Origin of the sequence: uncultured Aquimarina sp., from assembly GCF_947496855.1 — a bacterium.
Taxonomy (GTDB): Bacteria; Bacteroidota; Bacteroidia; order Flavobacteriales; family Flavobacteriaceae; genus Aquimarina.
Genome location: NZ_CANMED010000003.1, coordinates 57,672 through 115,342, shown reverse-complemented (window position 1 = coordinate 115,342; position 57,671 = coordinate 57,672). Strand labels below are relative to the sequence as shown.

The 57,671-nt window shown below is 32.1% G+C and carries 47 protein-coding genes (2 of these 47 cut by a window edge); 30 read left to right on the top strand and 17 right to left on the bottom strand.

Going from position 1 to position 57,671, the window contains the following annotated elements:
• The 6 genes from Q0921_RS09980 to Q0921_RS09955 form a co-directional block, all read left to right on the top strand.
• Window positions 1–631, top strand: the 3' portion of a protein-coding gene (locus Q0921_RS09980; protein WP_299256332.1) for an alpha/beta hydrolase. 299 nt of this gene lie to the left of the window's left edge; only the last 631 of its 930 coding nucleotides appear in the window; its start codon lies beyond the left edge, outside the window; the stop codon is at window positions 629–631.
• Complete coding sequence (locus tag Q0921_RS09975) at window positions 631–1,113, top strand: sigma-70 family RNA polymerase sigma factor (protein WP_299257227.1); 483 nt, start codon at window positions 631–633, stop codon at window positions 1,111–1,113. Before Q0921_RS09980 ends, Q0921_RS09975 begins: the two co-directional genes overlap by 1 nt.
• Window positions 1,091–1,681: a hypothetical protein gene (locus tag Q0921_RS09970; protein ID WP_299256331.1), complete on the top strand. Its 591-nt coding sequence runs from the start codon at window positions 1,091–1,093 to the stop codon at window positions 1,679–1,681. Before Q0921_RS09975 ends, Q0921_RS09970 begins: the two co-directional genes overlap by 23 nt.
• 12 nt (window positions 1,682–1,693) lie before the next feature.
• On the top strand, window positions 1,694–2,086 hold the full coding sequence (locus tag Q0921_RS09965; protein WP_299256330.1) for a hypothetical protein: 393 nt from the start codon (window positions 1,694–1,696) through the stop codon (window positions 2,084–2,086).
• Between the two features lie 242 nt (window positions 2,087–2,328).
• Window positions 2,329–3,174, top strand: coding sequence for an AraC family transcriptional regulator (locus tag Q0921_RS09960; RefSeq protein WP_299256329.1), 846 nt, complete (start codon window positions 2,329–2,331; stop codon window positions 3,172–3,174).
• A 62-nt stretch (window positions 3,175–3,236) separates the two neighbouring features.
• Entirely contained in the window at window positions 3,237–4,241 is a 1,005-nt protein-coding gene (locus Q0921_RS09955) for an NAD(P)-dependent alcohol dehydrogenase (protein ID WP_299256328.1), read from the top strand.
• Between the two features lie 311 nt (window positions 4,242–4,552).
• Here the strand turns inward: Q0921_RS09955 and Q0921_RS09950 are convergent, their stop codons facing one another.
• Window positions 4,553–5,152, bottom strand: a complete 600-nt coding sequence (locus Q0921_RS09950) for a Crp/Fnr family transcriptional regulator (protein ID WP_299256327.1) — start codon at window positions 5,150–5,152, stop codon at window positions 4,553–4,555.
• A 298-nt stretch (window positions 5,153–5,450) separates the two neighbouring features.
• Here Q0921_RS09950 and Q0921_RS09945 point away from each other — a divergent pair, with 298 nt between their 5' ends.
• From Q0921_RS09945 to Q0921_RS09865, 17 genes are all read left to right on the top strand, one after another.
• Entirely contained in the window at window positions 5,451–6,137 is a 687-nt protein-coding gene (locus tag Q0921_RS09945; RefSeq protein ID WP_299256326.1) for a hypothetical protein, read from the top strand.
• Entirely contained in the window at window positions 6,134–6,556 is a 423-nt protein-coding gene (locus tag Q0921_RS09940; protein WP_299256325.1) for a DUF6326 family protein, read from the top strand. Before Q0921_RS09945 ends, Q0921_RS09940 begins: the two co-directional genes overlap by 4 nt.
• Window positions 6,557–6,566: 10 nt before the next feature.
• Window positions 6,567–7,553: an NAD(P)-dependent alcohol dehydrogenase gene (locus Q0921_RS09935; RefSeq protein WP_299256324.1), complete on the top strand. Its 987-nt coding sequence runs from the start codon at window positions 6,567–6,569 to the stop codon at window positions 7,551–7,553.
• Between the two features lie 249 nt (window positions 7,554–7,802).
• The gene (locus tag Q0921_RS09930) at window positions 7,803–8,117 is read left to right on the top strand and encodes a hypothetical protein (RefSeq protein ID WP_299256323.1); all 315 of its coding nucleotides are present in this window, start codon (window positions 7,803–7,805) and stop codon (window positions 8,115–8,117) included.
• A gap of 152 nt (window positions 8,118–8,269) precedes the next feature.
• On the top strand, window positions 8,270–9,484 hold the full coding sequence (locus Q0921_RS09925; protein WP_299256322.1) for a serine hydrolase: 1,215 nt from the start codon (window positions 8,270–8,272) through the stop codon (window positions 9,482–9,484).
• 260 nt (window positions 9,485–9,744) lie between these two features.
• On the top strand, window positions 9,745–10,158 hold the full coding sequence (locus Q0921_RS09920; protein WP_299256320.1) for an ester cyclase: 414 nt from the start codon (window positions 9,745–9,747) through the stop codon (window positions 10,156–10,158).
• Window position 10,159: 1 nt separating this feature from the next.
• Window positions 10,160–10,495, top strand: coding sequence for a GIY-YIG nuclease family protein (locus Q0921_RS09915; protein WP_299256319.1), 336 nt, complete (start codon window positions 10,160–10,162; stop codon window positions 10,493–10,495).
• Window positions 10,496–10,663: 168 nt separating this feature from the next.
• Window positions 10,664–11,119 carry a GNAT family N-acetyltransferase gene (locus Q0921_RS09910; protein WP_299256318.1) on the top strand — a complete coding sequence of 152 codons (456 nt, stop codon included), beginning with the start codon at window positions 10,664–10,666 and terminating at the stop codon, window positions 11,117–11,119.
• 44 nt (window positions 11,120–11,163) lie between these two features.
• Window positions 11,164–11,577: an ester cyclase gene (locus Q0921_RS09905; RefSeq protein WP_299256317.1), complete on the top strand. Its 414-nt coding sequence runs from the start codon at window positions 11,164–11,166 to the stop codon at window positions 11,575–11,577.
• A 1-nt stretch (window position 11,578) separates the two neighbouring features.
• The gene (locus tag Q0921_RS09900; protein ID WP_299256315.1) at window positions 11,579–11,917 is read left to right on the top strand and encodes a GIY-YIG nuclease family protein; all 339 of its coding nucleotides are present in this window, start codon (window positions 11,579–11,581) and stop codon (window positions 11,915–11,917) included.
• Between the two features lie 166 nt (window positions 11,918–12,083).
• The gene (locus Q0921_RS09895; protein WP_299256313.1) at window positions 12,084–12,989 is read left to right on the top strand and encodes a hypothetical protein; all 906 of its coding nucleotides are present in this window, start codon (window positions 12,084–12,086) and stop codon (window positions 12,987–12,989) included.
• Window positions 12,990–13,628: 639 nt separating this feature from the next.
• On the top strand, window positions 13,629–14,378 hold the full coding sequence (locus tag Q0921_RS09890) for a DUF6597 domain-containing transcriptional factor (RefSeq protein ID WP_299256311.1): 750 nt from the start codon (window positions 13,629–13,631) through the stop codon (window positions 14,376–14,378).
• Window positions 14,379–14,411: 33 nt separating this feature from the next.
• Window positions 14,412–15,320 (top strand): alpha/beta hydrolase, encoded by a 909-nt coding sequence (locus tag Q0921_RS09885; protein ID WP_299256309.1) that lies wholly within the window; start codon window positions 14,412–14,414, stop codon window positions 15,318–15,320.
• 81 nt (window positions 15,321–15,401) lie between these two features.
• Window positions 15,402–15,803, top strand: a complete 402-nt coding sequence (locus Q0921_RS09880) for a hypothetical protein (RefSeq protein ID WP_299256307.1) — start codon at window positions 15,402–15,404, stop codon at window positions 15,801–15,803.
• A gap of 248 nt (window positions 15,804–16,051) precedes the next feature.
• The gene (locus Q0921_RS09875) at window positions 16,052–16,612 is read left to right on the top strand and encodes a hypothetical protein (RefSeq protein WP_299256305.1); all 561 of its coding nucleotides are present in this window, start codon (window positions 16,052–16,054) and stop codon (window positions 16,610–16,612) included.
• Between the two features lie 243 nt (window positions 16,613–16,855).
• On the top strand, window positions 16,856–17,629 hold the full coding sequence (locus Q0921_RS09870; RefSeq protein WP_299256303.1) for a YHYH protein: 774 nt from the start codon (window positions 16,856–16,858) through the stop codon (window positions 17,627–17,629).
• 104 nt (window positions 17,630–17,733) lie between these two features.
• The gene (locus Q0921_RS09865; protein ID WP_299256301.1) at window positions 17,734–18,354 is read left to right on the top strand and encodes a hypothetical protein; all 621 of its coding nucleotides are present in this window, start codon (window positions 17,734–17,736) and stop codon (window positions 18,352–18,354) included.
• Window positions 18,355–19,262: 908 nt separating this feature from the next.
• Here the strand turns inward: Q0921_RS09865 and Q0921_RS09860 are convergent.
• A complete protein-coding gene (locus Q0921_RS09860; RefSeq protein WP_299256299.1) occupies window positions 19,263–20,123 on the bottom strand; it encodes a universal stress protein in 861 nt (286 codons plus the stop codon).
• A gap of 298 nt (window positions 20,124–20,421) precedes the next feature.
• Window positions 20,422–20,748, bottom strand: coding sequence for a hypothetical protein (locus Q0921_RS09855; RefSeq protein ID WP_299256297.1), 327 nt, complete (start codon window positions 20,746–20,748; stop codon window positions 20,422–20,424).
• Window positions 20,749–21,045: 297 nt separating this feature from the next.
• Between Q0921_RS09855 and Q0921_RS09850 the strand changes: the two genes are divergently transcribed.
• Window positions 21,046–21,540: a GTP-binding protein gene (locus Q0921_RS09850; RefSeq protein WP_299256295.1), complete on the top strand. Its 495-nt coding sequence runs from the start codon at window positions 21,046–21,048 to the stop codon at window positions 21,538–21,540.
• A 729-nt stretch (window positions 21,541–22,269) separates the two neighbouring features.
• Window positions 22,270–23,487, top strand: a complete 1,218-nt coding sequence (locus tag Q0921_RS09845; RefSeq protein ID WP_299256293.1) for a S8 family serine peptidase — start codon at window positions 22,270–22,272, stop codon at window positions 23,485–23,487.
• Window positions 23,488–23,732: 245 nt separating this feature from the next.
• Here Q0921_RS09845 and Q0921_RS09840 read toward each other — a convergent pair whose 3' ends face one another.
• The 13 genes from Q0921_RS09840 to Q0921_RS09780 form a co-directional block, all read right to left on the bottom strand.
• Complete coding sequence (locus Q0921_RS09840; RefSeq protein WP_299256291.1) at window positions 23,733–25,154, bottom strand: TolC family protein; 1,422 nt, start codon at window positions 25,152–25,154, stop codon at window positions 23,733–23,735.
• Window positions 25,155–25,165: 11 nt separating this feature from the next.
• Complete coding sequence (locus tag Q0921_RS09835; RefSeq protein WP_299256289.1) at window positions 25,166–25,834, bottom strand: ABC transporter ATP-binding protein; 669 nt, start codon at window positions 25,832–25,834, stop codon at window positions 25,166–25,168.
• Window positions 25,835–25,870: 36 nt separating this feature from the next.
• Window positions 25,871–26,614: a DUF2807 domain-containing protein gene (locus Q0921_RS09830; protein ID WP_299256287.1), complete on the bottom strand. Its 744-nt coding sequence runs from the start codon at window positions 26,612–26,614 to the stop codon at window positions 25,871–25,873.
• 46 nt (window positions 26,615–26,660) lie between these two features.
• A complete protein-coding gene (locus Q0921_RS09825) occupies window positions 26,661–29,015 on the bottom strand; it encodes an ABC transporter permease (protein ID WP_299256285.1) in 2,355 nt (784 codons plus the stop codon).
• 580 nt (window positions 29,016–29,595) lie between these two features.
• Window positions 29,596–29,763 (bottom strand): hypothetical protein, encoded by a 168-nt coding sequence (locus tag Q0921_RS09820; protein WP_299256283.1) that lies wholly within the window; start codon window positions 29,761–29,763, stop codon window positions 29,596–29,598.
• A gap of 98 nt (window positions 29,764–29,861) precedes the next feature.
• Window positions 29,862–32,282, bottom strand: a complete 2,421-nt coding sequence (locus Q0921_RS09815; RefSeq protein ID WP_299256281.1) for an ABC transporter permease — start codon at window positions 32,280–32,282, stop codon at window positions 29,862–29,864.
• Between the two features lie 44 nt (window positions 32,283–32,326).
• On the bottom strand, window positions 32,327–34,756 hold the full coding sequence (locus Q0921_RS09810; protein WP_299256279.1) for an ABC transporter permease: 2,430 nt from the start codon (window positions 34,754–34,756) through the stop codon (window positions 32,327–32,329).
• A 40-nt stretch (window positions 34,757–34,796) separates the two neighbouring features.
• Window positions 34,797–37,223, bottom strand: coding sequence for an ABC transporter permease (locus Q0921_RS09805; protein WP_299256277.1), 2,427 nt, complete (start codon window positions 37,221–37,223; stop codon window positions 34,797–34,799).
• Window positions 37,224–37,264: 41 nt separating this feature from the next.
• Window positions 37,265–39,646, bottom strand: coding sequence for an ABC transporter permease (locus Q0921_RS09800; RefSeq protein ID WP_299256275.1), 2,382 nt, complete (start codon window positions 39,644–39,646; stop codon window positions 37,265–37,267).
• A gap of 46 nt (window positions 39,647–39,692) precedes the next feature.
• A complete protein-coding gene (locus Q0921_RS09795; RefSeq protein WP_299256273.1) occupies window positions 39,693–42,092 on the bottom strand; it encodes an ABC transporter permease in 2,400 nt (799 codons plus the stop codon).
• Window positions 42,093–42,143: 51 nt separating this feature from the next.
• Entirely contained in the window at window positions 42,144–42,821 is a 678-nt protein-coding gene (locus Q0921_RS09790; RefSeq protein ID WP_299256271.1) for an ABC transporter ATP-binding protein, read from the bottom strand.
• Between the two features lie 26 nt (window positions 42,822–42,847).
• A complete protein-coding gene (locus tag Q0921_RS09785) occupies window positions 42,848–44,098 on the bottom strand; it encodes an efflux RND transporter periplasmic adaptor subunit (protein WP_299256269.1) in 1,251 nt (416 codons plus the stop codon).
• 41 nt (window positions 44,099–44,139) lie between these two features.
• Complete coding sequence (locus Q0921_RS09780) at window positions 44,140–44,364, bottom strand: hypothetical protein (protein ID WP_299256267.1); 225 nt, start codon at window positions 44,362–44,364, stop codon at window positions 44,140–44,142.
• 232 nt (window positions 44,365–44,596) lie between these two features.
• Here Q0921_RS09780 and Q0921_RS09775 point away from each other — a divergent pair, with 232 nt between their 5' ends.
• Together Q0921_RS09775 and Q0921_RS09770 are read left to right on the top strand one after the other, a co-directional pair.
• Entirely contained in the window at window positions 44,597–45,943 is a 1,347-nt protein-coding gene (locus Q0921_RS09775) for a sigma-54 dependent transcriptional regulator (protein ID WP_299256265.1), read from the top strand.
• 76 nt (window positions 45,944–46,019) lie between these two features.
• Entirely contained in the window at window positions 46,020–47,276 is a 1,257-nt protein-coding gene (locus Q0921_RS09770; RefSeq protein WP_299256263.1) for a HAMP domain-containing sensor histidine kinase, read from the top strand.
• Between the two features lie 272 nt (window positions 47,277–47,548).
• Here Q0921_RS09770 and Q0921_RS09765 read toward each other — a convergent pair whose 3' ends face one another.
• On the bottom strand, window positions 47,549–49,813 hold the full coding sequence (locus Q0921_RS09765) for an acyl-CoA dehydrogenase (RefSeq protein WP_299256261.1): 2,265 nt from the start codon (window positions 49,811–49,813) through the stop codon (window positions 47,549–47,551).
• A gap of 420 nt (window positions 49,814–50,233) precedes the next feature.
• Between Q0921_RS09765 and Q0921_RS09760 the strand changes: the two genes are divergently transcribed.
• The 3 genes in view from Q0921_RS09760 to Q0921_RS09750 are tightly spaced (at most 13 nt apart) and all read left to right on the top strand, a layout consistent with a single transcriptional unit that may run on beyond the window.
• Entirely contained in the window at window positions 50,234–55,327 is a 5,094-nt protein-coding gene (locus tag Q0921_RS09760) for a hypothetical protein (protein ID WP_299256259.1), read from the top strand.
• A gap of 12 nt (window positions 55,328–55,339) precedes the next feature.
• Window positions 55,340–57,412 carry a hypothetical protein gene (locus Q0921_RS09755; RefSeq protein ID WP_299256257.1) on the top strand — a complete coding sequence of 691 codons (2,073 nt, stop codon included), beginning with the start codon at window positions 55,340–55,342 and terminating at the stop codon, window positions 57,410–57,412.
• A gap of 13 nt (window positions 57,413–57,425) precedes the next feature.
• Window positions 57,426–57,671 carry the 5' end (the start) of a T9SS type A sorting domain-containing protein gene (locus Q0921_RS09750; protein WP_299256255.1) on the top strand. The gene runs 3,246 nt beyond the window's last position, so 246 of the gene's 3,492 nt are visible here — the first part of the coding sequence; its start codon is at window positions 57,426–57,428; the stop codon falls past the right edge of the window.

The following is a 57,671-nucleotide window of genomic DNA, read 5'->3' as shown; positions in this document are numbered from 1 at the left end:
AAAAGTTGCTACCCTTATAGGACATAGCTTTGGAGGAGTGGTTGGAACTCTTTACGCAGAGAAATATCCAAATAAAACAAAATCTTTAGTACTGGTAGCTGCGCCATTATCTATACAAGAGACATTAAGCACCATTATAAAAACTTCTAAAAGCATCTACGAAAGCAATAATGACAACACCAACCTAAGGTACATTGGAATGTTAGAGATCATGGATAAAAACTCATTGGGATATAGTTCGTACAGTTTTGGACATGCCATGCAAAATGGTTTTTATATGCCCAAGGCACCATCTGAAGAAGCCACAGCCATTTACACAAAATTGAAATCAGATACTTTAGTTAAAAGAAAGGATGCAAAAATGACAATGGAAGCACCAAAAGGGTTTTGGGAAAATGAAAAGTATACTTCAATAGATCTAACACAAAACTTAAAAAATGTATTAAAACATAAAATTGAAGTTTTTGGACTCTACGGTACCGAAGATGGTTTATATTCAAAAGAACATGTTAAGGAAATCAAAGGAATAATACCAAAAAATAATTTAAAATACATGGAGAACTGCTCTCATAATGTCTTTATTGATCAACAAAGTCAGTTTGTAGCCTCTCTAAAAACTTGGATTCACTAATGACTTTTGAAGAAATTCATAAAGTGTATTGGCCAAAAGTATATCGGCAATGTATGGGGTATATGAACGACCATGATGCAGCTAAAGATATTACGCAAGAAACCTTTATAAAGGTTTGGCAACATCTACCAAAATTCAGGAATGAGTCTTCCATCGGTACTTGGGTGTTTAGAATTGCGGTAAACTCTTGCTTAAGACAAATTAGTAAAGATAAAAATATGCCAAAATCTGAATTTCCAAATGAAATAGTTGAAGAAATTCTAGTGAATAATGAACCTCAAGTAGAGTTTTTGTACAAATGCATTTCAGAACTTCCTGAAGTTGAACGTATCATCATATCATTGGAATTGGAGGAATTGAAACAGAAAGAGATAGCAAAAATTGTTGGACTTACAGAAGGTAATGTCAGAGTGAAAATTCACCGAATTAAAGAAAAGTTAACCAAAAAATTCCAGAAACATGACAGACAACATAGACTTTAAACGATACTGGAATAAGCAGAAAATTGAAACTCAAACACCAGAGGAACTAATAAAAAAAGCCAATGAGTTTAAAAGAAAAACGCGCTTCAAACTTATTGCAGGCAACATTGTTTTACTAATATCTTGTATAGGCATTAGTTTTATTTGGTTCTATTATCAACCTGAGTTTTTGACAACAAAAATCGGAATTATCATAATTATGATAGCAATTCTAATATACGTAGCATTTCAAAGTACATTAATGCCGCTTCTATTAAAAAGGAATCTTGAGGCAAGCGCTAAAGAACAGTTGCTGCAGCTATTACAACTAAAAGAAAAGCAACGTTTTCAGCAGACAACTTTATTAAATGGTTACTTCTTTTTACTTTCTTTAGGTCTTGGCTTTTATATGTATGAGTATGCAGTTAGAATGACGTTTATTTGGGCTGTATTAACTTACGGGATTGTACTTTTTACAATAGCTCTAAATACCTTCTATTTTAGACCAAAAACCATAAGGAAGCAACAAGTTCGATTAAATAAATTGATAGCTCAATTAAAAAATTTAAAAGAACAATTAACAGATTAAAAAATAAAGATCATGATCACAAAAATAGTAATGACCTCAAGCGCCATATTCTTAGCAATTATAGGAATCCTTTTTTCTTTTTTACCGAATGAAGTAATTGAATATCTAAATGTAGAATCAAGTACCATTACAATACTCTTTTTGAATATATTGAGTGCACTATATCTGGGGTTTGGAATTTTAAATTGGATGGCAAAAGGAACGTTAATTGGAGGGATTTATAATAAGCCAATTGCCATTGGAAACTTAATGCATTTTGCAGTTGGGGCAATTGCATTAGTTAAAGTTATTTCTAATATCCAAAATAATCTGGAAATTGTTATTTTTCTAACAGTAGTGTATGTAGTTTTTGCAATACTTTTTGCCTATGTATTTAAAACTAATCCGACTAAAATAGAAAAGTAAAAAACTATTGTCAAGATTGTATAAAAATAATGCTAAATTAGATGATTAATCAAAAGCTAGTGCTCTTTTATTACTTCTGAATTTTCTTCGGAAATTACTCGCTGACGAAACGCACTATGCTTGTACGGAATGTTACCACACATTAAAACGATGAATCCAAGACTTTACTGAAATAGGTTAACCTATATCATTATAATACAGAAAGAAAATAAAAAAATCACAGAGAACACGACGTAAACTTTATGACTCAAAAACTTAATCAAATCGCGTTGTATGAAAAACCACTATTCTCTTGGTATGAATTATCTACACCCATTGAAAAAGAATTAAGTTTACCTTCTGAATCTTGTTTTGCCTATATTTTAGAAGGTGATAATCAGGATGTAACAAAATCAGGATTTTCAGCTACTAAAGGAACAATTATTCTTTCGTTATGTGGTAAAACAGTTGGACGTAGTTTCTCCACAATTGAAACTGGATACATAAGTACTATTGTTGTTCATTTTAATCAAGACGTACTGCAAAAAGTTTTTGATGGCGAAAAGCCAAAATTTTGGAAGGAATTGGATTGCCCTTTAAAAAAAGACAGCTTTCAAGAAGACGCTTCGGCCTTAGTAAAAGCCTATTTTTTGAGTGTTGCCAAATTTTTTGAACACAAAACTGCACTAAGCGAGGAAATTTTGGCGGTCAAGTTAAAAGAAATTATTCTGCTCCTCCTGCAAACTGAAGAGTCTTCGCACTTCAATTTAATTATAAGACGTTTATTTTCTAATAAAACTTTTTCATTTAGGAAAGTCATTGATGCTAATTTGTATGAACCATTGAACCTTCAACGTTTGGCAGCTATGACAAACAATAGTATGACTTCTTTTAAAAGAAAATTCAACAAAATGTACGACAGCACACCAGCTAAATATATCACTCAAAAAAAGTTGGAAAAGGCACGTAGTAATTTAGCTTTTTCTCAGAACTCCATACAAGAGATATGCTATGATTGTGGATTCATTAATCCATCCAGTTTTTCTCGAATGTTCAAAAATGAATATGGCTGTTCTCCTACTGAGTTCAGAAAGAACCTCAATGAATGATAATTGAACCCACTGGCAAAGACCGAATCATTATTTGCTAATATGTTTGCATCAAAAAGAATATGAAACATTCAAAATTGATGCGTGCTATCATTTTTCGAGACTATGGCAACCCTCAAGAAGTAGTGAAACTTGTAAAAGATTGTAAAATCCCTATACCCAATAAGAATGAAGTTTTAGTGAAAGTTGAATGTGCCTCAGTTAATGCGGCTGATAGATATATTGTGCGAGCTAATTACTTTATTATTCGGTTGGTTTTTGGATTGTTCAGACCTTCCAAGAACAAGAGAATCTTAGGAATGGATATAGCAGGAACTATTCAAAGCATTGGGCAAAATGTTAAGGGTTTTCAAGTAGGTGATGCAGTGGTAGCCGATATTCGAAAATCCTTTGGAGGAGGCTATGCAGAATATACCACTGTAAATACAAAATACTTAGTAAAAAAACCTGAGGAAATTTCTTTTGAACAAGCCTGTACAGTGCCTATATCTGGCCAAGCTGCAATGATGGGAGTGATTCTTTGTTCAATCAATCCAGGTGATAAAGTTCTGGTCAACGGTGCTTCAGGTGGTGTGGGATCTTTTGGCATTCAGATAGCAAAAGCTCAGGGTGCATATGTAGCAGCTATCTGTTCTACCAAAAAAATTAAGGCCGTAAAAGGTTGGGGAGCAGATGAGATTATTGACTATCAAAAAAAGGATTCAATCAAAGCCTTAATTGGAAAAGAGTTTGATGCGGTATTTGATACTGCATCTTTTGAATGTCCAGGTCGATACAAACAGGTTTTAAAGAAAGATGGTAAATATGTATTAGTCGGCGGTGATTTTTACAATATGCTTAAAGTAAAATTTCTTGGCCGATTTGGTCGTGGTAGTCAGAAATTTATGGCTTTAACTCAAAAGGTTGAGGTTACAGCAAATATAAAAACAGTACTAGAAATGATTGCCGATAAAAAGATAAAGCCCTCTATACAAAAAGTTATTTCACTAAAAGACGTACCAGAAGCTCTTCATAGTCTCGAGCAGCGTACCGTAGTTGGTAAAATAGTAGTTGATTTAAATAAGTAAGTCTTTGCCCATTTTTGAATCAAAATTAAATTAATCAATAAATTATGAGAAAAACTATTTTACTATTTACATGTCTCATTTGTACGCTTTCTTTACAAGCACAAACAGATACTGAACAATTAAAAGATAAAAAAGTGACATTAGGTTTACGTACTGGTTATGAATTTCAAGCTAACAATAGTAGTTTAAATTACAAACTTAATTTACCTTATATAGGTATTTGATCTGATTTTAAGTTTAGTGACAATTCATGAATACTGTTAGTTTGTTTGTAAATACTTTAATCAGAACATTAATGAAATGAAAATAGTTTAGTTATGTGAATTTGAGTAATTATCAAAAATTCTTTTACGAATTCTGCTTAGTGATTGTGGCTCCATACCAAGATAGCTTGCAACTTGGTGATGTGGAACTCTATTAAAAAGAGTTGGTCTGGTTTCTAGTAAATTCAGGTATCTTTCTTCTGGTGAGGATGATATGAAAATACTCCATTCTTCTTTCGCTTTATTCAATTTTTCTACTGCTATTTGTTGAAAAACAGCATCCAGTCTGGGAAGTGCTGCTCTTAATTCTTTTTCAAAAGCTTGATTACTTACAGTTAAAACACAATCTTCACTACAGGTCCAGAAATGTTTAGATGGTGAGCCCTTTCCGTCATGAGCGAATGGTGCAAAAGTATCTCCTTCCGTAAAGAAAGCTGTTGATTTTTCTACTCCGTCCTTAATCAAATACTCTCTTACACATCCTTCCACGACCATATAACACTTGCTTGGAATTTGACCCTCTCTTAATAAAATTTCATCTTTTTTGAATTGTTTAACAATCGTTTTTTCGACGATAAGATCAATTTCCTTTTCGTTCAGTATGTTTGCACAGCTTACTATCGCTCTAACTTTTTCCTTTAATTCCATAGTGTACTTTTTTAACTATCCACACAGAAGTATGTTTTAAGAATGATTCTGATTTAGCTTAATTTACAAATAAGATTCTATAGTTGCAAAGATAGATTTTTCAAATTGATGTATTATTTATTAACTAAACGATTCTATAAGACAAATGTTACTACCAGCGATTTATTTTCCATGCTCTAAAATGATATTAGAATCAAGACAAAGAGAAACTTTCCATCCTCCAAGACGATTGTAACTTAAGTTAATGATAAAGCTCTTGTTGTAGTTTAATTTTGCCCCAATTAAAGCATCATTTACAATGAATAAACAAGCTACAATTCTTACTAGACAAATTTTCTTATTTGGATTTGTGATTCTTGTTCTACAAAGCTGTGTATCAGTAAGGGATAGAAGTATTAAAGAATGGGAAAAGTATGAATGGCAAATAGTTAAAGTAGATAAATCTCAAAACCCTACTTGGAAAATCTATAAACGAAAACTAAAAGGAACAAATTTCTTAGAGTATAAAATTGAAGGAGATGTAAAATCATCTTCAGAAGCTTGTCTTAAGGCCTTTAAAAAAAATATTGATAAGCTAGCTAACGATGCTGAAAATAAAAAGTATCCGACCTATGAAATTTCAGAGGAATCTGAAAATAGTATTCTAACTTATGTAATTCACAATGAACCGTTCTTTTTTAAAAACACAGAAATGAGTGTCAGGTATCTGTTTTTCAGCGATGAAGATGGCGGTTTTGGGGCAAGATGGAATGAAGCATGGGAAGAATCTCAGATACAGCCTTCGAAAAAACTAAAACGTGTTGATACTTTTAGGGGTTCTTGCAGTTTTTCACAAATTACGAATAACTCAAGTAAAGCAATCAATAGTGTACAATTTGACCCAAAAGGAATGCCACTTTGGTTGATTAACCCTATGGTGTATAAGTTTTTAAAAGATGGATTGGAAGGTATTAGAACAACTTCAAAACAAATATTAATTAGATGATAAATAATAAAATTGAACCTCAAACGCTACTGTCAACTTTATGGATTTTTGTATTGCTCAATATAATTTTTAGAGACCTACATCAATTCGTCAAATCAGGATTTATCGAAGAGATAATGACTGGAACTGTCAACGGTATCGAAATAACAGACGAATTAATGTTATTGGGTGGGTTTTTAGCAGAAATACCCATTTTGATGATACTTCTTTCCAGAATATTAAGTGAAAATGTAAATAAATGGGCTAACATAATCGCCGGTATAATCACATTAGCAGTATTTGCGACAGGTATACCTTCTTTAGATATTGATGATGCGTTTCATATGGCTATTGAGACTGCTGCCATTTTATGGATATTCCGAATTGCTTGGAAATTGCCAACTCATAATAATATTAATATTACTGAATCTCATGCCTAATTTAATAAAGATGAAAGCTGTAGTATGCACTAAATACGGGCCACCAGAAGTTCTACAAATTCAAGACGTAGAAAAACCTGTTCCAAAGGATAATGAAATACTTGTGAAAGTTCATGCAACTTCGGTAAGTGCTGCTGATTATAGAGTACGGAGTTTTGATATTCCAGTCTCTTTCTGGCTTCCTGCTCGATTAATGGTGGGGCTTAGAAAGCCTAGAAAGTCTATTTTAGGAATGGAACTTTCTGGTAAAATTGAATCTATCGGTAAAGATGTTAAGTTGTTTAAAGAAGGAGATCAAGTATTCGCGGCTAGCCTGCAAACATTTGGAGCTTACGCAGAATACATATGTTTACCTGAAGATGGACCGATTGCCTTAAAACCAAATAATGCTACTTATGAAGAAGCTGCGGCCATACCTATCGGTGCTCGGACGGCATTTCATTATCTCAAAACAATAGGAAATATAAAACCAGAGCAAAAAGTGTTGATATATGGAGCTTCTGGAAGTGTAGGAACCTATGCCGTACAAATTGCCAAATATTTTGGAGCAGAGGTAACAGGAGTATGTAGCCAAGCTAATTTAGATTTGGTGAAATCCTTAGGAGCTGATAAAGTTATTGATTACGAAAAAACCGGTTTCACGAAAAGTTTCGAAAATTATGATATTATATTTATAACTATAGATAAATGCCCCTTTAAAGTTTGTATAAAGGCACTTAATAAAAATGGATACTACTTAAACATTGGTAGACCTATGAAAAGTTTGTCAATGATATGGACTTCAATAAATGCTAGTAGAAAAGTGGTTGTAGGAAAAAATTCACCAGAAACAGCTGAAGCATTAATAATCTTGAAAAGACTTGTTGAAGCAGGTCTACTTCGAGTAGTTATTGATAGAAAGTTCTCAATTAATCATATTGTCGAAGCGCATAGATATGTTGATAAAGGACATAAAAAAGGAAATGTTGTAATCACAGTAAATGAAAAAGTTTGTTAATTCATCTGTAACAAAGAAAGGAAGTGAATAAATTAATAACACAATTTATGATACGCTTAATAAAGTATATATCGTTTCAAGCTGTCTACAATTTTTTGATGATTTCATTGAAAATGGAATATTTCAAGTTGAAACTACAAAAAATATGTTTAATTAAAATGAATTCTATTTGAACGATGATTAGTCAAACAGATAAAATTAAATGTAATTAAAATGAAATAAAATAGTATAAGTTGGTTAATTCCCCCAATGACATTTTTACTCTGTGTTGACATGGTTTTAGCACAGGGTAATATGTCTAAAATTGACGCGAGCTCAATTAAAACGACGATTGATAATTCAATTTTCGAGACTCAGATCATACCAGTATGGAATAATTCATCCAAAAACGATGAATACAGAAAAAATGAAGGGACAGGGTTCTCATATGAATATAATCTACCTGATGCATGGAGAATTTCTTATGCATTATATAGAACTTATAAAGGAAGTTTAAACAATGGATATATTTTACTTGATATGAGTGAACTGTCCAGTACAACTAAAAATATACGCGGTAGGTAAAAATTTTCAGGATCAGATATTGATCAAACGAAATACACTCTTATCATTGCCGTCTCCAAGTATAAAAAACAAAGCAGTGCAGAAATAGAGAAATTTGATAATGGCCAATTAGTAATCCGAAACACTTTACAAATAGTCAAAAACATTAAAAAATGATAAAAAAACTAAAAATTACAATTCTTACAATAATTTCATTTGTTCTATTCCTCTTGGTACTTCTTTCTATTCAATATACACCTACCTATGTTTATCGACTTATAACAATGAATATAGCCGATGTTTATGATTATAAGAACTTTGGAAATCACGAGATTCAGGGAGCAAAAAGCACCAATACATTTATTTCTCAGCCTAAAGAGAAATATGTTGAGTCACTATTTGACGAACTAGTAACAAAAACTGGATTTAATAGTTTTGAAGAATGGGCTATTGAGTCTCAAACTACGGCACTAATTGTTATACAAAAAGATACAATCATTTATGAGAAATATTTTAATGGTTTTAGTAGAGATTCCTATTTCCATTCTCAATCTATGTCAAAGTCGTTTATATCATTTTTAATCGGAGCTGCCATTGATGATGGCATAATCAAAAGTGTAGATGACCCAATAACAAATTATATCCCTGAGTTATTAGAGCGAGATTCAAGTTTCAAAAAAATAACTATCAAACATTTACTAGAAATGCGTTCTGGGCTCAAATACAATACCAGTCATATACCCTTCACTAATATTCATTCTCCTTGGCATGATGAAGCAGTTGGCTATTATCACCCTAATGTTCGAAAGTTGCTACTTGAAAATGTAGAAATTTCATCTGAACCAGGAAAAGATTTTCAATATTCTAATTACAATACAAGTTATTTGGGTTTGATTCTTGAAAGAGCTACTAACGTAACTGTATCCAATTATTTGGAGCAGAAATTGTGGTCAAGAATAATGGAATATGATGCGCTTTTTTCCATAGATAGCAAAGAATCAAATTTTGAATATATGCCAAGTCGATTGATTGCCCGGGCGATTGATTATGCACGTTTTGGTCAGCTTATGCTTAATGAAGGAAATTGGTTTGGTAATCAGATTATATCAAAAAATTGGGTTCAGGAGTCTACTTTAGAAAACAAATCAATTCCTCGAGATATTTACCCAAAATGGTTTGGAAGAAGCAACAAAAGAATTTATTATAATTATCAATGGTGGGGTCATGCAAATAAAGACGGTACTTTCCATTTTTATGCAAACGGAAATCTTGGACAGAATATTTATATTATTCCTCATAAAGAAACTGTAATTGTTCACTGTGGTAATTCACTTCAATATTATAGTAGTGATTTTGATTTATGGAATGTTGCTCTACTCTTGAATTAGAAATTAAACTATAACAATGAATTAAAATAAATACTGGCTGCAACAAGGTGTATAAAACATAGCTAGTAATTGATTAATCGAAAGGTTCGTGCTTATTTACAAAGACCGCCAAATTTTTGAATTTGGCTTTTAAAATAGAAAAAGTAAAACAAAATATAAAAATTCAGCTCTGTGTTAATCCGAAAAGTTGGCATCTTTTTACACGCTACGTTTTATACACAAACCGTTAGTACCAACTTAAAAAAAAAATACGAAACACAATGAATAAAGAATCATTCCTTCGGGAATTTATGGACAAAATTTGGAATAAACAGGGTTTTGAAAAAGTTGAACAATATGTTCATCCAGAATATACAATTCATCTTGACACTTCTGACCCTTGGGAAGGAAAAACCTTAACTCATTCCGAATTTAAAGAGCGATTGAAGTTTTCATTCAATTCATTTCCTGATATGAATTTTAAAATTACATCTGCAATTCAAGAAGAAAATCACGTTGCAATAACTTGGATTCTAACAGGAATAAATCTTGGAATGATTGGAGAATATTCGCCAACTAAAAAAGCTATTAAAACTAAAGGAATGACTATTTATCATTTCAAAGACAATTTGATTAATGGACACACTCAAGTTTTTGACAGATTAACTGTTATGAAACAATTAGGATTTATGTAAAATGAAAACAAAAAAAGAACTTAAGGAAGATTATAAACAAATGAAAATTCCAATGGGAGTTTTTCAAATAAAAAATAAAGTTAGCAATAAAGTTCTAATTGACAATAGCATTGATATGGAGTCAAAATGGAATAGACATAAAATGGAACTTAAATTCGGGAATCATAGAAATAGAACCTTTCAAAAAGATTGGAACGAATATGGAGAAAATAATTTTGATTTTGAAGTTTTGTCCGAACTAAAGAATAATGAGGAGGAAAATGTTAATTATAATAAAGAATTAAAAACTCTTGAAAATATGATGATTGAGGAACTCAATATTGAAAGTACATACTGAGAAAAGCAGGTGCTAACACTTAAAAGTTTACTAATTCTAAATCGACTACCTGTTAAACACTAGTATCAATTATGAAAAAATTTAATATTTTTATTTATGTTATTTTATTAACATCTTGTCATACTGCTTCATACATGTTGTACTTAATTAAACAAACCATTGCATAAGATGATTGAAAAGCTCCAGAATAATGAAATTGAGGTCTCTAAAAAAATACGTTCAGTTTTTCAATTAGCATATAAGATAGAAGCCGAATTATTAAATGCTACTGATTTTCCTCCTTTGAAAAGACCTCTTGAAAAATACATTAATAGTAACACAGAGTTTTTTGGATACTTGAAAGATAGAGAACTTGCTGGAGTAATTGAGGTCGAGCACAACAGTAAATTTACAGACATTCATAGTTTAGTTGTTAATCCATCCTTTTTTAGAAAAGGAATTGCGAGAAAATTGATGGAATTTGTTTTTGATACATTTGATTCAAATCTTTTTGTTGTCGAGACTGGACTGGAAAATAGGCCTGCAACTGAATTGTATAAAAAATTTGATTTCAAAGAAGTTAAACAATGGAATACTGACCACGGAATTAGAAAAATAAAATTTGAGCGTATAATAAATAGCTAAGCGCAACAACACCTAAACGTTAGCACCAACTTAAAAAAAAGAAGATGAACAAAGAATCTTTCCTTCGGGAATTTATGACTGAAATTTGGAATAAAAAGAATTTTGATAAAGTTGAACAATATGTTCATCCAGAATATACAATCCATCTTGATACAACTGACCCTTGGGAAGGAAAAACTTTATCTCATTCTGAATTCGAAGAACGATTGAATTTTTCATTCAATTCATTTCCTGATATGAATTTTGAAATAACATCTGCAATTCCAGAAGAAAATCACGTTGCTATAACTTGGATATTAACTGGTACAAACCTTGGTATGATTGGCGGATATCCACCAACTAGAAAAACCATAAATACAAAAGGGTTAACAATTTATCATTTCAAGGACAATTTAATTAATGGACATACTCAAGTTTTTGACAGAATAACTGTTATGAAACAATTAGGATTTATGTAATATGAAAACAAAAAAAGAACTTAAAGAAGAGTACAAACAAATGAAAATTCCAATGGGAGTTTTTCAAATAAAAAACATTAAGAATAATAAAATTCTGATTGACCATAGTATTGATATGGAATCAAAATGGAACAGACATAAAATGGAACTCAAATTCGGTAACCATAGGAGTAGGAGTTTCCAAAAAGATTGGAATGAGTATGGAGAGGAAAATTTTGCGTTTGACGTTTTATCAGAATTAAAAAAGAAAGAAAAAGAAAATATTAACTACAATAAGGAATTGAAAACTCTGCAGAAAATGATAACCGAAGAGTTGAATATTGAAAGTATCTATAAATAAAAAGCAGGTGTTAACAATGAGTATAAGTAATAGCGGTTTAAGAGACAAAATAAAAGTAAAAACATAAAAACAAAGGTCAGTGCAGAACAGAAAGGCCTGTAAGTAGAAATCCGCTACTACTCAAACACTAGACCATTAGCAAACATATAAACAACAAAGAAATAGCATGAAATTTATTAAATTATTAATACTTGTATTTGCATTGTTTGTAAATGCTTGTAAAAATAAAAAACAGCACTCAATAGTTAGTGATTCATCAACTACAGAAAACCTCTATTTTGGACAAAAACCACCAGGTTTAATTCCAGAAGTTTTTGCTCCTGGAATTGTTTCAATCAACGGAAGGAACGCATCAACTATTTCGTTTTCTCCTGATTTAGATGAAATATATTTTTCAGCTCATGAAAAAGATGAAGAAACATCATCTATCTATTTCTCAAAACTTAAAGGTAATAAATGGACTCCCGTTAAAAGAGCAAATTTTACCGATGGGAAAAAAAATGAGGAATTATATCCATCCGTTAGTCTTAATGACAAAAGGATTTACTTCACAGCTTTTGATTCTATTTTTTCGGATGAGAAAATTTGGTACGTAAACCGTTTAGAGGACTCTTGGAGTGATGCAATAAAACTTGATTCACCTATTAATGATGACCTAGTTTTTTATATTAATCAAGCTAAAAATGGAGATCTTTTTTATACAAGTATTTCAAAAGCGAAAATGTATTATGCGCCCAACAAAAACGGTGAATTTCCTGAAGTACAAGAAATAGAACTTGAATTTGGTCATCACGGGTTTATTTCTCCATCTCAAGAGTATTTATTGGTATATAATCGAAAGAAAGAAAATGAAGATCACGATATTTATGTCTGCTTTAAGGAAAAAGACGGTACATGGACAAAACCAATTCCTCTTGGAAATGAAGTAAATTCTAATTTTAGTGAATCGTGCCCGAGTATCACGCCAGATGGCAAATATTTGTTTTTTAATAGATCCGACGAAGATGAGTCATCAAATGTGTATTGGGTAAGCACAGAAATTATTGATAAGTTAAGATCAGTTAATTTTTAAGAAGTAACAATAAATTTAGTACATATAATTTTGAAAGTAATCGTAGAAACGTTTGGTAGCAATGTATATGAAAAATAGCTCAAATCTCTGTTAATACTATGGTTTGTGCTTCTAAGCAAAGATCGTCGAATATTTTGGTTTAGTTTTACAAAGAAAACTCAATAAAATATAAAAACACAGTTTTGTTTTAATCGGAAAGGTTAGCTTTTTTTACACGTTACGTTTCATACACAAACAGTTGAAGTACATTGCCTAAATGAAACAGATGAGAACATTTTTTATATTAATAATCTTCAGCATGTTTTTAGGGTGTAAACAACCCCAAAAAGAAAGGATTCAAAATCAAGAAAAGAAAGAACGATGGTTTTTTTTGGTCAGTTGATTGGCATCCAACTAAGAGCCAATTTGAATAAAGAAGATGTTAAACTTAGACACGTGGAAATAGTTAAGGGTATTGGTAGAAAAATAAAAGAACACTGTGCATAATACCTTATAATATTAATAACTTAGTAATGAGTTTTTTACAGAAAATCTCGCAAATTACTTATTCGATTTGTATATAATTAGTTACTTAACCACATAACTAATTATATACAAAACTGATAAAATATAAACTAACCCAAACTTGAAGTATAGGATATGACTTACTACCAACAAGCATCTAATGAGGTTTTGAAACAGTATGTCAGGTGTTTTTGGTGGTTAGACAACGATTCATCAAAAAAACTTGATTATACGATTTTACCTGACGGTTTTTTTGATGTTATCGTTTACTTTGATAATTATAAATACCAAAGTACTGTGTTAACAGGACTATACACAAAAGAGGTAGAGGTGGTGATTCCTCCAAATCATCAACTTTTCGGAATACAATTCAAATTACCAGCTGCGGAATATATATTCTGCGAAAGTATTGCTCCGTTGTTAAATTCGGAAAAAAAGTTACCCGATGCTTTTTGGAATCTAAATTCATTTGACTTTTCCGAAAACCTAGATACGATTGATAGGTTAAGTTCAATAATAAGTGAAGAAATTAATAAAGAAAGAAACGTAGATAATCGAAAACTTAATCTATTCAGGTTGTTGAGTGAAACTAAAGGCAATGAAAGTGTAAGCTATTTTACGGATAAAGTATTTTGGTCTAGTAGGCAAATTAACAGATATTTTAATAAAACGTTCGGGCTTTCACTAAAAAGTTATTGTAATATAATAAGATGTTCGGCATCATTCAAAGACATCAAAAAAGGAGAATTATTCTCTAACCAAAACTATTACGACAGATCTCATTTTAATAAAGAAATAAAAAAGTATACCAACCACACTCCAAAAAGCCTGTCAAATAACGAAAACGACCGATTTTTACAAATTTCTATCATACCTAATAAGTAGCTTTGTGATATTATTAATCATACTAAGCTTGGAATGGACAAAGAAGTGATTGCTTGGAAGAATAGGGGTAGGACAACAGTTATAAACGGTCATCAAATATTTTATATAAAGGAAGGTAATGGTCCTAACCTTTTAATACTTCACGGGTATCCATTCAATACCTTCGAGTGGAAATCTGTTTGGGGAAATTTGGTAAAAAATTATACCGTTTTTACATTTGATTATTTAGGTATGGGTTTTTCTGATAAACCCAAAAATCATGACTATAACTTTCAGGAACATAGCGAAATGGTCAACTTTTTAATTGAGTTTTGGGGTATCAAACAAACCCATATCCTGTCACACGATCTAGGAGTTAGTATTGTACAAGAATTATTAGCTAGGGACTTAGCTTCACAAAACAGCTTTACCATGCAATCCGTTGTGTTTATGAACGGTGGTTTGTTTATGGATAGCTACAAACCTAGAATGATACAGCGACTGCTTTCTCAATCTCCCAAACCTATTGGGAAATTGTTGAGCCAGCTTCTCACTAAAAAGAAATTAGAAAAATCAGTAAAATCAGTTTTTGGTCCCAACACCCAACCTACTGACCAACTCATACATCAATTCTGGAATATTTTAAATTATAAGGACGGTAAGTCAATCGCATATTTGATAGGGAGGCTGGTTTTTGACAAATTAAACCATCAAGAAAGATGGATCAGTGCTATGCAAAACACAAAGATTCCAATGTGCTTTATAAATGGGCCATTCGATCCCAATTCTGGTATTCATATGGCTAATCGATATAAAGAACTGATTCCTAATCCTAAAGTAAAGCTATTGGGGGAAGCTATTGGACATTGGCCGCAAATTGAAGATCCAAGCGGTGTTTTGTCATATTATCAGGAATTTAGAAACGAAATCCATGAAACAACTAATAGCAATTCTCTTGATTAAAAAGGTTTACTCAAGGATTGAGAACCATTGAAGTGAAATACCCTATATAGTATTAGATGTGTAATCTAAAAACAAATAGTCATGATAAAAAAAATAGCAATAACATTTAGTATAATTCTATATGCGTTTGTCGTCCCTTTTTTGGATATCAATGAAACGCATGTTTGGAACCCAGATTGGACTCCTCATGCCAGAATTCATGAAGTTTGGCAATTGATAACTAACTCAAGTATCGGAGTATTATGCTTGTGGTTAGTCTGGTATAAAAAAGAAGTCCAATTAAGCACTTTATTAAGTCTTATGGTTACAGGAGGATTTTTATTAGCATTCTTCTTAAAAGATGGATATGGTGGTTCTATGAAATATTTAGATGGAAGTGAAAAGACTATAGCAGGAATTAATATAGGAGTTTTAGGCTTTGGAATAGCGTTCTTGTTTTTAATATTATCACACATTTTGACTAAAATAAAAAAGAAACAGTAACCGTCGTATAAGGCTCTAGAAAGGATTTTTTTGTTAAAATTCAGTGGTTTAAGCCTCAAGAGTACTGGTCTGTGACTAGTAGAAACTATGAGTAAGAATATATATTTAACAACCATATTGCTTTTGTGTATTATGGTTGTTTTTTTATTTTATCTAACATAGGTTTGTAATGTATACTAGTTGTACGTTGGTGATGGTTTAGAAAATACGTTACTTTTCTACTGAAACAGAAAAATAGAAAACAGATTATGAAATTCTTAAAATTATCTTTTATTACATTAATTATAAGTTTCTTTATTGCTTGTGACCTTACCTTAAACCCTAATGGATCGCCTGCTAACAATCCCTATTTCATAACCACAGAGCCTATAACAATTAAAGAAATAGCGATACCAGAAGGGACTAAGTTAAACTTCGAAAAACACTTCCTAAAAAAAGGAGAGCAAGGTTCGATAATGAATGAAAAATACCTCACTGGTTTTGAATTATCAGGAGGTAGAACGATTAATTGGGGTGGTGTGCCCATTACTACTATTTACAAGTTTTTTAATAAAGATATGAGCGGATATAGTGTGTATGCAGATTTTGAAGTAGCACCCAACAATGAAACAGCATTTTACAAAAAATGGAAAGAAGAAGGTTGTAGTCTAGATATTACAGTAAAGAACCGAGACAACTGGTCTTTTGATACATCTAACATCTTAGATGTAGAAGGCTGTAGTGTGTTATATCAACGCTATTTTAAGGACGATAAAAAACAGCAAGACTTTCTAGATGCAATGTATGTTGCATTAATGAATGTAAAATAATGTTTTAAAACTTGTTATGAGATTTGCTCTAGGAGATACCTATCCTATTAACACCAATCTGTGACTTTAAGAAGTTCAATATATTTCATACTTAAGATTAAAGTAATTCATATTGCTACTTAAGAAAATAAACGAGTTATAAAAGAGACGTTTAGGCTAACAGTTATTAAATCTTCACCACAATTAAACCTTTTTTAAATAGTAAAGTCTAACTATAACACACTTACATTTAAATTTAAAAATATGAAAAACTCAAAATTCACATCTTTGTTCCTTTTGGGAGCTATTATTTTAATTTCATCTTGTAAGGATGATTCGAACAATACAGGGGATCCATCAACCGAAGGTAGCACACCATTATCTGCATTTGATGAATTTAATCCTGATGCTGTTACTATTTCTTTTGATAGTGACGAAATTACTATTGAATCAAATGGTTTACCTAATCACACGTCTCCTTACTGGGCAGAAACCGAACCTTTATATATTGATCCGGTAGTGGCTACTCGTTTAACTCCTGGAGGTATTGGAAGTCGTAGCATTACTGTTACTGTTCCTTCTGCGCCAGAAATAGCCGCTTCGACTACGGCTACAGGGCTAGGTGCAATTGGTATTTCTGTAACGGGAGTCCCTATTTTTAATGATCAAGAAGGGGACAATAGGCCAATAGAAGAAATGATTGTAGAAACATTTGATTATGCAGGAGCTCACAATGGGCCTTCAGGGTATCACTACCATGTTGAATCTTCGGATGTTCCGGAAAATACCGTGCTTTCTCATGACGATGAAAAATTGGTAGGAATCTTATCAGATGGATTTTTAATTTATGGTAGAAAATGTAACTCGACCGGTGATAATCCAATAGATTTGGATGTTTCTGGAGGACATAACACTTCGACACAGCACAGTGAGGGTGACGATTTTTATCATTATCACATCATCAATGAATATTATTTAGGGTCTATAATAGCCCTTTTTGCTGTTGATTTGCAAGGCACTCCTAATAATATTATGTAGGTAATATCAAAGATGATTCATTGGAAAAGAAATCACTTTTGGCATTTTCTTGTTTTTTTGGGTGATTTCTTTTTAGATTAATTACTTAAATTAAAATTACTATAATGAAAATAATTTTTTGGAGTTTTTTGTTTGTATGCATTCTATCAATTGGCTGTTCCGAACAAAAAGAGAAATCATCAATAAACCGTAATACAAATCTCCTCTTAAAGGCACCAGAAACAATATTGTTAAAATCAGCCCTGCACTATGATCGTAAAATATCCATATGGATGTTTAACAATCAGCCATATTCTGGATTTGCAGTAAGCTATTATCCAGATAGTAGATTGAAGGAAAAGTTTGGAGTCTTACTTGGGAAAAAGCAAAACAAATATATTCAATGGTATCCTGATGGACATTTAAAAAATGTTACAGATTATCATAATGGAAAACTACATGGAGAAAAAAAAATATGGTCTCCAGATTCGTTACATATCCTTATTGCTCAACTCAATTATCATAAAGGTAAACCCCATGGAGAGCAAAAGAAATGGTATCCAACTGGGGAGCTTTTTAAAAAGTTAAACATGAACAAAGGAAAAGAAGAAGGAATACAGCAAGCATTTAGAAAAAATGGTGCTTTATATGCAAATTACGAAGCAAAGAATGGTAGAATTTTTGGCTTAAAAAAAGCAGCTCTTTGTTATGGGTTAGAAGAAGAAAATGTTAGATATAAAAAGTAATATGATTCTTTTTAAAAATGACTAATCTTTAATGTTTTTTACTTGGTTTACTATTGAAATCATAAGGTTTAACCAAAAGAATATTATCTATTTGTAAAATCGCCAATTTTTTTGATTTACCACTTCTTTTGTATTTTGATAGGCGTAATCTTTTGGTAGGTATTGAAAGAGAAAAATTAAAATATAATCTTCCAGTTAAGGAAGACTTTATTATCAGAGATTAATATAAGTAAGTTGTAGCTCTATTATACTTAAAATACTATTTAATCATCGCAGTTTGCCATACAAGCGTTATAATTGTCACCATCTGATGGATCACCTTCACACAACAAAAATCTTCGCAAGATTGTTGAATTGCTAGAACTTTACCCCGTTGATTGATTGTTGTTGGACTTTGTTTAATTAGGTTCCTAAATTCACAATACTCTTTAACATAATATATTGATTAAAAGTTAATACTACCTCCGTGTTCCTATAAGTACGAATCTGTTACCCAGCAAATGAATATTTTTATAAAAAGAATTGAATGAGAAATAATTTACCAATTATGGAAGACTTTTTGAGTGGATGGATTCGTAAATTTCGATGTTTTCAAAACCCTATTGGGCACAACAACTACTCGAATGCCTAGGTTTTATAAAAAAGAGAGAATAGTTCGCTTGGAAATTAGGCCCACTTTTGTCAAAGAAAATGAGGTTGATAAAATAAGATCATTTATACTGCATCTTAACACTCATGTCTTATCCATATAATCTGAGTCACTATCATATAAATAATGATATCCATTATATATTATGCCCTGTACAATCAAGTTCTGTTGATTATGATATAAATATTGGCTTTATATTTTTAGTTCATATGTAGAGAAGAATCTATTAATGATTTATATGAATAGCGCATGTATTGTACTATTTACCTCCAGTAACAAGTAAAGAAATATTAAGTTTTTCGATCACATTGCCCATTGAAGACTTTCTATTAATGAGTCTGTTTAACCATCCTTTAGTATCACTAAAACGACCCATACACAATAGTTCAACATTATTTTTAGAAACATAGGTTGTAAGACCATTAATGGAATAAGGGCTTTCTTCAAATTCATACTCTACTGCATTCATAAGATTACAAGCGGTTTTTATACGAGAGATTGTTAATTTTGCTTTCTCTGCAGCAGATCTTTTACGAATACTAAAGAATTTTATAGGTTTTCTAGGCTGCTCATGTAGATCTTTAACAAATTGTATGGTGTTTTTGTCGATAACATTATTGTTATTATTATAAAAGCCTAAAGAAATATTACTATTTGATTGTATAGTTCTTTCGTTACCAGCAATCATAATAATCCCAGAATGTTTTTTTAGTAAAAATTTAGTTACGCCATCTTCTAAAAAATTAATTATCTTTTTCTCTCTCTTACCAATAACAACAATGTCGGGATTGGTTTTCTGAATATAATTATGGATTTCGTTTTTTACATTACCAAAAGTGAATTTATACGTGATAGCAACATTTTCTTCTTCTGAAATTTCCAGTATTAAATCCTGTAGTTTTTTTTCTGTTGTAGTATGTATTTCACTTATGGCACGCATTGCAGAAAGTTGATTTTCGTATTTTACAACGTCCGCAGGTGGACTCACATGAAATACCTCAATAGTTCCACGCATTACTTTTGCTAAGTTGATTGCATTTTTTAATGCGGTATATGATTTTTTGGTTAAATCTATAAGGACTAATAACTGATATTTATTCTTATGATCTTGATTTTTCATGGTTTTAGGTTTTTAAACTTATATTTGAAATAGTTATAGGTTTCAGTGTTTATTGCATCTTGTAGAGAAAAGGAAATCTAATTAATCCCTCTTTAATATTTAGAAAAGCCTAAACTTATACTATTTAATAATAGTATTGATACGGTAAATATCCTATCATCTATACTTGGTTTCTACAAGTTTTTAGTTATTGATAATTTATAGGATTGTTCGTAAAATGATCATTCTGAAAAAGAATATATAGCTTCTTTATAAATATACTTTTGATATACTCTTACACCAATAGTAATTGTAAAAATTATACGAGTTCTGGAGGAGGTATCGGGATTTCTTGGTATACATCACATAAATAAGTCTGTAACCACGGACACTGGGATTTTTTATTCTGTGTAAATTGGTAAGAATAATCACTGGTAATTAGTATTTCTATTTTTTCGTCTTTACCGTCTTTCTCTTGTTCTTCTTTCTCGGTGTTTTTGTCCCAATCATAGTTTGCTAATTCATAATTGTCCTGAAATAAGAAATCAAAGGTTTGTATAACGGGCTGAATGATCATAGTACACACCACAAAAATGAAGACAAATTGCCTAAAAAAATGGATGCTATTTTGTTGTTTATCATTCATCCTATAGTAGTTCTGAGAATCTAGTTTGTCATAAAACAACTCACTTTATTATTTATTTAAACATTTGCTAAAATTTCTTAACAGTATAAATATAAGGTAATTAGCTCTTATTTATAGTGTGTGTGTTCTATATTAACCAGATTTTAACAGGCGTAAAGATTTATAATTTTATTAAAAAAGTTATGGTTTATGAATTTAAATCAATAGCAATGCATTTGGGCTAGATATTCCTGAAAACTGATAAAAATCAGTAAAATAGATTTAGAAAAATAGTAACATTGACCTTAATCTTTATCTATGGAGATAAAAAAGGACATTGTATTACGGCCACGGTTTTTTCAGGACTTGGATATGCCATCAGAAAAGGTCTTAGAAGCTTTTAAACAGAAAGGAAAAGGCTGTAAGAATTTTAAGATAAGCCGTGTAGATCATCACGTTTTTATAAAAATTCCTAAAAAAGATCAACATTTTTGGTCTCCGCAATTGCATTTAGAAATTTATGATGTTAACGATCAACCAAAACTGAAAGGACTTTTTGGCCCCAGTCCAACGGTTTGGACATTTTTTATGTTTGCACATTTTATTGTGTTCACTGCATTTTTAGGAGCATGTATCTGGATATATGTCAATATGAGTTTAGGAGATGATTGCTTATATGGAATCATTACAATGTTTTTTCTTTTTATTAACTGGTTTGTCCTCTATTTTGCCGGTCGCTTGGGCAAAGAAGCCAGTAAAAAAGAAATGCATGAATTATACAGATTCATGGAAAGAACTATAAATTCTATTTAAATTTTATATCAATTTTTTATAAACTCTTAAGGTTTTAAAGAATTCCCTCAATAAAACTCTAAAATCTTTGCTCTTAAAAAATACTCATATTTGGTATTCGTATGATTAGTTGCTGCATTGTCTAAGTAGATCATACTATTTATACAAGCTATAAAATTCGATATACCCTTATTAAATTTGATTTCATTTACATGATTTGATTCTCCGAAAATTATTGCTTGGTTCAGTAAATTTTGAAAACGATCATATGTAATTCTAATATCAAAATGAACCTGACCTATTGCATTTTTAACTTTTAAATACTGTCGTAATTCCAGTTTTTTTTTGATAAATGATAGAAATTAAATGATTTATTAAGACTAAATCTAAAAGATTTAGTCTTAATAAATTTTATTTTTTTGCTAAATCACCGTTAATTAAGTGTTAAATGCAACTAAAATTAGTTTTATTGATATGAGTTAATTTCCCTATTATTTTTTATTGAATCTAAATCTTTTTTTTTCTGTTTAACCTTTTGATTTTCAATAATGCAACTGTATTGCATTATTGAAAATCAAGATATGCTTTGTATTATCAGAGACAGGCGATTTTAGTGTAGCCGTTTGATTGTTATGTTTTTGCCGTATTTTTTTATTCTTATTAATCTCTACTTTTGGATAATGAAATTTATTAAAACTCAACATTTTAATTTAAAACTAAAATTAAACGTTAACACAAAATTAAAAAATCATGAAAACTAGATTAAGAATTTTAAGTACAATTACAGTCTTTTCTTTTCTCTTTTATAGTTGCGAAAAGGATGGAGAAGCAATTACAGATTTAGAATCAGAAATAGAGACTATAGAAAATATAGGAGCTGATCAAGCTATACCTGGAGAGTATATTGTAATTTATAGAGCAGATGAATCTATTTCCGGTAAAAGTGCCGAAATGAAAGCTAAATCTCAGTATACATTATCTAAATATGCAATAGCAGAAGATAATATAAAACAAACTTACAGTAATGCTATTCAGGGTTTTGCTGTTAAAAACTTATCCGAAAAGCAAGCAGAGATGCTTAAAAATGATCCTGAAGTAGCTTATATAGAACCAAATTATATTCAAAAGCTGGATATTGATATGGGTAAACCTGTAAGTACGCTTCCTGCAACAGTACAAGGAAAAGATGCTACAAAGGATTCTCAACTTTCTAATGGAGAGTTTTTACCTTGGGGTATAGAAAGAGTAGGAAGAGCTAACGGTAGTGGTAGAACTTGTTGGATTATCGATAGTGGTATTGCACCACATAGTGATTTAAACATCGATACTGGTCGAAGCGTAAGTTTCGTTGGTGGATCATGGCAAGATCAAAATGGGCATGGAACTCATGTAGCTGGAACTGTTGCTGCAAAAAATAATGGTTCTGGAGTTATTGGTGTAGCATATGGTGCAACTGTAGTTTCCGTGAGAGTTTTAAATGCTGCGGGGAGTGGTGCTACTGCTGGTATTCTTTCAGGAATTGATTACGTAGCTAGTAATGCAAGTAATGGAGATACTTGGAACTATAGTGTAGGATTTCGTAATCGATTTACTTCTCAGGCAATAGATGATACGTTTAGAAATTTAGAAAGAACGACTTATGGAGCTATGGCGGCAGGTAATAGTAATGATGATACCCAATTTTATTCACCACAAAGGTTAGAAACAAGTAGTTCTTGGTGTGTTGGTAACATGACTCGTTCAAGTGCTGCTGCAGGTTCTTCAAACTTTGGTGACAGTGTAGATCGTTGGGCTCCAGGTACAGCAGTATGGTCTACTTGGCTAAATGGTCAGTTTAACAATATTTCAGGTACTTCTATGGCATCACCGCACGTAGCAGGAATATTGTTATTAAGAGGTAATAGTACAGGAACAAATGGATCTGTAAGTAAAGGAGGATATACAGCTCCTATAGCTACATTGAATTAAATAAATAATTTTGAATTTGTTAGAGGCTGTATAACTACAGCCTCTTTTTTATTTTTCAGGAGAAATTATAGCAAACACACGGATGTTTTTTACTTTAATTTCTTACACTCACTCTTTACAGAGAAAACAAACGATTTTTTAAGTGTATAATAAATAGAAATGTATACTGTTTATGAGGATGGTTTTTTAATGTAAAGTAAAACCAGAGAGAAAACTTCATTGTTAAAAGAAATCTATGGATAAAATCACAAAGAATTCCCTCGATAAAACTCTAATATTTTAACACGCAATATATATTCGTATTTGGCATTCGTAAGATTAGTTTCTGCATTGTCTAAATTGTTCTTGCTGGTTATATATGCTATAAAGTTGGATACACCGTTATTAAAACGAATTTCATTCACACGATATGATTCCTCGAATGCAGTTACTTGATTTTGTAGGCTTTCATAACGTTGATAGGCTGCTTGCATATCAAAATGAACCTGCGCAATAGCATTTTTTATTTCTAGTGCAGTTCGTTCCAGTTCAATAAGAGATTCTTCGGCTTTTATTTTTTCTAGGGCTACATTGTTTTTCGCTTGAAAACCATTGAATAAAGGAATGTCTACAGCAATTCCTACAACAGTATTTAAATTATTATCAAACTGATCCAAATACTCAATTTTTTCTCCATTAAACTGTGATTGATTTGTAAAAACAGAAATTTGATCATTATTTACAGTTACAAAATCTCCTGTTTCTACAATATTAGAACCTATTTCTGTAAATGTTTCAGCGACACTAGAATAATTGGTGTTTACTTGTCCAAAAAACGAAATTTCAGGAATATACTGGGCTTTAGCAACTTTAATTCCTTTTTCAGCAGCTTTTGATCTTAATTCTTTAGCTTTAAAAGTTGCTAAGTTTTGCATTGCTTCATTAAAAATATCGTCTGATGAAAGTGTGTATTTTTCGAAATCCAGTAAAATTGAAGCTTTATCTACCAAAATATCTCCCGGTAAGTTCATTAATCTAGCAAGGCTTAGTTTCGCATTATTTAAATCGCTTTCAGCAGTTAAGATATTCGTTTCATCAATGGTTTTTTGACCTTTTATATCTGCATAATCAGCTGGATTTCCAACCTCTTCATTGTACAAATCTCCCTGTTGTTTTAATTGTTTATTAGTCGCTATTAATCTTGTTTCGGCTAAAGCTAATACATCTTTTCTGTTTAAAACTTGAAGATATGCTAAGGTTACATTTAGTATTAATGATTGTTTAGCCTCTTCTATTTCCATTTCAGAAGCTTGTTTGTTAAGTCGTTGTTGACGCACTGTGTTTAATAGTCGGAACCCGTTAAATATAGTAGCATCCAGATTCAATCTTGCATTAGAAAACGTTAGTTCTTGATTTATGAAATCATTGGTAAATGGATCAATACTACGTCCATTATTAACACCAATATTATAGTTTCCATTTAGTGTTGGTAGGATGTTGGCTTTGGATTGATTATAGTTTACTCTGGCTGTAGTAGCATTCAAAATAGTGGATTTTAAATCCAGATTATTTTCTAAAGCGATATCGATACACTGGTCTAGGGAGTACCTTTTTGTGTCTTTTCTTTGTGTAAATCCAACGAATTGTAAAAGAAAAGCACTGATATAAATAATTGATTTCAGTGACATGTTATTTTTGATTATTCAGAGACGATATTTCCGTCTAAAAGATTAATAATTCTCGAACCATAAGAAGCGTTATTTTCAGAGTGTGTTGCTTGTATTATCGTTACACCTTCTTTGTTTAGTTCTGAAAACAATTCCATAATCTCGATACTCTGTTTAGAATTTAGGTTTCCTGTAGGTTCATCTGCCAAAATTAATTTTGGTTTGGTAATTAGTGCTCTGGCAATTCCGACCAATTGCTGTTGTCCGCCACTTAACTGAGACGGGAATAAATCTTTTTTACCGACAATATTAAAACGATCTAACATATCAGCTACTAATGCTTTTCTTTCTGAGGACTTTACATTTTTGTAGAGTAGAGGAGTTTCAATGTTTTCATAAACAGTTAGTTCATCAATAAGATGATATGCCTGAAAAACAAAACCTATATACTCTTTGTAAAGTTTAGATCGTTGCTTCTCTTTCATAGTATGAACAGCTTCATCTAAAAAGGTATAGCTACCGTCGGTAAAATTATCTAACATACCGATGCAATTCAATAATGTAGATTTACCTGATCCCGATGGACCCATTAATGAAATGAATTCACCTTCATTAACATTTAGGTTGATACTATCGAGTAATGCTATTTTTTTTCCTCCAGAACTGATTACTCTAGAGGTATTGTTAAGTTGTAAGATCATATTTTTTGTGATGAATTATTATAGTGTTAAATAATATTATTGAATTTCTGATATTTCTACTTCTCCTATGTTTAAACCTTTACTAATACTTGCATCACCTTTGTAATATAGTCTTGCTTCGCCAAAAGACGTAAGTTTGATACGATTAGATGCTTGAATTTTGAATTCGGCTTCTCCAAAAGCTTTTAATTTTGTGTTTTTATTATCTATTGCCAGTAAATCAGTAACACTTTCTCCATAGGCCGTAATTTTTTGATTTTCGATAGTTCCTTTTTCTATTTTCAAAGTGCTCTCACCATAGATATCTACGTCCATATTTTCGAAATTCACTTCATTAAAAACTACTTGTGATTCCCCGTAAATATTTAAATCAAAACTTTCAGTAGTGATTTTACTTTTACATAAAGTCGCTTGTTCTCCTCTTATCGAAAGTTCTTTAAGCTGTTTATAACCAATGGTAACTGTTAGTACTTTTCCTTTATAAATAGGAACTTTTCTTTTTGTTCCATTTATAATTACGGTTTTGTTTTTGGTAGTTTCCTTAGCATTATCTAAATACACACGAAGTACGTTTCCTTTTACCTCAATATTGATTTTGTCTTCTGGCTCTGTACTTTCTTCTATGGTTACAGATTCGTCATTACTTTCTACAAAAGTTACCTGTATGTGTGGACTTATAATTACTTTTTCAAAAGCACTAACGCTCTTCTTTGTTTGTGCTATTACTAGTTGAGTACTTGTTAATACGATTAATGCTAGAAAATATTTGAGATGTTTCATGATGAATTTGTTTTTTGCCCGCCTTAGACGAACAGGTTTATAAATTTTATTCTGTTTTTAAACTATTTATGGGATTAGTAATCGCAGCTTTAATAGCCTGGAAACTGACAGTAGCTAGTGCAATGATGATGGCTACAAATCCAGCGATTACAAAAACGAGCCAGTTTATTTCGATTCTGTAGGCATAATCTTTTAACCAGTTATTCATTACTAACCAAGCTAATGGAATTGCTAACAAAATTGCAATGCATACTAATTTCAGAAAATCTTTTGATAGTAGTTTTACAATCCCCGTTACACTAGCTCCTAGTACTTTTCTTACTCCAATTTCTTTACTACGCTGCTCTGCTGTGTAAGCGGCTAATCCAAAAAGCCCCAAGCAAGAAATTAAGATAGCTAGTAATGCAAATATTTGTGATAGTTTACCAACCAGCTGCTCACTTTTAAATACAGCATTAAATGCTTCATCTACAAACGTATATTCGAAAGGAAAAGCGGGATTGTTTTTTTTCATTACTTTTTCAATAGAAGCAAGCATGTCATTTAGAGCTACACCAGATTTGGTTTTTATATAGAAATATCGAGCGTAGTTATGGTTGTTAAAAAACATAACAGGATCACTAGCACCGTACATATCACCATACTGGTAATCTTTTGTAATACCTATAATATTATAAACATCATCACCTCCGGTTATTGTTTTTCCGATAGGAGAACCATCACCCATAAGTTTAGCTAGAGATTGTGTTATTATTACATTCGTGCTGTCCAGATTTTGATTTTTCTTAAAACCTCGTCCTTCTATAAGTTCTATTCCCGTAGTCTTAAAAAAATCTGAATTTACATGTCTATATGAAATCAAAACATCTTCAGTATCTGTTCCTCCTTCCCATTGCAAGCCTGATCCATTATTTCCAGCAGATAACATTTGAGAGTTGCTTAATGCCACACCGTCTACTATTCCAGTATTTTTTAGATCTTGTTCAAAAACATTAAATTTTTCAATGATGTTACCATTAGCATGCATCCTTATCAAATGGTCTTTATTATACCCCAAATCTCTATTTTTCACGTGTTGAATTTGTTGATATACGAGTATGGTGCAAATAATGAACACAATGGATATTGTGAATTGACCTACTACCAATCCTTTTCTTATAAAAGACGCAGAACCACCAGTTACTTTTATACCTTTTAGAACCTCTACAGGTTTAAAAGAAGATAAATAGAATGCAGGATATAATCCGGCAAATACTCCACAAATAATTGTTATGAATAATAAGATTCCGATATGAGTGGGATTAGATAGGCCTAGTATTAACTCTTTTTCGATGAGTAAGTTGAATTGCGGTAATATTAAAAATAATAATAAAATACTTACCATAGATGCAAAAAACGCCATCATAAGTGACTCAATAATAAACTGTAACATTAACCTTGGACGACTAGACCCAATTGCTTTTCTGACTCCAACTTCATTTGCTCTTTTTTCACTTCTGGCAGTAGATAAATTCATAAAGTTGATACAGGCGATAAGTAATATTATGAGCGCAATTATAGAAAAGAGACGAACAAAGATGATTTTTCCTCCAACTTTTTTTCCTCCTTCGAATTTTGATCTTAAATGCCAATCTTTTATGGAATGTAAAAAAGCATAGGTATCGCTATTTGGGCTTTTTATGGGTAGTATTTCTCGAACTTTTTTATCAACTGCTTCAAAATTGGCTTCTGTTGATAGTTCAACAAAAGTGTCTGAAAAATTACTTCCATAGGTTGTCATCCATTCTGCACCATCTCGATATCTTTCGAAAGGAGCAACCCAATCAAAAGGAAATGATACGCTTTTTGGAAGATTTTCGATAACTCCTGTTATAAGATAAATATCTTGGTTATTTATTTTGATTGTTTTTCCATAGACTTTAGTCTTTTCTCCAAAAAGTTGTTCTGCAGTTTCTTTGGTGATAACGATTGCTTCTGGATTACTAAATGCATTATCTCTATCTCCTTCTATAAATTTAAGATCAAAAATTTCTAAAAAATCAGCATCTGCATATCGACCTCTTATACTAATAGCATTATCACCAACAGTAAAGAGACGTTCTTCTGAGCTGGAACGAGTAGCTTTTATAATTCCTGGAATCTCGTCTTTCATTGCCTGTGCCAGAGGACCTGGTGTGGAATAAAATGTACGCCATTCACCTTCGTAATTCTGATTGGTTGGAATGTAATAGATTTGATCTTGTTTCGCAAAAGAGTCATTAAAACTCAATTCATCTTCTACCCATAGAAAAATTAGACTGGCGCAGGTGATGCCCATAGCTAAGCCAAAAATATTTAGAAAGCTATATCCCTTATTTTTAAGTAAACTACGAAAAGCAATTTTTATATAATTAAAGATCATACTGTTAGTTTTTGATTGAAATAATGACTTGTGTAAATTATATAGAGAAGATGATGCCGGATATTTAAAATACTGATAATCAGTAATTTATTTTTTATTTCAAAAATGAAAGTGTTCGATTTTGATACACTTCTTGTTCATAATCGAACACTTTAAAATTAGGACTCTTCCTTCTGAAAACAATGTATTTAGCTGTGTGGAATCTTCGATTTTCAATATCCTTTAATAGATACTGTAATAAATTCAGTAAACGTAGGAAATTCCTTCGTTTTTAATTTATCTTCTTGGTTATTTTCAAATAATAATGAATCATAACCCGTTGTGCATTTAGAAAAAAAATAGGTGTTATAGAAAATTATCAATTCGGATGATTTTTCAGAATGACTTCTCAACAAAGCCTTTTTTGAGTTTACCAAAAGAGACTCTAGATGACAGGACAAAAACCAGCCTGATCACCTTTGGAAATATTTAGAAAAGTTTTTTATTTAAAATCCTATGTAGCCCTAAGTTTATTAAAGTATACTTTTTTCTTTTGATAGAGTATTCGGATTGAAAGAATTAAAATCGAATTTAAATACTTCTACAAACCAGTAGGGACATTTGGTTCATACTCTATCTGGCCCTGATGCTCTTCTGTTACTACTCTATGAATACTATCTTCATTATGATGAAAATTATCAAATTGGAGATGATCATTTGCGTACAGAAATATTAAAATAGGATATCCAACCCCCAAGGTTAATCCCAAAATATTTAAAAAGGAAAATACTTTTCGTTTTTGTAAATTTTTCTACACGATTTTTTATAATTCCTGATTATAATTGTTCGTTATTAAATGATTAATTTTTATTCCGTTTTAAGGCTTTTTACTGGATTTTGTATAGCGGCTTTGATTGTTTTGATACTTATGGTAGCCAAGGCAATTAATACGGTAATACTCCCAGCGGTTAGAAAAACCCAAAAAGTAAGATTAATATGATAGGTATAATTCTGAAGCCATTGAGAAGAGAAATACCAAGCAATAGGAGTGGCTATCACAAAGGCAATGAGTACAAGTTTTAAAAAGTCAATGGATAGCATCATTGTTATTTTTGAAACACTTGCACCTACAACTTTTCGGATTCCTATTTCCTTTCTGCGTTGCGCAACAACCAGAAGAGAGATGGCAAATAGACCAATACAGCTCAGAATTATAGCAAGTAAAGAACCGCTTCCAATCATCGTGACCATCGTGCGCTCGTTGTGTAACGTACGTTCTATGTTTTCGTCTAAAAAAGATCCTAGAAACTCTGCATTGGGTTCTATTGATGCCCATGCAGCTTTGACATTAGTGTAAGATTGCTCTAAATTTTGAGGTGCAACTTTCACATATACGTGTCTTAAATTCCAATTAGGTAACGCAAAAAGCGTCATCGGTGCAATATTTCGATCAAGTTCCTGAAAATTAAAGTCTTTTATAACTCCCACTACAGAAAAGGCTACAGAATCTTCTAAGAAAATTTTGGTATTCAAAATTTCCTTTTCATTTAATTTTTTAGCCATCGATTCATTAATGATAATCGATAGACTATCGCTAGCTAAGTTTTTTCGAAAAGAACGACCTTCAATAAGATGTAAATCTAAGGTTTCAACATAATCTGCATCTACAACTAACATATGGGTATCCACACCACGACCTTTGTAGTCAAAACCCATAACACTTGTAGAACGATTTCCATCCTTGCCAAAGCCCAAAATATTATTGGAAGCTGTAATACTCACAATATCTGTTTTATCTTCAAGGGCGTCCCGAAGTAATTGAATAGCTTGTTGATCGTTACGTTTTCCATTAAGAGGAAAAGCAATTACCTGATCTTTATTAAACCCCAAATCTTTGGTACGCATAAACTCAACCTGATTCCAAAGCACAAGTGTCCCGCTGATAAGTAGTATGGCAATCCCAAACTGTACTATGATTAAACTGTTGCGTACATGATTTTTTCCACTGTTTTCCAGTTTACCTTTTAGACTTTGTAAAGTACCTAGACGACTCATTAACAAAGAAGGATAACCTCCCGCGATGATAGTGATGATTACCAAACTTAAAATTAACCCGAGCAGAGTAGAGGGGGTCAATATAGTTGCAAACGAAGCTTTAGTTTTAAATAATGTTTGAAAAGGTTTTAGTAACAAAGAAGCAATTAAAACTCCTAAACCTGTAGAAACTAAAAAGATTATAATACTTTCACCCCAAAACTGAAAAAACAATTGCCCTTTATTGGCTCCTAGTGTTTTGCGCATCCCAATTTCTCGCAGCCTTTGTGCACTTTTTGCAATGCTCATATTCATAAAATTGAAGCAAGCGATACAAATAATAAGAATAGCAATACCCAATACTAAATACTGCATGGTATGATTTACAGTAACACTACCTTGACTGAAATTAGCAAATCGGACGTCTGATAAAGGCAATAGTTTAATTTGTTTATAGACACCATTGGTATTTGGTTGGGCGCCATCCCGTTTGGCATTATCTATTTCACTTTTATAGTGTAGTTGAGTAAAATTTATGGTGCTTTTTTCAAATTGTTTAGGCGTTATTTCTTTAGAGAGTTGCATATAAACTGTGTGATTCTTCATATCCCATCGCCCTATGGTTCTAGCGTACGCATGCTTTGGTTGACTTTTAAAATTCAGTGCGACATCAAATCCCATTGAACTTGTATCTGGAAAATCCTTAACAATTGCGGTAACATTAAACGGTACCTGTTCTTCGTCTCTTAAAACTGTAACGGTTTGTCCTATGGGATTTTCCTCTCCGAAAATTCGTTTTGCGACTTTTTCAGTAATAACAATTGAGGATTCTGAAGTTATTGGATTCTGCGCATCTCCCTTTATGATAGGAAAGCTAAACATATTAAAAAAATCAGGATCTACATAAGAAACATGCATGCCTAATTGCTTGTCTTTATGATTTAATAAAATACCAGACCCGCTATGACGTGTTATTCTTTCGACCCCTGCTATTTCATCCTGAAGAGCTGCCACAAAAGGTTCTGGTTTAGAAAGATTAGCTTGAAGCCCGTTTGGAGTACTGTCTTCAGAATAAACTTGATAAAGATATTCTCCTTGTTCATGAAAACGATCAAAAGAAAGTTGGAAGACCGCATACATGGCTAACAATATTGCCACTCCAAAAGCTGCAGTAAGACCTACAATATTAAGCGCTGTAAACGTGCGATCTTTCCAAAGGGTTCTGATTGCAATTTTAAAATTATTAAGGATCATAACTGTATGGTTTTTATACTGAAACAAGTTTAGTACTAATTGGTTTATTCTGATTTTAAACTATCGATAGGATTTACAAATCCTGCTTTAATCGTGTGATAACTTATAGTAAGTAATGTTATTAGAATTGCTAGTGAACCACTTAAAGCAAACACTTTCCAGGAAATAGAAATTCGATATGCATAATCCTGAAGCCAATTATCCATAATAAAATAAGACAATGGTATCGCGATGATTATTGAAATTACTACTAAAATTAAAAAATGGGTGGTGAGTAGTTTAAAAAGGTTTTTTATAGAGGCTCCTAAAACTTTTCGTATACTTAACTCTTTTTTGCGTTGTTCTACTAAAAAAGCTGATAAAGCGAACAAACCTAAACAAGCTACCAAAATAGATAACAAGGCAAAACTTACGATCAATTGCTTCATATGCTTTATGTTAGAATACATTGTGGCATATGATTCATCCATAAATGTGTGTCTGAAATCAAGATTAGGCACAAAAGTTTTCCATTTATTTTCTATCATAGCAAGCACTTCGGATATGTTTTGAGTATTTACTTTTATAGACGTTATCGTTGTATCATCACCATGAAACATGGCTAAGGGTCCGACTTGTTGATGTAAGGATTCAAAATTAAAATCTTCTACGACTCCAATAATAGTATATGTACTATTACCTCGGAGCATTTTTTTACCGATAGGCTCTTGCATTCCAAATTTTTCGGCAAGTGTTTGATTAATTATTACAGACTGGTTTTCTATTGCTCGGTTTTTGTCAAAGTTTCTTCCTGAGGTAAGTAGCATCCCAAAAGTATTTAAATAATCTTCGTCTACAATCCAAGCTTGAGACGGTACACCGTCTGCATTCATAACTTCTTTATTATAAAAAGTATTACCATTACGTTTTGTTCCTTTTATTGGCAGATAATCACTATTACTAACATTTTCGACTCCTTGTATTTGTTTGATTTCGTTTGCGAATGAAGTAAGACGATCTCCCAACATATTTACGCCATGAATTTGGAGAACTTGTTCTTTGTTGAACCCTATTTCTTTATTCAAAATAAAATCCATTTGATTATTAATAATTAGAGTACTCACTATTAATACTATGGAAATAGTAAACTGAAATATTACTAAACTACTTCTTAAACTAGAAGATTTAGAACCTTCACTAATTTTTCCTTTTAAAACATTAATTGGAGTAAATTTTGAGAGATAAAAAGCAGGATAAATACCTGCAGAAATTCCAACGAATAATCCTGCTAAAAATATAGTAGGGATAAAGAACCAAGTACTCCATGGTAATGTTAGTGTTTTACCAGAAATTATATTAAAAAGAGATAACCCAAGTATCGCTAGTAAAACACCTAAACCAAATGCAAATAGAGTAATAACTATAGACTCTATTAAAAACTGTATAATGAGTTTTTTTCTTCCAGAACCTATTACTTTTCTAAGACCGACTTCTTTTGCTCTATTTGCGGATTTTGCGGTTGATAGATTAATGAAATTAATACAAGCTATTATTAGAATAAAAAGAGCGATAGCTCCAAGGATCCATACAAACCGAATATCTCCATGTGTTTTCCCATCATGAATACCTTTAGAGCGAAGATGAATGTCGGCAAGAGGTTGTAAATCAAGGTGAGAAGTACGCAAAACACGTTCGGTTTTATCGTATCCACCATTTCTGAATGCTGCTAAGATGTAATTATTTAGAATTACTTGTGTCATTCTATCTTCAAAGATAGCGACGTCTGTATTCGGTTTTAGTTGTATGAAATTGAAATAATTATTTTGAGTCCATCGCGTTTGTTCTCCTTCTCCAAATTCTACCCCTTTTAGTGTTATCAAGAATTTGTAATCAAAGTTCGATGCTTTTGGGAAATCTTTATATACTCCTGTTATTTTATAAGCCTCGGATGTATCTCCGTTTAGATACATAGCTTGACCAATGGCGCTTTTGTTTTTAAAGAATTTCTTCGCTTTACTTTCAGAAATTATTATCGTTAATGGCATAGTAAGCGCAGAAGAAGCTTCTCCTTCAATCATTTCTAAATCAAAAATATCAACTATAGCTTGATCAGCATATGCAAAATGTTCTTCGTGGTATTGAGCAGGGGTCTTGTTAAGACTTATTTCATTATTTCCTGCTCCATACATTAATTCATTATCTAATAATCTTCCTGCATTTTCTACTTCTTCAAATTCACGATTAATAGTGCTTGCCATAAGAGCGGAGTGATGAGCTCCCCAACCTTCTACACCATCAACTTTAGCAAAATGTGTTAGCCTATATACATTATCTCTATTCGGTATTTGTGTATCATAACTCGTTTCATCTATAATAAACAATGTTATTAATAAACAAGCAGCAACACCAATACTTAACCCAACAATGTTAATAGCACTGAAGACTTTATTTCTTATAAGGTTTCTCCAAGCTATTTTTATATAATTCCTGATCATAACGGTTCATTTTTGATCCACCTGAGGCGGACAGGTTGATTTATTCTGTTCGTAATGAATTTACAGGATTCGCAGTAGCAGCTTTGATAGCTTGTATACTAACGGTTAAAAAAGTAATACTCATTGTGATAACCCCAGCTATTAGAAAAATCCACCAACTTATTGAGATTCTATATGTAAAGTCTTGTAACCAATTTTCCATCGCGTAATACGCTATAGGTGTCGCAATGAATAAGGCAATAATTATTAATACAAGAAAGTCTTTAGTAAGCATTTTCATTACGGTACTTACACTCGCTCCAAGTACTTTACGGATTCCAATTTCTTTCTTTTTCTGTTCTGCCATAAATGAAATGAGACCAAATAGACCCAGACAACTAATAAGTATGGCTAGTGTGGTAAAAGCGACGGAAATATTAGCTAATCGTTTTTCTTCAGCGATTAATTTTTCAGTTTCTTTGTCCACAAAATTGTATACAAATGGTGTGGTTTTATTAACTTTTTTCCAGGCAACTTGTAGTTGATCAAGTATGTTTTCAAAATTAGTAGTTTTAGTTTTTATTAATAACCAGTCAGGGCTATCATCTACATACATTAATAAAGGTTCAATCTCTTCTTTCAAAGATGCAAAGTGAAAATTTTCGGTTACACCAATGATTTCTACTGTGGTAACATCTTCTCCCGTAGAAAAAAGAACTTTCTGACCGATCGCATCATCTAGTTTAATATTAAAAGCGTCAATGGTTGCTTTATTTACAAGGACTTGAGCTGTATCTTGTTTTTTTACTGCGCGTCCAGTTAGAAGTTTTGTTTTTGTTGTTTTTAGATAACCTGATTGAATACCATTGACCTTAACTAATTTTGGTTTGGATGGATCACTACCTGGTAAATAGGCACCTACATCACTGCGCAACATTTGAGATGGGAAGATATTACAACCAGAAACTGATTTGACACCAGAAACCTTACTCATATTTGTTTTTAATGTTTCATATTGTGTAAAAGCTTCCTGAGTACCTAAGCGTACTGCTATTAAATTATCACTTTCATATCCCAAATCTTTATTTTGAGCAAATCGAACTTGTTCTGTAATGATATATACTGCAGCAATTAATCCAATAGATATAACAAATTGGAATACAACTAGGCCTTTTCTTAATATTGTTCCTCCAGAATTTGTAGACGAGATTCCTTTTAGTACTCGTGTTGGTTTGATAGAGGATAATATTAACGCTGGATAAATACCAGCAATAAAACCTGTTATGATGCCTATAATTAGAAGAATAGCTAATATACGCCAATCAAAAATCGCGGTATAACTTACATTTCCTTGTGTTAACTGGTTAACTAATGGTAATAAAAATGTAGTTAAAGGAACACTAGCGATTGTTGCCAATAAGGAAAGTAATACGGATTCACCAAGAAATTGGGCAATTAATGATTTTTTATCGGCGCCAATAGTTTTACGAACTCCAATTTCTTTAGCACGTTTATTAGCTCTGGCTGTACTAAGATTTATGAAATTAATACAGGCTACTAATTGAATGAACAACGCCAACGTAATCAATAAATACAGATAACTTATATCGGATATAGGACCAATTTGTCTCGATATACCTTTAGAATGCAAATGAATGTCGCTTACTTTTTGAAGATGAAGTTCTTTTTTGAAATTTAGTTTTGCAAAATCTTTGGCTCCACGAGCGTTAAGAAAAGCTGGAAGTTTTTCCTGAACTAAAGAAGCATTATTAGACGAATTTAATTTCACATAGGTATAGATGAAATTTTGAGTTGCAAAATTTTGTACATTTCTAACAAATTCACCGAGACCAGGTGTATTCATTGTTACTAAATAATTTGGATTTAGGTGTGATTTTTCTGGGTTACTATCATCAAAAACACCCGTAACTGTAAGTGATAATTGTTGTTCTCCACTACCGGATATAATAGTTTTATGTAATGCAGGAACATTTCCAAAAAGCTTTTTTGCTAACGATGATGATACGACAACAGTATTAGGCTCTACTAGAGCAGTATTAGGATTACCTTCTAGAAAGGTAAAAGTAAAAACATTAAATAGGGTTGCATCTGCTAGATATCCTCTAGGTTCATAGAACCCCTCATTATTTTCACTTACTCGAATAAGTTCTTCTGAACCTTCTCCCAGATAAACTAGCCTTGTAGCCTCTATTACTTCAGGAAAATCCTCTTTCATAGCAAATCCGATGGGAGGACCACTAGATGCAGCATTAAATTGGACAGAACTAGGATCATCGATTATAGTTCTAACTCTATACAACGACTCGGCGTTATCATGATGGTCGTCATATCCAAGTTGTGCAAATACATATAATAATATACTTAAACAACAAATAGTACCTACCGTTAATCCTAATAGATTAATTATAGTTTGCAATTTGTTTTTCTGTAGACTTCTCCAAGCTATTTTTATATAATTTCTGATCATGATTGTTCGTTTTTTGATCTGCCTGTGAAGGACGGGTTGATTTATTCTGTTCGTAATGAGTTTACTGGGTTTGATAAGGAAGCTTTTATTGCGTGAAAGCTAACTGTTAATAATGCTATTAAAATAGAAGAACCTCCTGATAACAGAAACATCCACCATTGTATATCGATCTTATAAGCAAAATCTTGTAACCAATTATACATAATATACCAAGCAATTGGTGAGGCAATTGCAAATGCGATCATCACAAGTTTTAAGAAATCTTTGGATAAGAGATTTACAATTTCAGAGACAGAAGCTCCAATAACTTTTCTAATGCCTATTTCACGTTTTCGCTGAAGTGTGCTATAGGCTGCTAAGCCTAGTAATCCTAGACAGGAAATTAATATAGCTAAGGATGCAAAGTATAGGAATAAATTACCAAAGCGTTCTTCGTTTTGATATTGCTCATTAAAAGAATCATCCAAAAAGAAATAATCGAATGGTTGATCTGGTAAAAAAGATTCCCATTGATTTTTAATAGATGCTATCGTTTGTTTGATATTTTGAGATTCTAATTTTACGGTAATCAAATCATTTCTGTTTGTTTCCATCCTCATAGTCAACGGACTAATGTTATCCTGTAAAGAGTTGATATGAAAGTTTTTGACAATTCCAATAACCTGACCTTCTCTTCCCCATTGCTTAAACCTGGCACCAATTGCTTCTTTTGGATCACTATATCCTAATAGTTTTACAGCTTCTTCATTTAGTATCATTGCTTGTGTAGAATCAGAAGCAAAATCTTTAGAAAAAGCTCTTCCGGCTAATATTTCTAGATCAAATTGAGGTATATAACTATGATCTACAAAATAGAGGTCTAAGTTTGCAATTTGTAGATCCCCAGCTTTATTTTCTATTTCAGAGTATGCAGAGGAGTTTCCACCCCCAGGAACACTTGATCCTAGACTAGTAAATTTAACTCCAGGGATATTTTCGATAGCCTGTTTTAGCTCTAATTGTGATTTCGAAGATTCTGCTTCAAGAACTAATAAATGATCCTTATTGAACCCTAATTCTTGATTTCGCATATATTCCATTTGGTTATAGATAATAATGGTGCCAGTTATAAGAATAATCGAAATAGTAAATTGTATAATCACTAAGCTTTTTCTAAGAAGAACACCTTTACCACCAGTAGAGAAGTTACCTTTTAATACCTGTATAGGCTTAAAAGAGGATAGTACTATTGAAGGATAGATTCCTGCAAAAATTCCTATAGCCATCGAAATACCTAATAACTCAAAAATGTTGAAAAAGTTAGAAAAAAGTCCTTCACTTATAGTTTTTCCAGCTATTTCATTAAAGAATGGTATAGTCACTGTTATTAATAGTATAGTTATTAAAAATGCTATTAGACATGTAATAATAGACTCACCAATAAACTGTAAAGAGAGTTGCTGTTTTTCTGCTCCCATTACTTTGCGAATGCCAACTTCTTTTGCTCTTTCTACAGAACGAGCCGTTGTGAGATTTATAAAATTAATTGAAGCAATTAATAATATAAAAAGAGCGATGATAGAGAATATATATACATTAGTAAGACTGCCTCCTCCTGTACCACCGCGAGTAGATTCTAAGTATAAACCTTTTAGAGGTTCTAGAGAAAGTGTAACAAACATTTTGGTTTTCTTCATAAATTCTCCGCTATGTTTCTCCAAAAATGCCGGAAATTTAGCAACTAGTTGTTTTGTATTTATATTAGGATTTACCAAAATATATGCTGCTGCATCATAGCTACCCCATTGCGTATCGAGATCTTTCTCTAGATTTTGAGTAAATGTTGTTAGCGATAGTATTATATCAGCTTGTATATGAGAGTTTTTAGGAAAATCTTTCATAATTCCTGTTACGGTAGAATTGTATCCTTCTTCTGTAATTTTTAAGGATTTACCAATAGGATTTTGATCGCCAAAATATTTTTTTGCTGTAGTTTCTGATAGTACGAGACTAAACTGTTTTTTAAGTACTTCTTTTGGGTTTCCTTGTAATAATTTGAAATCAAAAACAGAGAAGAAATTAGAATCAGCTGCAATTGCATTTGCTTCCTTAAATTTTAGATCGTCTCTGCGAACAATCATATTTAAGTCATTAATTCTTACTGCAGAAATTATTTCAGGGAAATCTTTCTCTAAATTAGGAGGAACTGCCCAAGCTGTTATGTTAGCTTCTATATTATCAGAAGGTGTTTTGATATCCGCAACAACCCTATATATATTATCTGCTTTGCTATGAAAGTCATCATAACTTAATTCGAAGCTAACATATAGTAGCATAAGAAAGCTAGCAGTCATTCCTATGGATAATCCTGTGATATTAATGAATGTAAAACCTCTACGACGCCAAAGGTTTCTCCAAGCTATTTTTATATAATTCCTGATCATGATTATTCGTTTTTTTTATACTGAACTTGTTTCAGTATTTATTGATTTATTCTGTTCGTAAAGAATCTACAGGATTCGCAGTTACCGATTTTATGGCCTGTACACTTATCGTAATAATAGTTATGATAAGTGCTCCAGAACCTGCGATTAAAAATATGTTCCACGAAATATCAGTTCTATAAGAAAATTTCTGTAACCATTGACTCATAAAATAATAAGCAATAGGACCTGCTATAAAGAGTGCAATAACTACTAGTTTAATAAAATCTTTAGAAAGTAACATCCATAAATTACCTAAAGAAGCTCCAAGAATTTTTCGTACGCCTATTTCTTTAGTACGCTGCTCTGCTACAAAGGATGCAAGTCCGAATAAACCTAAAAGACTTATAAAAATCGCAAGCATAGTGAACACTTTTGCTAAACTGGCAATACGCTCTTCTGCTTTAAATTTTTTGGCATATTCCTGATCTACAAATTGATAATCAAATGGAAGGTTTGGAAAATTCTTTTTAAAAGTTTCTTCTACCAATACTAAACTACTATTCACACTTTTTGCAGGATGTAATCGCAGGTTATAAAAACTAGCATTATCATCATTATCAAATACGTACATAGCTTGTTTTACTGGGCTGTAAGGAGACTGAACAATCATATCTTTGATTACTCCAATAATTTGAAGTGGCTCCTCAGGATCTTCGTTATCAGAATCTCTAATATATTTACCTATTGGGTCTTTAAGTCCCATATATTTCACGGCAGTTTCATTAAGAATTACAGCATTAGAATCAGTAGCAAATTCTCTGGAGAAACCTCTACCTGCAGTTATTTCTATGTCTAATGTTTTAGTAAATTCATACGATACTGATGTATATGCCAAATCTTCCTGAAAACCCTCGGGTTTTCCTTCCCAAGTATATCCACTTCTATTTGACCAAACATTTGTAGTGGGACTACTAGTCGTCGCCATTTCTATAGCTGCACCAGAGGCTATGAATTGATTACGCATAAGATCAGCTTTACCGGTGAATTCATCACTCATAACTGGTATCTGTATCAATCCTTCTTTATTATATCCTACAGGTCTGTCTTTACTATGTTGTATTTGATTCATTACTACGAGTGTCCCTATAATAAGTGCGATAGAGACTGTAAACTGAGTGACTACTAATATTTTTCTTGGAACTGCTGCAAAACGCCCTGCTTTAAAAGTTCCTTTTAAAACCGAAACAGGGTTGAAGGAAGATAAATAAAGTGCGGGATAGCTACCTGCTAGAAACGAGGTTAGAATGATAAATAATAGAGAAACACTCCAGAACTGAAGACTTAACCAAGGAAAAACTATTTCTTTGCTAGCTAAATTATTGAAACCATTTAGAAATAATAATACAATTGCCAGCGCTAAAACAAAAGAGAAAACGACAACTATAAAAGATTCACTTAAAAACTGAAAAACAAGCTGTACTCTTTTAGAACCAATAGATTTTCTTATACCAACTTCTGTGGCACGTTTTTCTGAACGAGCAGTACTTAAATTTATAAAATTGATACAAGCTAATAATAATACAAATAAGCCAATAATGCCAAATAACCAAACATTTTCAATACGTCCACCTGTTTGAACACCATTTTCGAAATTAGAACGCAAATGCCAGTCTTTCATAGGTAATAAAAACAGCTGAGGATTAAATTCTGCCGTTTCTTCGTTAGCTGTTTTCTTAGCATCTTTTATTTTGGAGGTAACAATATCCATAGTGGTATTGTCATTGATTTGCACAAAAAGCTGAAACGAATTGTTTCCCCAAGAATCAGCAGCTCTTTTTAGCCATTCTTGAGTGGTTATATAATGTTTCCAAGGGATAATATAATTAGTATCATCAAAAGCGTTGTTAACTGGTATATCTTCATATACAGCGGTTACTAATAAATCGTCGGTATTATTTACTTTTATAATCTTGCCTAGCGGATTTTCTGTAGCGAATAATGTTTCTGCAGTAGATCTAGAAAGCATGATAGAATTTTTTTCTTTTAAACCATATTTTTCACCTTGAAGAATTTTTAGGTTTAATACATCTGGAGCAGGTTCTTGCATAAAATTACCTTCTCTATAAATGCTTTTTTCACCATATCTTAAATATCTAGGTTGCGTCCAGGAGGACATAATGATGTCCTCAAAATTATCATTGTAATTTTCGCGTAATTCAAACTCTAGCGGTCTTGGAATTGCAGGTCCCGTACTTATTTTACCATTAAATGTCTGACTTTGGAAAACTTGTGCAATTGTTACTTTGTTTTCAAAGTAATTATTGTAACTCAATTCGTCTGTGATCCATAATCCTATCATTATAGTCACAGCCATACCTAGAGCAAGACCAGAAATATTGATAAAAGAGTATATTCTGTTTTTAAGTAGGTTTCTAAATGCTATTTTGATGTAATTCCTGAACATAATTAATGATTTGCTGATTTGCTGATTTGATTATTGATTGATGAATGACCTTTATACTAATACATTTTCTGTAACCTTCTGTCCGTCTAGCATTCTGATAATACGATGACTGTATTTAGCATCGTGTTCACTATGTGTTACCATGATAATGGTGGTTCCTGCTTCGTTAAGCTCAATTAATAGATCCATCACTTCGTTTCCATTGGTGCTATCTAAATTTCCTGTTGGTTCATCTGCAAGAATTAATTTAGGATTATTAACTACAGCTCTGGCTACAGCAACTCGTTGTTGTTGTCCACCGGATAATTGTTGTGGAAAGTGATTACGACGATGCATGATTTGCATTTTCTCCAACACTTCTTCTACACGTTTTTTACGTTCTGCAGGTTTTACACCTGTATAGATCAGGGGTAATTCTACATTTTCGAAAACAGTAAGTTCATCGATCAGGTTAAAACTCTGAAAAACGAACCCTACATTATGCTTACGTAAGTCTGATCGTTTACGCTCTTTATACCCAGCAACTTCTTCACCATTAAATTTGAAACTTCCACCATCAGGATCATCTAGTAACCCTAAGATATTTAGTAATGTTGATTTTCCACAACCAGAAGGTCCCATGATTGCTACAAATTCACCTTCTTTAACATTAAAAGATAATTTGTTTAGTGCTATCGTTTGTACCTCTTCAGTCCTGTAAAATTTTTCTAAGTCTGTTATTTGTATCATTACGTTCGATTATTTAATTGATTTTTTTATTTTAATATTAATTCTTCTGTATCTCCAAAACTGTCATAACTAGATGTTACTACTTGATCACCAGGAAGTAATCCTTCAATCACTTCGTAATATTCTGTATTTTGACTTCCTAAACGGATATTTACTTTATATGCACTACTTCCTCCTTCACTGATTTTAAAGATCCAGTTACCACCTGTTTTTTGAAAAAATCCACCTTTCGGAACAAGTAATGCTTGCTTTTCTGCACTTAAGGCTACACGTATCTGTAGGTTTTGTCCTCTACGAATTCCTTCAGGGATATCACTTTCGAATTGCATATCCACCTGAAAACGTCCATTAGTAACTTGAGTAAATACTTTTTTGATAAGTAGCGTATAAGTTTTATCATTAAAAGTAAAGGTTCCCTTTTGTCCATTATAAATTCTAGAAATATAGTGTTCGTCAATATCTACACGAACTTTAAAGCCACTTAGGACATCAATTTGTCCTAATCGCTCTCCTTTGTTTTTCGATTGCCCGATTTCTGCATCTAATGAGGTTAACTGTCCATCTACAGGAGCACGAACGACAAGGTCACCTACTTTTTTACGCATTAATTCTAATGCACTTTGTGTTCTTGCGTATGAGCTTTGAGCTTGACCAAGTTCTTGTTTAGTAGCAGAAGAGTCCTGACTCAATACTTGTTTAGCCAGTTGCATACGTTGTTTTTGATAGTTATAATCGTTTTCAGAAGATTGATATTCCTGACGGCCAACAGCTCCTTTATCATACAATTTTTTATTTAGTTCATAAAGACGTTTCGCTTCAATAAGATTATTTTCTACATCTGTGAATTGATTTCGTCTATTAATGGTGTTTTGACGAGCAGCGTTTTGAGAGATTTGCATCTGCGTTAATAAGTTATATACTGATGTTTCTTGATTGATTAGACTTAATTCTAGATCGGTATTAGATAATCTTAGAATTGGCTGTCCTTTTTTCATAATAGCACCATCCTCTACAAATTTTTCTTCTACTCTACCACCTTCCAGAGCATCGAGATAAATAGTAGTGATGGGTAAGACAATTCCATTTACCGGAATATTTTCCTGAAACACATCTTTCTTAATGGTATTGATAGCAATACGCTCTTTTTCTACATTTAATTTAGAACCCCCAGAGGACTGTATGAATACAAATAGTATCAATGCTAATATTGCTAAACCGCCTATCATCATCGCGATACGTGATTTTGAGAATTTCTTTTTTTGAATTGGAACGTCCATGTTTGGTCTTTTGATTATTGATGCTGATTAGTTGATTTAGTTTATTTTGTTTTTAAACTTGCATACCCAAATTCATTATTATACGAAACATTGTTTTGATCAATAATGGGTATATAGAAATCTACAAGCTCATCTTCTTTATTTGAATCTTTTAGAATTGTAGTTAAAGAGTTTATGGCTGTGGAATCTAAATTTGATTCCTTAGCGTCTTGCCCATAAAAAAAAGTTACTAGCGTTACGATTAGAATTAAAATTAGTTTGCTCATTTCTTATGAATTATCTTGTTATACTTTCAATCTTATTTTTGTACAACAATTACATAGTCAAGATAGTGCCAAAAACGTAAATAACTGTTTTTCAGCAATTAATGTTTTTTTATGGAAATAGAAGTGTACGATTTCGATACACTTTGTGTTCGAAAACGATACATTTAAAGATCTTGAATATTTTGTTTTTCTTATTTTTAAATGCTGAATATAATATTGTAATATTGTATCAATGGTATTAAAGGAAGCTACGATATTAGTTATAGATGACGATGTAGATGTATTAACTGCGCTACGTCTTTTATTAAAACCTTTGGTAAGAGAGGTTGTTATAGAAAAAAATCCCAGTAATATAGGTGCTCAAATAGAGCAGAAAAAATTCGATATTATTATTTTGGACATGAATTTTAATGGCCTTGTAAATACGGGTAACGAAGGGATTTTTTGGTTAAATAAGATTAAGGAAAAAAAACCTGAAACCGACGTCATTTTAATTACTGCTTATGCAGATATTGATTTGGCAATTCGTGCATTGAAAGAAGGAGCTTCTGATTTTTTAGTCAAACCTTGGAAAAATGAAAAAATAATAAACACGATTACTACCTTATTACAGTTTAAAAAATCTAAAAATTCAAAAAATAATGCTTCTCAATCGAGAACAAATACAATTATAGGAGAGAGTGAAGCTATTAAGGATGTATTCTTAAAACTTAAAAAAGTAGCACCTACCGATGCTAATGTTTTAATTCTTGGGGAGAATGGTACAGGAAAAGATTTAATAGCGAGAGCATTACACGACGATTCTAATAGAAAGAATAAGCCTTTTGTAAAAGTAGATGTGGGAGCATTAACTTCATCACTTTTTGAGAGTGAATTATTTGGTTATAAAAAAGGAGCTTTTACAGATGCTAAAGAAGATCGAGTAGGGCGATTTGAAGCTGCTAACGGAGGAACTTTGTTTTTAGATGAAATAGGTAATATTACTTTAGGACAACAAGTACGTCTATTAACAGTTTTACAAAACAGATTGGTTACTCCATTAGGATCCAATGAAGCAATCGCTATTGATATTAGATTAATTTGTGCTACCAACATTGAGCCGCAAGTTTTAGCAGATGAACAAAAGTTTAGAAAAGACTTAATTTACCGAATTAATACCGTAGATATTCTGATGCCTCCATTACGAGATCGAGGAACAGATATTACTCTACTAGCGAAACATTTTATTAATATTTATGCCGATAAATATAATAAGAGCGCGTTTACATTGGATTCCGGATTTATATCTAAATTAAAAAAACACGATTTTCCGGGTAATGTAAGAGAACTACAATATGTTTTAGAACGTGCCGTAATTATGACTGATGGTAATGTTTTGAAACCTGAAGATTTAGTTTTTTCTTCTATAGAAAGACAAACTAATAATACTTCTGCTGTAACAATGAATTTAGATAGTATAGAAAAAAATGCAATTCTTACCGTTCTAGAAAAAAACAAAGGAAATGTTTCGAAATCTGCAAAAGAACTAGGAATTACTAGAGCAGCATTATATAGAAGGTTGGATAAGTATGAATTATAACGGTTATATTTTCAGACTATTCTTAAGGATTCTAATTTTGGTTTCCCTGATACTAGGTTTAGTATATGCTATTTACATGGACTATAGTAGTATTGCTACAGGTGTCGTGTTTATAATCTTGTATGTTGGATATACCACTTACAATTTTGTGAAACGTCGTTTTGTTGTTATGGATGATTTTTTTGAAGCGGTTAAGTATCGAGATTTTTCTAGATGGTTTCCTGACGATAGAGGCCCTAAAGATATACGATTTCTTTATAGAGGCTTTAATCAAGTGAATCGTACTATCAAAGATATAAACTCCCAGAACGAGGCGCAATACGTATATCTTCAGAAGATATTAGAGATGGTAGATATTGGTATTATTGCTTATAACCTGGAAACAGGAGATGTATTATGGTCCAATGATTCATTTAGAGAGACATTAGATTTTCCAGCGTTTAAGAACATTCGTTTTGTAGAAAAAAGAAAACCCGATTTGTATGATGCAGTTTTTGAGACCTATCATAAAGAGCCAAATTCAATTTCTATAGCTGTTCAAAATGAAAAGATAAAAGTGTTAATTTCTGATACAGTATTTCAGGTTAATGATGATCCTTTTAAACTTATAGTTTTACAAAATATCGATGATACATTAAATAAAAATGAATCTGAAGCTTGGAAAAAACTGTTGAGTGTAATGACACATGAAATTATGAATTCTATTGCACCGATTTCCTCTCTGGCAGACACATTACAATCACATTTGCAGCTTACTTTGGATAATCCTAATGAATATCCACTGGAGTTAGAAGATTTAAATGCAGGTGTGAAAACTATAAAAAATAGGAGTGAAGGTTTATTGAAGTTTGCTAAAACATATCGTAGTCTAAGTAAAGTGACACATTTAAATCTGGATAAAACAAAGATCACCGAACTTTTTGATACTATACAATTGCTAATGCAGCCTTCTTTGGATGTAAAAGACATTACCATTGATTTTAAGGTAGTACCTCCAAAAATAGAATTGAATATTGATAGCTATTTAATCGAACAGGTTTTGATTAATCTAATTTTAAATGCTGTAGACGCCTGCAAACATAAACCTAATCCAGAAATACGAGTAATTGCTGAGCAAAAACCGAATAGAAATATCGTAATCAAAGTATACGACAATGGTTCGGGAATTCCTCAGGATATTATGGAAAGTATTTTTATTCCATTTTTTACCAGTAAAACTACAGGTAGTGGTATCGGTCTTAGTTTATGTAAACAAATTATGTTACTACATAAGGGAAAAATTCTCGTCAGTAGCACAGAAGGCGAAGGCACTGTGTTTACGTTAGTTTTTTAGAGTGTAAAACTTCAACACATATTTTTTTTAAATTTTCACTAAGTAGAATCTAGAAACATACAATCTTACGGTTCCGAGGATCATGAATAGTTGGAACTACTTCTCATTGTTGAACTCTTCCTATTATATTTAATTAGTTTGTTTTTGAATAAAAATAGGCCTACTAAAAATGCGTAAGTTGTATTTTAAGCCCTTTTAATAGGCTTCATATATATACTAACACTAGTTTAATAGAATTGTTAATCTAGTTCCATATTAATTATACGATCACTTTAGTTCGCAATAGGAGCGCTCATGCAATGCTCTGGTATGCCATAGCCGTCTATCAATGTTTTTATATGAGGTCTTAATTCTGTAGAAAGACGTTCTACACGGCTTCGTATTGCTTTTGATTTTGTACCACTAATATATCCTTGTTCCAAATACCAAGATGCATCTTTTCTCAATTCGTGCAATGCATATAAAGTACCCATTTTCTGAAACAACTGCTGATATTTTTCATCTTCTATGGTATCTACAAAATTAGTGAAGGTCGTATATGCTAGTTCTGTGCTGTATGCTTTTCCTAAGGCTAATAAATGTGTTTGAACTTTTAGAAAAGCTTGATACGATGGAATTCCTTTTTTTACATAATCACGAATTCGCATTGCTAAAGTATAGGTAAGCCTTCTGGTGCGATAATCAAATGCATGCTTATGAAATTTAGAACTATACAGATGATCCTTATCTACATTGTTTGTGTAAGCCGGATTTATGGTACTTAATTTATCATTAAGTCTAGCTCCCAATAGTTTTAAAACAGCAGTAAAACCAGCACTATTAAATTCTGATTTAAATTCGGATAATATACCCTTGGCTGCTAATAATAGTAATACATGATTGTCTCCTTCAAAAGTGGTGAAAATGTCTACATCACCTTTTAGATCGGCAATTTGATTTTCTATTAAATATCCTTTTCCACCGCAGGCTTCTCTACATTCTTGTATCGTATCGTTCGCAAACCAGGTGATTATGGATTTTAGCCCAGCCGCCTGAGTTTCAATTTTTCGTTTATCCACTATAGATTTGTCGCTGTATACTTTCATCATATGTGTTAATGTAATATCATAAACATAACATGATGCGACAGCAGGTGTAAGACGCAATTGATGTGTGGGATAATCCATAAGGAGATCCTCCTGAATTTTTATACTATCGTTAAACTGTCTTCTTTTTAAAGCGTGTCTAACAGCGATAGCTAAGGCTTTTTTAGCTCCGCCTAGCCCAGCGCGAGCAACACATATTCTGCCTCCAACTAGCGTACCTAACATCGTAAAAAAGCGTTTGTTCGGATTTTTGATATCAGAATGATATGAGCCATTAGCATCAATGTCGCCATATTTGTTTAATAAGTTCTCTCTAGGGACGCGCACTTGATGAAACCATATTTTTCCATTGTCTACTCCGTTAAGGCCTAATTTATAACCATTATCCTCGATAGTGACCCCAGGCATTAATTGGTGTTGCTCATTTCTTATAGGAACGAGAATAGCGTGCACTCCTTCGTTCTTTCCATTGACGATCAATTGGGCAAAAACGGAAGCCATCTTAGAATCTAATGCATTACCGATATATTCTTTATTATCATTTTGTCCTGGTGTATGTATAATTATACTATCTTTTTCTTTATGATATGTTGCAGTAGTTTTAATACCTCTTACATTAGAACCATGTCCAGTTTCGGTCATGGCAAAACATCCTAATAGTTTTGTTTTGCCAGTATCTGCTAGGTATTGATCATGATGTTTTTGTGTTCCTAATTTTTGGATACTTCCTCCAAAAAGACCGAATTGAACCCCAAACTTTATAGCTAAACTTCCGTCTACATACATTAGATTTTCAAAAACAGCTGCATATCCAGGCATATTCTCGGTGCCACCATACGCTTCTGGATATGCCATGGCTCCATATCCTTCTTTGGCTAAGAATTTCACTTGTTGTAATACGTGTTCTCTAAATTCTTCTTTGGTTCTCCTGATATCCCATTCAAAAATGGGGTTTTTAAGGACTTCTCTAAAAGCATCAACCACATCAGTGTGCTCACCCTTTAGAATCCTGTCAATAGTAGAAGCTTCATAATGCTCAGCCATTATTTCTTGCACTACTTCTAAATCAAATAAATGCCTGTAGTGGTTGGGTTGAATACCAAGGTTTATTTCTATATCTTTTAAATGAGTATTAAAAGGACATTCTATATGATAATAACAAACTAATTTTTTGCTGAAAGTTGTGAGTGGTTGCACTTCACTTTCTACTAGCTTAATATAAGAATTTGTTATTGTTTTTTTCCAGTTCTTAAGTTCTTGATCCTTAGGAGGCTCATTAGGGTTTAACCAACTTTTAAGGATATCTCTGTCTTCTTTGCCTAATGTTTCATCTCCTTGGATCGCTGTTTTTACGACAGAAATTTCCGAGTAGGATAACAAATCGTCTGACCAGATTACATAAAAGAAAGGAATATATTGTAAAACACCTTGAGTATACTTAGTTACGTTCATAGAATGAAAATACAATAATTATTTTAGAATAATTATGGATAATATGATGGGGTTATTTAATTTATAGATTCGAGTTTATCGTGCTAAAAAATAGTATTAGAATTTTTCTTTCATTTTCGGTATGTTTATGGAGTTAGCCTTTTAAACACCGTTATTTTTATTAAGAATATCAATGTTTCATTGTTTTCTCATAACTCTTCACCTACTATAACATTTTTGAATAAAAAAATATTTTTGGGAAAGACAAATCTTTAGGGTAAAAAAAAAGTAACCCAAGAGTTATGCTTTTTTAAGAATAATATGAACTTAATATTATGATTAAGATAAGGTAATGACTAAAAAATATTCCTTGTGGGTAAAAATTTTATTTTCACACACAGAAAATTTATTACAGATCATCAACCTCAAAACTGCTATTAAGTGCTTCCTCTAAAAAGTAATTTTTTGTTTTTATTGTTATTTTATTTCTTCTGTTTTACAGGCAAAAGCAACGGTAAATTTAGTAACATTGACCTTCCAAGCGTTGCGCGTAACAACCCAAAACTAATCTTAAACGATAGTAACGTAGCTAATTACTTGTTTGATATAAAAAAGGATTTTTCTGTTTATAATTTTAATAGCCAATCGTATCATTTTTTTAAAAATCAAACATCAAAAAACAAGGAAAAAACATCAACTTCGGAAAATACTAGATTAGAAGCAAAAACGGTTTTTGAAAAAATTGAAGATTCAGGAAATTGGATTTCTACATTCTCTGGCTCTAACAATGAAGTTATTCTTCCGGCTGGAATAAGGGAAGTAGTGGATGAAGTAGAATATCAAATAGCTTTTGCAGAGGCTCGGTTTGGTTTGTCAACATTATTTAAGGTTTTTGTTAAAGTCGTTTTGCCTCAATCCAATTTGAATGGTCAGCCTATCGAGTTGTTCTTTGGAGCTGATAATATTCAATTATCAAAAGAAGGAGGGCTTATTGGTAATGGAGGTACCGCAGGAAATGCTAATTTGGTATTATTAGGTAATGTTGAAATACCTTTTCATTCCTCAAACTGGTTACTCTCACTAAAGGGAACTTCTAACTATATCAATGGTAATATTCAGAATGTATCATTTGTATCTATAGATTGTAATGGAGTAACGGGTATGAGTATTGATGGGCAGGTGCAAATTTCGAGAAATTTATTGATTCCTATACAATCAAATGGAGAGCCTTCTCAAGATGCTACAGAGAAAGTTAATGGAGCTTTTATAGCAAATGCTGCCTCTTGGAATGATTTGATAGTAGATGTAGAATTGTCTCCATTTGTTTTAGTAAATAAAGAAGACAAATTTACATTTACAAGTAATCAAGCCGTTTTTGATTTTAGTGATAGTAGGAACCCTGAAAACATCACTTTTCCTCAGCATTATCTGGATTTAGGTGTTCTATTACCAAATAAGCATACTTGGAGAGGAATCTTCATTAAATCATTACAAGTAGGGTTACCAAAGGTTTTTAAAACTAAACAAAGCATCCAAAATAATGATAGAGTCTATTTTGATGCTACTAATTTGATTATTGATAACCATGGCGTATCTGGTATTGTAGTTGAAGAAGATGTAATTTCTATATCTGATGGAGTCACCTCAGAACCCATTGGTTGGCCTATGTCTGTGGCAAATATCAGTTTAGAACTACTAAACAATAATATCTTAGAATCAAAATTTTCTGGAGGCATGCGTCTTCCTATTTTTGAGGATATCAAAAACGGTACGAATGGAGTAATACATGCCTCTTATAATGATGAGAATGGTATTTTACCAGATCAAAATGACATTTCATTCTTGGAATATGATGGATTCATTTCGGACGAAGAATATAGTATAAAGGTTAAAACCTTAAGTGAAATTGATATTCCTGTTTTTTTAGCTTCTATAAAACTACGTGCTGGGTCCTATATAAAAATGCCAGTTGTGGATAATAACTTTAGGCCAGAGACTAATTTTAATGGAATAATGACAACTATTATTTCTTCAAAAAAACAAAGAGAAGCAGCAGAAAATGCAACACAATCCTATACCACAGATCAAGGAGTAACAGAGGATGAAACCGATATGGTTCGATTTAAGGGACTCACTTTTGAAGGACTAAAAATGAAAACTGAAGGTGCCACTTTAGATATCGAATACTTAGGGTATACTGAAGGTTTAGCAATGGGTAACGGTAGTAATATTAAAGAAAGATATAGTTCTGATGATAGTGATAGAAATGATCAAACGGGAAGGTTAGATCCAGAAAAGAAGTCTAGACTTAATATTTCGTTAGATGCTATTACCTATAAAAGTTATCCAGAAAAAAATGAAAAAGTATTAGGTTTTGATGTAAGCATGGATTTTACAGGAGGAGATGAAAAGAAATTTATTAGGGGAAGTACAAGCATAGACGTTATTGCGAAGGATGAAATTACTAATGGGGTTTCCAGTATAGCATATAAGGACACTAGATGGGCCAAAATAGCAGTAAAAGGAAGATGGACTTTTCTTAAACTAAAAGCATTTGTAAAAAGAACTTATGGAGATTCAATCTACGGAAATGCATTTGCAGGTGATGGGGAAATTAAAATAGATTTTACAGATTCTAAACGAAAAAAAACAGAACAGAATTACGAAGAAGATAATAGTAATACCAACTTAAGAATTAAGTCTAAAGTATTATTTGCTGAAGATGCGTCATTTTGGTATGTAGATTTCTCTGCCGAATTCCCTCAAAAATTATTTAATAAATCAACGGTTACATTGCCTAAGGGTGCTTTTTCAGTTAATGGATTTGGAGGTGGGATATACAATAATATGAGAAGGAGAATGGATGCTGGTAATGCTAGTTCTAAAGTCTCACCCTCTGGTTTTTCTTACGAGCCTGCAATGGGGCATTTTGGAATTAAGTTTATTGTATTCTGGCATCACGGAGGAGATAATTTAATGCGCTGTGGAGCAGGTGCCGAATTAAATATTAATAAAAACGGAGGTATAAACAGTCTTTCTTTTATAGGACAGGCTAGAGGACTTAATAAACTAGATAATCCAAATATGTTTTTAAAGAATCAATTATCTAAACAATTAAAAGCTTATGAAGGAGAAGGTGAAAATAGAACTTTAGGAAATGCCACAGATAATAATGGAAGAGATGAACGAGGAATACATAATAATGCAACTAATAATGAAGTAAGAGATACTAGGTCTCTGTCAGAAAGAATTTCTGAAGAAGAAGCAGGTACGGATGTAACCGAAATTCAATCTATGCCTGATGTTGATGGAGTAGACGCTTATTTATTTGGGCAGTTAGATTTCGAAAATAAAGCATTTTATACCTATTTAGATGTATATACAGACATAGCAGATGGATTAATTATAGGGAAAGGAAGAGCAAAAAAGGCAGTAGAAGGGATTATTCAGATTAATCAGGAAAGATGGTTTGCACATTTTGGAAATCCTCTTAATAGAATGGGACTTTCCTCAGGATATGGAGATTTTAGACTAGATTATTCTGGGTATGTAATGCTCGGACAAAATTTACCAAAAGCTATTCCTCCACCGTATAGGGTTTTAAACATTTTAGGGGATAAACTCCGTGTATTAGAAGAGCAACAAAATAAATACAAAGATCAATTAGCAGCAGGAACAGGTGCAGCTTTTGGTTTAGCGTATGAGTTTGATACAGGTAACCTAGTATTAGGGCCACTTTACGCCCGTTTTACTGCAGGATTAGGAATTGATGTATTATTAAAAAAGTATGATAATCAAATGAGTTGTAATGGCATTTCTCCAATAGGGAGTGATGGTTTTTACGCTACAGGACAGGCGTATGCTTTTATGCAAGGAGAACTCGGTATTGGTGTGAGTGTATTTGGCGATTATAGAAGGTTTCCAATCATCGAAGGAGGAGGTGCATTCCTAGGTAAATTTGGAGGCCCAAATCCTAATTGGTTTCAGGCAAGGTTTGCTGCTAATTATAGTGTGTTGGGAGGTTTAATCAGAGGAAGAATAAATGAAGATATTACCATAGGACAAGTATGTAATCCTGTTCCTGATAATGCATTGGGAGTAGAACTTATATCAAGTGTATCACCTACTGATAATGATGATAACGTTGATGTATTTACCTCTCCGCAACTAGCATTGTCTATGGAAGCAAATACTGCAATAGAAATTCCGGATGTAAATAGTGAAACTAAAACTTATAAAATAAAAGTAAAAACATTTACTGTTAAGGATGCTAATAATGTGAATATTCAGGGGAAATTATCCTGGAATACAATGAATACCAAAATCACTTTCGAATCTTTGGATATTTTACCTCCTAATCAAGAATTAACAATTGAAATAGAGGTAGCGCTTCAAGAAAAAACAGATGGTGTTTTTAGAACATACAAGGTAAATGGAGAAGAGTATTTAGAAACAAGATTATTAAAATTCACAACGGGAGATGCGCCTAGTTATATCCCATTATCTAATGTACAATATTCGTATCCAGTAGTTGATCAAAAATTATTTTATCGAAATGAACATCCTACAGGGTATCTAAAGCTTAAAAAAGGGCAAGATTATTTATTTGAAAACTCCCAATGGCAAACTAGCGTCAAATACCTGGATATAATCGCTAATGATAGTGAAGAAACTTCTATTCAGTACAATAATGCAAGTAATGAACTGTCGTATGCTATCCCGAGAGTTAATAAAAAGACAGAATACACCATAAAAATGGTTAGCAAACCTGTGGCTGTTCAGTCTACAGGTGAATCAGTAGCTGAAAACAATGATGTTGTCAACATCGATAATAATAGTGAAAGCACATTTACTATTAAAAATAATCGAGCGGAGAATCAAGTACGAGAAGATGCAGAGGTAGAACGACTAACATACAATTTTAGTTCTAGTAGCTATAATACATTTAGAAATAAAATGCAATCTATTAAAGTTGATAAAAACTTTATAGGAAAAGTTTATGTAGATGCAATTTACTTAGGGTCAACCATTGAGCAACACGATGAAGGTTTTGATTTAATAGAGCTAGAAGGGAATAACTATTCTGAAAATAAACCACTGATAGTAGCGAGTGCAACTTTAGAAGATGAATATTTTAAGCAGGATATTGCTCCTTTACTTTATAATAATTATCCAATTGCTGGAAAATATGATTTCAATCGAGATACTAATGTATTGGGAGTTGCACCTTCTAAAGCAATTTCTGTAAGGACCAATTATTTGGCAAGTATTTCAAATGATACAGATGAAGATTGGCGATTAAAAAGTTTTCCGTTTAAGTATATGTTACCTAAAGTATATAGAGATGATTTTGAGACGGTCATGATTAATATAAGTAATGATTATCATAATAATATAGATGTCGAGGCTAAAGCCTTACAGTTTCTGGATAATAGATTCGGTTTTATACGAGAAGGAAAATATAAGACACGGTTTAGTTACATTTTACCGGGCGGAATTAAGAAAACATATGCATTATTCGAATTTAATTATTAATTGATTTTTTGAATGAAAGAAATAACGTTTTGCATCATATTTACGATTTTTATAGGAACTTCTTTTAAGCTGTTTTCTCAGGAAAAAAAGGTGATACCTACAATTAAAGTTTTAGCATTAAATAAAAAAAAACAAGTCAAGCTAAGATGGGCACCTGATACCCCAATTATCTGGCAAAAACTAAATAAAGAAGGATATTTAATTGAGCGTATTACGGTAAAAAAGGAAGGAAAACTGATGCCCCCTTCTTATGATAAAAAAATCCTAGACACTATAAAACCTAAGGCATTAGAGGAATGGAAAACAGTAGCCGATAATAATAATTACGCAGCTATGGTAGCGCAATTATTATATGGTACAATTGACACAAAACCTACCACTAGCGCTATTGAAAGTATGTTCACCATTAAAAAAGATTTAGATAATAGATTTTCATTTGTATTACTAGCTGCGGATATGGATTTTGAGACAGCTAACCTTGCAGGTTTAGGATACATTGATACTACTGTAGAACCTAAGACAGAATATTTATATAGAATTAAAAATGTTGATCCAAATGTCAATGTAAAAACGGGCCTAAAACTAATTCATACAGAAAAAGAAGAAGTACTGCCACCACCGATTGATCTTTATGCCTTACCAGAGGATAAGAAAATAACACTAAGCTGGGATAAAGAAATATATAAATCTATATATACAGCGTATACTGTTGAAAAATCAGAAGATAGTCTACATTTTAAAGAAGTTAATGGAGGTTTACCATTTGTCAGTTTTAGTCAGGATGAAACATCAAATAAACAATTTTTTTACGTAGACAGTATTACGGTAAATTATAAACCGTATTACTATAGAGTTATTGGTATTTCTGCTTTTGGAGAAAAAAGTCTCCCGTCTAAAATTGTATCAGTAAAAGGAGTGGAAAAACTAACAGCAATTCCAAAAATTACATCGGATAGTCTTCAGTCATCTGGTGACTTGATATTAAATTGGAGATTTAACAGAGAGGCCGAAAAGCAAATCAAAAGTTTTACTATTGATTGGGCGCCAAAAGCAGAAGGTCCTTATGTGACAATAAAAAAGAATGTTCCTAATTTTAATAGGTCAACTATTATAGATAAGATAGAAGCTTCTAATTATTATAAAGTGAATGCTATTGGACTTAGTAATCAAAAAACTACTTCGTTAATGCATTTTGTGCAGCAAGTAGATTCTGTTCCGCCAATTGCGCCTACAGGATTAGAAGCTTCTATAGATTCGTTAGGAATTGTAAAACTATCCTGGCAAGCAAACGAAGAAAAAGATATAAGAGGATATATCGTAAGAAGAGCAAACTTAAGAAAAGAAAAGACCATACCTACTAGCACGGATATTATAAAAGCAACAACTTTTATAGATACTATACAGGTCAAATCATTGAATGCTAGTGTTTTTTATCAAGTAGTAGCATTAGATAATAAATATAATGTATCCAAGTTGTCTAAAATATTAGAAGTAAAAAAACCAGATATAGTACCTCCAGTACCACCAATTTTTGAGACTTATAAGGTTACAGCAAATGGTGTTTTTTTACAATGGATTAACAGTAGCAGTAAAGATGTAGTTGCTCATAATTTATATCGAAAGGAGCTTACTACGAATCAAGATCAAGATGAATGGAGAATTATTTTTGAGACAGATTCTATAACTGCTTATACTGATAAAAATATAAAAGCGGGTCTTAAATATAAATATGCAATTTTTGCAATAGATGCCAATAAATTACAATCAGAACCTACTACACCGCTTACGATAACAGCCAATATGGTTACTGCCGGTTCAATAATAAAGGGCTTTGATGCGTATGCAGATAGAGAGGAAAAAAGAATAACCATTTCATGGAGAAAAATCCCAGATACGGTAAAAGAGGTATTGGTGTATCGATCAAAAAATGAAGGATTACCTATGTTATGGAGACAAGTGCCCCCAAATACTAATCAATTGGTAGATGCCAGAATAAACCCTGATAATACCTATACCTATACTCTAAAAACAATTTTTGCTGAAGGAACAATTCCTCAAACTAAGTCTATAGAAGTTACCTACTAGAAATATGCTCGTTATGAAAAAAATTATTCTCTTACTAATGTGTGCAATGTGCTTGTTTTCAGAGGTATGGAGTCAAGAAGGAATAACTCTTACTCAGGGGAACAAAGCTTACTATAAGCTTAAAGTTTCTGGTAATAGATCATATACAGATGGACCTTGGTTTTTTGGCACTACTGTATGTGATAAAGGAATGCAGGAGATTCGTTTTCTTGATAAAAACAGTAATAGGCTTAAGACAATTGATACTAATGGAAAAACA

Excerpts from the sequence above, each read along its gene's own strand:
- Q0921_RS09905 (WP_299256317.1), top strand. The coding sequence starts at position 11,164 with ATGAACAAAGAATCTTTCCTTCGGGAATTTATGACTGAAATTTGGAAT.
- Q0921_RS09790 (WP_299256271.1), bottom strand. The coding sequence starts at position 42,821 with ATGATACAAATAACAGACTTAGAAAAATTTTACAGGACTGAAGAGGTA.
- Q0921_RS09915 (WP_299256319.1), top strand. The coding sequence starts at position 10,160 with ATGAAAACAAAAAAAGAACTTAAGGAAGATTATAAACAAATGAAAATT.
- Q0921_RS09870 (WP_299256303.1), top strand. The coding sequence starts at position 16,856 with ATGAAAAACTCAAAATTCACATCTTTGTTCCTTTTGGGAGCTATTATT.
- Q0921_RS09940 (WP_299256325.1), top strand. The coding sequence starts at position 6,134 with ATGATAAATAATAAAATTGAACCTCAAACGCTACTGTCAACTTTATGG.
- Q0921_RS09965 (WP_299256330.1), top strand. The coding sequence starts at position 1,694 with ATGATCACAAAAATAGTAATGACCTCAAGCGCCATATTCTTAGCAATT.
- Q0921_RS09970 (WP_299256331.1), top strand. The coding sequence starts at position 1,091 with ATGACAGACAACATAGACTTTAAACGATACTGGAATAAGCAGAAAATT.
- Q0921_RS09805 (WP_299256277.1), bottom strand. The coding sequence starts at position 37,223 with ATGATCAGAAATTATATAAAAATAGCTTGGAGAAGTCTACAGAAAAAC.
- Q0921_RS09960 (WP_299256329.1), top strand. The coding sequence starts at position 2,329 with ATGACTCAAAAACTTAATCAAATCGCGTTGTATGAAAAACCACTATTC.
- Q0921_RS09955 (WP_299256328.1), top strand. The coding sequence starts at position 3,237 with ATGAAACATTCAAAATTGATGCGTGCTATCATTTTTCGAGACTATGGC.
- Q0921_RS09855 (WP_299256297.1), bottom strand. The coding sequence starts at position 20,748 with ATGAATGATAAACAACAAAATAGCATCCATTTTTTTAGGCAATTTGTC.
- Q0921_RS09755 (WP_299256257.1), top strand. The coding sequence starts at position 55,340 with ATGAAAGAAATAACGTTTTGCATCATATTTACGATTTTTATAGGAACT.
- Q0921_RS09800 (WP_299256275.1), bottom strand. The coding sequence starts at position 39,646 with ATGATCAGGAATTATATAAAAATAGCTTGGAGAAACCTTTGGCGTCGT.
- Q0921_RS09830 (WP_299256287.1), bottom strand. The coding sequence starts at position 26,614 with ATGAAACATCTCAAATATTTTCTAGCATTAATCGTATTAACAAGTACT.
- Q0921_RS09950 (WP_299256327.1), bottom strand. The coding sequence starts at position 5,152 with ATGGAATTAAAGGAAAAAGTTAGAGCGATAGTAAGCTGTGCAAACATA.
- Q0921_RS09770 (WP_299256263.1), top strand. The coding sequence starts at position 46,020 with ATGGACTATAGTAGTATTGCTACAGGTGTCGTGTTTATAATCTTGTAT.
- Q0921_RS09835 (WP_299256289.1), bottom strand. The coding sequence starts at position 25,834 with ATGATCTTACAACTTAACAATACCTCTAGAGTAATCAGTTCTGGAGGA.
- Q0921_RS09795 (WP_299256273.1), bottom strand. The coding sequence starts at position 42,092 with ATGTTCAGGAATTACATCAAAATAGCATTTAGAAACCTACTTAAAAAC.
- Q0921_RS09890 (WP_299256311.1), top strand. The coding sequence starts at position 13,629 with ATGACTTACTACCAACAAGCATCTAATGAGGTTTTGAAACAGTATGTC.
- Q0921_RS09875 (WP_299256305.1), top strand. The coding sequence starts at position 16,052 with ATGAAATTCTTAAAATTATCTTTTATTACATTAATTATAAGTTTCTTT.
- Q0921_RS09910 (WP_299256318.1), top strand. The coding sequence starts at position 10,664 with ATGATTGAAAAGCTCCAGAATAATGAAATTGAGGTCTCTAAAAAAATA.
- Q0921_RS09765 (WP_299256261.1), bottom strand. The coding sequence starts at position 49,813 with ATGAACGTAACTAAGTATACTCAAGGTGTTTTACAATATATTCCTTTC.
- Q0921_RS09920 (WP_299256320.1), top strand. The coding sequence starts at position 9,745 with ATGAATAAAGAATCATTCCTTCGGGAATTTATGGACAAAATTTGGAAT.
- Q0921_RS09825 (WP_299256285.1), bottom strand. The coding sequence starts at position 29,015 with ATGATCTTTAATTATATAAAAATTGCTTTTCGTAGTTTACTTAAAAAT.
- Q0921_RS09945 (WP_299256326.1), top strand. The coding sequence starts at position 5,451 with ATGAATAAACAAGCTACAATTCTTACTAGACAAATTTTCTTATTTGGA.
- Q0921_RS09780 (WP_299256267.1), bottom strand. The coding sequence starts at position 44,364 with ATGAGCAAACTAATTTTAATTCTAATCGTAACGCTAGTAACTTTTTTT.
- Q0921_RS09775 (WP_299256265.1), top strand. The coding sequence starts at position 44,597 with ATGGTATTAAAGGAAGCTACGATATTAGTTATAGATGACGATGTAGAT.
- Q0921_RS09860 (WP_299256299.1), bottom strand. The coding sequence starts at position 20,123 with ATGAAAAATCAAGATCATAAGAATAAATATCAGTTATTAGTCCTTATA.
- Q0921_RS09925 (WP_299256322.1), top strand. The coding sequence starts at position 8,270 with ATGATAAAAAAACTAAAAATTACAATTCTTACAATAATTTCATTTGTT.
- Q0921_RS09975 (WP_299257227.1), top strand. The coding sequence starts at position 631 with ATGACTTTTGAAGAAATTCATAAAGTGTATTGGCCAAAAGTATATCGG.
- Q0921_RS09885 (WP_299256309.1), top strand. The coding sequence starts at position 14,412 with ATGGACAAAGAAGTGATTGCTTGGAAGAATAGGGGTAGGACAACAGTT.
- Q0921_RS09935 (WP_299256324.1), top strand. The coding sequence starts at position 6,567 with ATGAAAGCTGTAGTATGCACTAAATACGGGCCACCAGAAGTTCTACAA.
- Q0921_RS09785 (WP_299256269.1), bottom strand. The coding sequence starts at position 44,098 with ATGGACGTTCCAATTCAAAAAAAGAAATTCTCAAAATCACGTATCGCG.
- Q0921_RS09900 (WP_299256315.1), top strand. The coding sequence starts at position 11,579 with ATGAAAACAAAAAAAGAACTTAAAGAAGAGTACAAACAAATGAAAATT.
- Q0921_RS09810 (WP_299256279.1), bottom strand. The coding sequence starts at position 34,756 with ATGATCAGGAATTATATAAAAATAGCTTGGAGAAACCTTATAAGAAAT.
- Q0921_RS09815 (WP_299256281.1), bottom strand. The coding sequence starts at position 32,282 with ATGATCCTTAATAATTTTAAAATTGCAATCAGAACCCTTTGGAAAGAT.
- Q0921_RS09845 (WP_299256293.1), top strand. The coding sequence starts at position 22,270 with ATGAAAACTAGATTAAGAATTTTAAGTACAATTACAGTCTTTTCTTTT.
- Q0921_RS09895 (WP_299256313.1), top strand. The coding sequence starts at position 12,084 with ATGAAATTTATTAAATTATTAATACTTGTATTTGCATTGTTTGTAAAT.
- Q0921_RS09865 (WP_299256301.1), top strand. The coding sequence starts at position 17,734 with ATGAAAATAATTTTTTGGAGTTTTTTGTTTGTATGCATTCTATCAATT.
- Q0921_RS09930 (WP_299256323.1), top strand. The coding sequence starts at position 7,803 with ATGACATTTTTACTCTGTGTTGACATGGTTTTAGCACAGGGTAATATG.
- Q0921_RS09880 (WP_299256307.1), top strand. The coding sequence starts at position 15,402 with ATGATAAAAAAAATAGCAATAACATTTAGTATAATTCTATATGCGTTT.
- Q0921_RS09850 (WP_299256295.1), top strand. The coding sequence starts at position 21,046 with ATGGAGATAAAAAAGGACATTGTATTACGGCCACGGTTTTTTCAGGAC.
- Q0921_RS09840 (WP_299256291.1), bottom strand. The coding sequence starts at position 25,154 with ATGTCACTGAAATCAATTATTTATATCAGTGCTTTTCTTTTACAATTC.